Origin of the sequence: Anabaena sp. UHCC 0399, from assembly GCF_034931465.1 — a bacterium.
GTDB classification, from domain to species: domain Bacteria; phylum Cyanobacteriota; class Cyanobacteriia; order Cyanobacteriales; family Nostocaceae; genus Trichormus; species Trichormus minutissimus.
In genome coordinates this window covers 1-57,671 of the sequence record NZ_JAYGGZ010000020.1, presented here as the reverse complement: position 1 = coordinate 57,671, position 57,671 = coordinate 1, and the positions used below count along the sequence as shown (strand labels likewise).

The 57,671-nt window shown below is 40.6% G+C and carries 48 protein-coding genes, 1 tRNA gene and 1 pseudogene (1 of these 50 running past the window's edge); 28 read left to right on the top strand and 22 right to left on the bottom strand.

Going from position 1 to position 57,671, the window contains the following annotated elements; translation table 11 throughout:
- Together rlmD and VB693_RS12950 are read left to right on the top strand one after the other, a co-directional pair.
- A protein-coding gene (gene rlmD / locus VB693_RS12955; RefSeq protein WP_323266629.1) for a 23S rRNA (uracil(1939)-C(5))-methyltransferase RlmD crosses the window boundary here: on the top strand, positions 1-672 show its 3' end. It extends 711 nt beyond the left edge of the window; the window shows 672 of its 1,383 coding nt (coding positions 712-1,383); its start codon lies off the left edge, out of view; it ends in the stop codon at positions 670-672.
- Positions 673-1,083: 411 nt separating this feature from the next.
- A complete protein-coding gene (locus VB693_RS12950; protein WP_190707929.1) occupies positions 1,084-1,533 on the top strand; it encodes an ATP-binding protein in 450 nt (149 codons plus the stop codon).
- Positions 1,534-1,614: 81 nt separating this feature from the next.
- On the opposite strand, the gene VB693_RS12945 is transcribed toward VB693_RS12950, so the two are convergent.
- Complete coding sequence (locus tag VB693_RS12945; RefSeq protein ID WP_323266628.1) at positions 1,615-1,896, bottom strand: DUF6439 family protein; 282 nt, start codon at positions 1,894-1,896, stop codon at positions 1,615-1,617.
- An 81-nt stretch (positions 1,897-1,977) separates the two neighbouring features.
- Here VB693_RS12945 and VB693_RS12940 point away from each other — a divergent pair, with 81 nt between their 5' ends.
- Both VB693_RS12940 and asnS read left to right on the top strand, forming a co-directional pair.
- Positions 1,978-2,340: a hypothetical protein gene (locus VB693_RS12940; RefSeq protein ID WP_323266627.1), complete on the top strand. Its 363-nt coding sequence runs from the start codon at positions 1,978-1,980 to the stop codon at positions 2,338-2,340.
- A 2-nt stretch (positions 2,341-2,342) separates the two neighbouring features.
- On the top strand, positions 2,343-3,734 hold the full coding sequence (gene asnS / locus VB693_RS12935; protein WP_323266626.1) for an asparagine--tRNA ligase: 1,392 nt from the start codon (positions 2,343-2,345) through the stop codon (positions 3,732-3,734).
- Between the two features lie 73 nt (positions 3,735-3,807).
- Here the strand turns inward: asnS and VB693_RS12930 are convergent, their stop codons facing one another.
- Positions 3,808-4,587, bottom strand: coding sequence for an Rpn family recombination-promoting nuclease/putative transposase (locus VB693_RS12930; protein ID WP_323266625.1), 780 nt, complete (start codon positions 4,585-4,587; stop codon positions 3,808-3,810).
- Between the two features lie 437 nt (positions 4,588-5,024).
- The gene (locus VB693_RS12925) at positions 5,025-5,702 is read right to left on the bottom strand and encodes a response regulator transcription factor (protein ID WP_237992963.1); all 678 of its coding nucleotides are present in this window, start codon (positions 5,700-5,702) and stop codon (positions 5,025-5,027) included.
- A 1,111-nt stretch (positions 5,703-6,813) separates the two neighbouring features.
- Between VB693_RS12925 and groES the strand changes: the two genes are divergently transcribed.
- The 4 genes from groES to VB693_RS12905 all read left to right on the top strand — a co-directional run bounded on the left by groES (position 6,814) and on the right by VB693_RS12905 (position 10,326).
- Positions 6,814-7,125 (top strand): co-chaperone GroES, encoded by a 312-nt coding sequence (groES, locus tag VB693_RS12920; RefSeq protein ID WP_190707916.1) that lies wholly within the window; start codon positions 6,814-6,816, stop codon positions 7,123-7,125.
- A 107-nt stretch (positions 7,126-7,232) separates the two neighbouring features.
- Complete coding sequence (gene groL / locus VB693_RS12915) at positions 7,233-8,867, top strand: chaperonin GroEL (protein ID WP_190707914.1); 1,635 nt, start codon at positions 7,233-7,235, stop codon at positions 8,865-8,867.
- Positions 8,868-8,971: 104 nt separating this feature from the next.
- Positions 8,972-10,021, top strand: coding sequence for an HNH endonuclease signature motif containing protein (locus VB693_RS12910; RefSeq protein WP_323266624.1), 1,050 nt, complete (start codon positions 8,972-8,974; stop codon positions 10,019-10,021).
- 101 nt (positions 10,022-10,122) lie between these two features.
- Positions 10,123-10,326 (top strand): DUF4351 domain-containing protein, encoded by a 204-nt coding sequence (locus tag VB693_RS12905; protein WP_323266651.1) that lies wholly within the window; start codon positions 10,123-10,125, stop codon positions 10,324-10,326.
- Positions 10,327-10,392: 66 nt separating this feature from the next.
- Here VB693_RS12905 and glgA (VB693_RS12900) read toward each other — a convergent pair whose 3' ends face one another.
- The 3 genes from glgA (VB693_RS12900) to VB693_RS12890 all read right to left on the bottom strand — a co-directional run bounded on the left by glgA (VB693_RS12900) (position 10,393) and on the right by VB693_RS12890 (position 14,240).
- Positions 10,393-11,871 carry a glycogen synthase GlgA gene (gene glgA / locus VB693_RS12900; RefSeq protein WP_323266623.1) on the bottom strand — a complete coding sequence of 493 codons (1,479 nt, stop codon included), beginning with the start codon at positions 11,869-11,871 and terminating at the stop codon, positions 10,393-10,395.
- Between the two features lie 194 nt (positions 11,872-12,065).
- On the bottom strand, positions 12,066-12,821 hold the full coding sequence (locus VB693_RS12895; protein ID WP_323266622.1) for a circadian clock KaiB family protein: 756 nt from the start codon (positions 12,819-12,821) through the stop codon (positions 12,066-12,068).
- Positions 12,822-12,932: 111 nt separating this feature from the next.
- A complete protein-coding gene (locus VB693_RS12890; protein ID WP_323266621.1) occupies positions 12,933-14,240 on the bottom strand; it encodes a type IV pilus twitching motility protein PilT in 1,308 nt (435 codons plus the stop codon).
- A gap of 706 nt (positions 14,241-14,946) precedes the next feature.
- Between VB693_RS12890 and VB693_RS12885 the strand changes: the two genes are divergently transcribed.
- Both VB693_RS12885 and wecB read left to right on the top strand, forming a co-directional pair.
- The gene (locus VB693_RS12885) at positions 14,947-15,324 is read left to right on the top strand and encodes a hypothetical protein (protein WP_190707897.1); all 378 of its coding nucleotides are present in this window, start codon (positions 14,947-14,949) and stop codon (positions 15,322-15,324) included.
- A 357-nt stretch (positions 15,325-15,681) separates the two neighbouring features.
- Complete coding sequence (gene wecB / locus VB693_RS12880; protein WP_323266620.1) at positions 15,682-16,797, top strand: non-hydrolyzing UDP-N-acetylglucosamine 2-epimerase; 1,116 nt, start codon at positions 15,682-15,684, stop codon at positions 16,795-16,797.
- 81 nt (positions 16,798-16,878) lie between these two features.
- Here wecB and VB693_RS12875 read toward each other — a convergent pair whose 3' ends face one another.
- The 5 genes and pseudogenes from VB693_RS12875 to VB693_RS12855 all read right to left on the bottom strand — a co-directional run.
- Positions 16,879-17,715 carry a peptidoglycan-binding protein gene (locus VB693_RS12875; RefSeq protein WP_323266619.1) on the bottom strand — a complete coding sequence of 279 codons (837 nt, stop codon included), beginning with the start codon at positions 17,713-17,715 and terminating at the stop codon, positions 16,879-16,881.
- 281 nt (positions 17,716-17,996) lie between these two features.
- Positions 17,997-18,914 (bottom strand): M23 family metallopeptidase, encoded by a 918-nt coding sequence (locus VB693_RS12870; RefSeq protein ID WP_323266618.1) that lies wholly within the window; start codon positions 18,912-18,914, stop codon positions 17,997-17,999.
- A gap of 282 nt (positions 18,915-19,196) precedes the next feature.
- Positions 19,197-20,621, bottom strand: coding sequence for a glycogen synthase GlgA (glgA, locus tag VB693_RS12865; RefSeq protein WP_323266617.1), 1,425 nt, complete (start codon positions 20,619-20,621; stop codon positions 19,197-19,199).
- An 89-nt stretch (positions 20,622-20,710) separates the two neighbouring features.
- A complete protein-coding gene (gene hemC, locus VB693_RS12860) occupies positions 20,711-21,682 on the bottom strand; it encodes a hydroxymethylbilane synthase (RefSeq protein ID WP_323266616.1) in 972 nt (323 codons plus the stop codon).
- A 229-nt stretch (positions 21,683-21,911) separates the two neighbouring features.
- Positions 21,912-22,737 (bottom strand): annotated as a pseudogene (locus VB693_RS12855) (SLC13 family permease); the annotation flags it as partial.
- Positions 22,738-23,163: 426 nt separating this feature from the next.
- On the opposite strand from VB693_RS12855, the gene VB693_RS12850 reads away from it, so the two are divergent.
- Positions 23,164-23,541 (top strand): Mo-dependent nitrogenase C-terminal domain-containing protein, encoded by a 378-nt coding sequence (locus VB693_RS12850; protein ID WP_323266615.1) that lies wholly within the window; start codon positions 23,164-23,166, stop codon positions 23,539-23,541.
- Positions 23,542-23,620: 79 nt separating this feature from the next.
- Here VB693_RS12850 and VB693_RS12845 read toward each other — a convergent pair whose 3' ends face one another.
- The gene (locus VB693_RS12845) at positions 23,621-25,624 is read right to left on the bottom strand and encodes a caspase family protein (protein WP_323266614.1); all 2,004 of its coding nucleotides are present in this window, start codon (positions 25,622-25,624) and stop codon (positions 23,621-23,623) included.
- A 197-nt stretch (positions 25,625-25,821) separates the two neighbouring features.
- Between VB693_RS12845 and VB693_RS12840 the strand changes: the two genes are divergently transcribed.
- The 3 genes from VB693_RS12840 (at position 25,822) to VB693_RS12830 (ending at position 27,453) form a co-directional block, all read left to right on the top strand.
- A complete protein-coding gene (locus VB693_RS12840) occupies positions 25,822-26,355 on the top strand; it encodes a hypothetical protein (protein ID WP_323266613.1) in 534 nt (177 codons plus the stop codon).
- 111 nt (positions 26,356-26,466) lie between these two features.
- The gene (gene rpmF, locus VB693_RS12835; RefSeq protein ID WP_190707877.1) at positions 26,467-26,637 is read left to right on the top strand and encodes a 50S ribosomal protein L32; all 171 of its coding nucleotides are present in this window, start codon (positions 26,467-26,469) and stop codon (positions 26,635-26,637) included.
- 219 nt (positions 26,638-26,856) lie between these two features.
- Positions 26,857-27,453 (top strand): sulfite oxidase-like oxidoreductase, encoded by a 597-nt coding sequence (locus tag VB693_RS12830; protein ID WP_323266612.1) that lies wholly within the window; start codon positions 26,857-26,859, stop codon positions 27,451-27,453.
- 298 nt (positions 27,454-27,751) lie between these two features.
- Here VB693_RS12830 and VB693_RS12825 read toward each other — a convergent pair whose 3' ends face one another.
- The 5 genes from VB693_RS12825 to VB693_RS12805 all read right to left on the bottom strand — a co-directional run bounded on the left by VB693_RS12825 (position 27,752) and on the right by VB693_RS12805 (position 33,867).
- On the bottom strand, positions 27,752-29,134 hold the full coding sequence (locus VB693_RS12825) for an aldehyde dehydrogenase (protein ID WP_323266611.1): 1,383 nt from the start codon (positions 29,132-29,134) through the stop codon (positions 27,752-27,754).
- 117 nt (positions 29,135-29,251) lie between these two features.
- Positions 29,252-30,379: a response regulator gene (locus VB693_RS12820; RefSeq protein ID WP_323266610.1), complete on the bottom strand. Its 1,128-nt coding sequence runs from the start codon at positions 30,377-30,379 to the stop codon at positions 29,252-29,254.
- Between the two features lie 251 nt (positions 30,380-30,630).
- Positions 30,631-30,918: a hypothetical protein gene (locus tag VB693_RS12815; RefSeq protein ID WP_190707867.1), complete on the bottom strand. Its 288-nt coding sequence runs from the start codon at positions 30,916-30,918 to the stop codon at positions 30,631-30,633.
- Between the two features lie 248 nt (positions 30,919-31,166).
- Positions 31,167-32,381: a DUF790 family protein gene (locus VB693_RS12810; protein WP_190707864.1), complete on the bottom strand. Its 1,215-nt coding sequence runs from the start codon at positions 32,379-32,381 to the stop codon at positions 31,167-31,169.
- Positions 32,308-33,867 carry a DEAD/DEAH box helicase family protein gene (locus VB693_RS12805; RefSeq protein WP_323266609.1) on the bottom strand — a complete coding sequence of 520 codons (1,560 nt, stop codon included), beginning with the start codon at positions 33,865-33,867 and terminating at the stop codon, positions 32,308-32,310. The genes VB693_RS12810 and VB693_RS12805 overlap by 74 nt, the downstream gene beginning before the upstream one ends.
- 231 nt (positions 33,868-34,098) lie before the next feature.
- Here VB693_RS12805 and gor point away from each other — a divergent pair, with 231 nt between their 5' ends.
- The 3 genes from gor (at position 34,099) to VB693_RS12790 (ending at position 37,466) form a co-directional block, all read left to right on the top strand.
- Positions 34,099-35,472 carry a glutathione-disulfide reductase gene (gene gor / locus VB693_RS12800; RefSeq protein ID WP_323266608.1) on the top strand — a complete coding sequence of 458 codons (1,374 nt, stop codon included), beginning with the start codon at positions 34,099-34,101 and terminating at the stop codon, positions 35,470-35,472.
- 66 nt (positions 35,473-35,538) lie between these two features.
- Positions 35,539-36,186, top strand: a complete 648-nt coding sequence (locus VB693_RS12795; protein ID WP_323266607.1) for a YqiA/YcfP family alpha/beta fold hydrolase — start codon at positions 35,539-35,541, stop codon at positions 36,184-36,186.
- Between the two features lie 134 nt (positions 36,187-36,320).
- Positions 36,321-37,466, top strand: coding sequence for a histidinol-phosphate transaminase (locus VB693_RS12790; protein ID WP_323266606.1), 1,146 nt, complete (start codon positions 36,321-36,323; stop codon positions 37,464-37,466).
- A 136-nt stretch (positions 37,467-37,602) separates the two neighbouring features.
- Here VB693_RS12790 and VB693_RS12785 read toward each other — a convergent pair whose 3' ends face one another.
- Entirely contained in the window at positions 37,603-38,142 is a 540-nt protein-coding gene (locus tag VB693_RS12785) for a hypothetical protein (RefSeq protein WP_323266605.1), read from the bottom strand.
- Between the two features lie 786 nt (positions 38,143-38,928).
- Positions 38,929-39,573, bottom strand: coding sequence for an N-acetyltransferase (locus VB693_RS12780; RefSeq protein ID WP_323266604.1), 645 nt, complete (start codon positions 39,571-39,573; stop codon positions 38,929-38,931).
- Positions 39,574-39,719: 146 nt separating this feature from the next.
- On the opposite strand from VB693_RS12780, the gene VB693_RS12775 reads away from it, so the two are divergent.
- From VB693_RS12775 to VB693_RS12735, 9 genes are all read left to right on the top strand, one after another.
- Complete coding sequence (locus VB693_RS12775) at positions 39,720-39,926, top strand: hypothetical protein (RefSeq protein ID WP_323266603.1); 207 nt, start codon at positions 39,720-39,722, stop codon at positions 39,924-39,926.
- A 613-nt stretch (positions 39,927-40,539) separates the two neighbouring features.
- Positions 40,540-44,043, top strand: coding sequence for a response regulator (locus tag VB693_RS12770; protein WP_323266602.1), 3,504 nt, complete (start codon positions 40,540-40,542; stop codon positions 44,041-44,043).
- A 202-nt stretch (positions 44,044-44,245) separates the two neighbouring features.
- A complete protein-coding gene (locus VB693_RS12765; protein WP_323266601.1) occupies positions 44,246-45,490 on the top strand; it encodes a hypothetical protein in 1,245 nt (414 codons plus the stop codon).
- Between the two features lie 50 nt (positions 45,491-45,540).
- A tRNA-Gly gene (locus VB693_RS12760) sits at positions 45,541-45,611 on the top strand.
- 178 nt (positions 45,612-45,789) lie between these two features.
- Positions 45,790-46,977 (top strand): Arm DNA-binding domain-containing protein, encoded by a 1,188-nt coding sequence (locus VB693_RS12755; protein ID WP_323266600.1) that lies wholly within the window; start codon positions 45,790-45,792, stop codon positions 46,975-46,977.
- A gap of 50 nt (positions 46,978-47,027) precedes the next feature.
- Positions 47,028-47,726, top strand: coding sequence for a hypothetical protein (locus tag VB693_RS12750; protein ID WP_323266599.1), 699 nt, complete (start codon positions 47,028-47,030; stop codon positions 47,724-47,726).
- A gap of 39 nt (positions 47,727-47,765) precedes the next feature.
- On the top strand, positions 47,766-48,086 hold the full coding sequence (gene xisR / locus VB693_RS12745) for an excisionase family protein (protein ID WP_323266598.1): 321 nt from the start codon (positions 47,766-47,768) through the stop codon (positions 48,084-48,086).
- A gap of 84 nt (positions 48,087-48,170) precedes the next feature.
- Positions 48,171-51,074, top strand: coding sequence for an AAA family ATPase (locus VB693_RS12740; RefSeq protein ID WP_323266597.1), 2,904 nt, complete (start codon positions 48,171-48,173; stop codon positions 51,072-51,074).
- A 128-nt stretch (positions 51,075-51,202) separates the two neighbouring features.
- A complete protein-coding gene (locus VB693_RS12735) occupies positions 51,203-51,790 on the top strand; it encodes a hypothetical protein (RefSeq protein ID WP_323266596.1) in 588 nt (195 codons plus the stop codon).
- Between the two features lie 227 nt (positions 51,791-52,017).
- On the opposite strand, the gene VB693_RS12730 is transcribed toward VB693_RS12735, so the two are convergent.
- Positions 52,018-52,449, bottom strand: a complete 432-nt coding sequence (locus tag VB693_RS12730; RefSeq protein WP_323266595.1) for a hypothetical protein — start codon at positions 52,447-52,449, stop codon at positions 52,018-52,020.
- Positions 52,450-52,650: 201 nt separating this feature from the next.
- Between VB693_RS12730 and VB693_RS12725 the strand changes: the two genes are divergently transcribed.
- Positions 52,651-52,935 carry a type II toxin-antitoxin system RelE/ParE family toxin gene (locus VB693_RS12725; RefSeq protein ID WP_323266594.1) on the top strand — a complete coding sequence of 95 codons (285 nt, stop codon included), beginning with the start codon at positions 52,651-52,653 and terminating at the stop codon, positions 52,933-52,935.
- 14 nt (positions 52,936-52,949) lie between these two features.
- The gene (locus VB693_RS12720; protein WP_323266593.1) at positions 52,950-53,258 is read left to right on the top strand and encodes a HigA family addiction module antitoxin; all 309 of its coding nucleotides are present in this window, start codon (positions 52,950-52,952) and stop codon (positions 53,256-53,258) included.
- Positions 53,259-53,286: 28 nt separating this feature from the next.
- On the opposite strand, the gene VB693_RS12715 is transcribed toward VB693_RS12720, so the two are convergent.
- Together VB693_RS12715 and VB693_RS12710 are read right to left on the bottom strand one after the other, a co-directional pair.
- Positions 53,287-56,976 carry an SAV_2336 N-terminal domain-related protein gene (locus tag VB693_RS12715; protein WP_323266592.1) on the bottom strand — a complete coding sequence of 1,230 codons (3,690 nt, stop codon included), beginning with the start codon at positions 56,974-56,976 and terminating at the stop codon, positions 53,287-53,289.
- The coding region (locus tag VB693_RS12710) for a MoxR family ATPase (protein WP_323266591.1) at positions 56,973-57,671 on the bottom strand (699 nt) is incomplete at its 5' end. The genes VB693_RS12715 and VB693_RS12710, both read right to left, overlap by 4 nt.

Below are 57,671 nucleotides of genomic sequence, written 5' to 3'. Positions count from 1 at the left end.
TATCCCCTGTTAGTTGGGGTGTCCTTAAATTACAATCCTGGACGCACAAATGCCATTTTTGGTGCAGAAACTCGTTGCATTGCAGGAGTTGCTTATCTGCGAGAAATATTTGCTGGACTAGATTTTCAAGTCCGTCCCGATACATTTTTCCAAGTTTCTACGGAAACAGCCGAAGCTCTATTAGAAGTCATTCAGTCAGAATTAAAATTGCAAGGTGATGAGGTGCTAGTTGATGCTTATTGTGGTATTGGGACTTTAACTTTACCCTTAGCGAAACAGGTACGCCAAGCCATAGGATTAGAACTACAACCAGAAGCTGTACAACAGGCGATTGTCAATGCCGATCGCAATGGTATACATAATGTCACATTTCAAGTGGGCGCAGTTGAGAGATTACTGCCGAATATGGGAATAATACCGAGTGTAGTCATACTAGATCCGCCACGTAAGGGATGCGATCGCGCTGTCATCGAATCTTTATTATTGTCGAAACCCCCGCGCATCGTTTACGTCAGCTGTAAAGTAGCTACCCTCGCTCGCGACCTTAAATTACTCTGTGAAAATGGTTTGTATACTATTCAACGCATCCAACCCGCCGATTTTTTTCCACAAACATCTCATGTGGAAGCTGCTGCTTTCCTTGTGCTATCACACTTTGACAAGGATAATTAGCCCTTTACAAAAAACTTACATTGCAAATTTGTAGTCTATTGCATAGTAAAAATGCTAAAATTGAAATAACATAAGAATAACAATAATTTTGTTAACAAAACCCAAGTTGCATAGACTCTAGCTACCAATGAATAAGATTGTATAAAGTATAAATCGGCGATTTTTAAGAGAATATAAAACCTTTGTAATTTGTATGATTTTCCAACTTGCTAACTTAACTAGCATAATTTCTCAAAGCCGTTTTATGTATCAACAATCAAACATCACCAATAGAGTCAATGCTCCCCAGCATTTTCAATATTTAGTAATTAAGACGCAAGTTTGAAGGCAGCATGACTACCTCAACCACTATCAGGGTGCATATAAAAGCAAACTGATGTCTAGCTAACTGAAAGCTATGGGGTTTCTCTCGTGATAACCATTTCCCTTCGTCCAGTGGGACGTTATTGGGGCACACTTAGTTTCGCCTCAACGCTTTACCTTTGTCCTATTTTAGATTTACTGCTGGCGGAAATACCCTCCAGATTGCAGTCCGAACTGCGGCTAGGACTCCAAGAAGCCCTAGTTAATGCAGCTAAACATGGCAATAATCTTGATCCCAGTAAAAAAGTTGTAGTCCGGTTTTCTCTAATAGATAATCAGTATTGGTGGGTGATATCAGACCAAGGACAAGGATTTCATCCCGTGACTAGCGAGAATGAAGACCCAACAGATTATTTACCATCTGATGAGTCAGAAAATGGCAGAGGTATGTGTCTCCTACACCAAATTTTTGATCAAGTAGAGTGGAATCGCAAAGGTACAGAATTAAGACTGTGTAAGCAAATGCAAAACCGCCCCCGTCTGTCTTTGAGGCGGTAGGCTAGGGATTGGGAAAGAATTTCCCAATCCCTAGTATTGTCTTTAATTTTGAATTTTGAATTGGAGCCAAGCGTAGCGGTACTAGTCACCAGTCCCCTGTCCCTTATATCCATGAGTCGGACAGGGAGGAGCGGAAAGGGAACGATCTAACCAACCAACAGCTTGTTCTAGTCTAGCAAGAGCCTCTTGTGGTTCGTTTTTGAGGAGAAATACCATTGCAGCTGCAATTTGTTCACTAGCGCGAGAATTGCGGTTAGACTTGAGGCGATGCCAATCGTTAGGGGAAATACTCAGCCTTTCCATGAGGGCTTGGGCTAGTTCTAATTCGCTCAATTCATTGATTTGATTGGTTTTAGAAAGCATATTTAAGTGCTGAGTAATGAGTAATGAGTTTTAAGTCTCTAGATGGCAGACTTATTTTTTATATTAGTTTACTAGCCGTATATGAAGCCGCCTAAACAACCACATTCACCAGGAAAAAATCAAGAACCGGATTTTGAGCAGGAACTAGAAGAAGTCGAGCGATCGCTGATATTGTTAAAAGAACGTTATGCTCAAGTAGACAGCGATCGCACCCAACAGGCACAATGGCAACAACGTCGGGACGAATTGCAGGAAAATAAGCATAAAACACCAGAAATCAAAGCAGAGTTACGGCACATCAAACAACAGTTAGAAGTGCTAGAACTAAACTTAGAAAGCCAGTTATTTTCTTGGCGTAGTCTCAAGAAACCTTTCTGGCAAGCTGTCCGCTTTGGTGGATTGGGCGTTATTATAGGCTGGATATTAAAGTCCTGTGCTGGGTAAATATGGTAAATCAAAGGATTGCAGAAATACTGCGAAGTGGTCAACCTGATGAGTCTCTTCTAGTTCAAGGCTGGGTAAGAACGAAGCGCGATTTGAAGGGGTTTGCGTTTATTGAGGTGAATGACGGCTCATCATTAGCTAATTTGCAAGTTGTCATCAATCAGGATTTGCCAGACTACGAAGCAATTTTAAAACAACTAAATACAGGTGCGTCAGTTGAGGTTAATGGCGTGCTGGTGGCTTCCCAAGGGAAAGGACAGCGTATTGAATTGAAAGCCGAGACAGTGAAAGTCTACGGTGAAGCTGATCCCGAAACCTACCCATTGCAAAAGAAACGCCACTCTTTTGAATTTTTACGCAATATTGGACACTTGCGATCGCGCACTAATTCCTTTGGTGCAGTTTTCCGTGTCCGCAATGCTTGTTCAACAGCCATTCACCAATTCTTCCAAGAAAGAGGCTTTTTGTGGGTACACACCCCCATTATTACCGCTAGCGATTGTGAAGGCGCAGGGGAACTATTTAGTGTCACCAGCTTGGATTTAAAGAATATACCCCGCACAGAAACCCAATCAGTTGATTACAGCCAAGACTTTTTCTCTAAACCCACATACTTAACCGTCAGTGGACAACTAGAAGCCGAAGTGATGTCAATGGCGTTTAGCAACGTCTATACCTTCGGCCCTACCTTCCGTGCAGAAAACTCCAATACATCCCGCCACTTGGCTGAATTTTGGATGGTTGAGCCTGAAATGGCTTTTTGTGATTTAGAAGGCGATATGGATTTAGCTGAGGCGTTTCTCAAGCACATTTTTAGCTATGTCTTAGAAAAATGCCCTGAAGACATGGAATTTTTCAATCAACGCATTGATAATACTGTCTTAGCAACAGCCGAAAATATTATTCACAATCAATTTGAGCGATTAACTTACACAGATGCGATCAAACTGCTAGAAAAAGCCGATGTTAAGTTTGACTATCCTGTAAGTTGGGGCTTAGATTTACAATCAGAACACGAACGCTATCTAGCAGAAGAACTTTTCAAAAAACCAGTCATCGTCACAGACTACCCAGCACAAATAAAAGCCTTCTATATGCGCTTGAATGACGATGAAAAAACCGTCCGTGCAATGGATATCCTTGCACCGAAAATTGGTGAAATTATTGGCGGTTCACAAAGAGAAGAACGCCTAGATGTTCTAGAACGCCGTATTTTAGCGCAAGGTATGCAGCCGGAAGACTTGTGGTGGTATCTGGATTTACGCCGTTACGGTACTGTTCCTCACGCTGGTTTTGGCTTAGGTTTTGAACGACTCGTACAATTTATGACAGGTATGGGTAATATTCGTGATGTGATTCCTTTCCCTCGCACACCGCAAAATGCTGAGTTTTAGCACCAGCCTCAATTTCTAGAATTAGACAATAAAACCCGCATTGGCGGGTTTTATCGTTTAGTTAAATTTCAAATTATGAAATCTCTTTTTGTAAAGTCTGAACTTGCTCAAGAGATAATTCAGTCACTTGAGCAATTTGCTCTAAACTCATACCAATTCCCAGCAAATTTAAAGCCAACTTTCTTGTTGTTTCGGCTTTACCTTCGGCTTTACCTTCGGCTTTACCTTCTTGGAGAATTTCTTGATAAATCACTGATTCACGCATAATCTCACTCCTTAAGATTCTGCTAATTACATCTTTGTTTAAGACAAGGCCTGCTAAAATCGCAGTTGCTGCTACTATGTTTCTTTGCAGTTTTTGGTCTGTAATTGCCTCAACTGCTTTCGCTACTTGGGTTAATACCATTGTAGGATCTTCAGTCTGACTTAGGACGGCAAAGGGCAACAAACCGGGAGCAGCAATAAACCTATCTGTCGGTTGTTCCCATAGACGTATTACCTCAAACTCATGGTAAGTCGTTTCTAATCTAAAATCTGTTTTAGTGATTAATGGTGAAGCTGTTTTTCTCAAATAAATCACTACTTGACGCATTTGTTTTTGAGGAAAACGGCGATACAACCTCACTCGATAATCTAACATCCGAAAGGGTATATTTTCATCTGCGTCGGTTTGAAACTCAGTATGGAGAACTAAGTCATCTGATTGCATCAATATTAACGAATCAGCGCGAATAGGTTCGTTTGATAATTCTGTAGGGCTAATTTCTGTTAGTTTAGTTGGTGAACCTAGTAACCATGTTGCTAAGTCATCTTTAAAGTTTTCGGCAATAAATTTGCAGATGTTGTCATACATGACAAGTTTAAAGAAATGGGATTACGTATTATTTGGAAATATTATTAGAAATAATATAATTCCCTTAAACTATACGTTCATTTCCGTAGAGTTTTTTTATAATACTTAATTTAAGGTGGGAGTATCCCAGGTTTTAAAATAGAACACAGATGGTTCGCGTGACACATTTACGCCCTTCTGCGTTTAAAAATGAAATGAAACATTGAAGATACTCCCTAATTTGGGTTTGTCTATGATCGCTCTTTTCTCTTTTTACGTACCAAATTTAATGCGATAATACCTACACTTCGACAGGGATAACCACAAAATAAATGAAGATTGGCGACCCCAAGTTTTCACCAATCTACCCTTAAACTACAGGACTTAATAGGTTAAGCTATCAGCTGTCAGCAGTCAGTTCATTATGGTAAAGCTGACGGCTGAAGGCTGATAGCTATTTACGCCATTTGATTTTCAATCGCCCACCGCGCTAATTCAGTGCGGTTGTGGAGATTGGTTTTGCCCAACATATTAGAAACGTGGCTTTCAACGGTACGCTGACTAACATTTAATTCTTCAGCGATTTCTCTGTTAGCTAGACCTCTAGCTACAAACTGCACTACCTTCAGCTCAGTTGGAGTTAATTGCACATCGAAGGGAACTTGGATACGAGAACCGTTTTCTCCTCCTTTGGTTTGGTGTTCCTTCCAACGGATAGTTTGCTTCAGGGAAGATTCTACCTGCGCTACGAGTTCTTCTGGTTCAAAAGGCTTGACCATATAGACATCCGCGCCTTTATTTAGACCTTTAACTCGGTCTGCACTTTGCCCTTTGGCCGACAGGAAAAGGACAGGAATCCAACTGGTGCGTTCGTTTTGCCGGACTTGTTCTACAAAGGTATATCCATCCATTTCCGGCATCATCACGTCACAGATGATCATGTCTGGAACATCATGTTCGAGAATCTCTAAAGCTTCTCGACCATTTTCTGCGGTGATGACTTCATATCCTCTGAATTCCAGATAGTCCTTCACCAGCAAGATGAGGTTAGGGTCGTCATCAATAAGTAGAAGTCGTTTGTGATCTTTCATGCTGGGCTCTTTCATAGCAGTGGCACTTGTCGCGCTTCGATCCATCAAGGTCTTGAATGGTTATCCTTATATGGTGGATTGTTGAGATGTTGTCATTTTTCCCACTTAACTTACCCTTGCTTAACTTGAAGTCTCACAATTAGTTTCCACTTTCTGTAAGACTGCTAGCTCATTAGCAATATTCCAGTAAGGATACGTAGAGCAGTAGTATTTATAATGCGCTATTATATATCCCTTTGAAAGTGGCGGGTGAAAAAACACTGATTAAATAATAATCTTTCTAGTTCACACTAGTTCACTCAGTAAGTGTTGGCTTATGATGACCCTAGGTGTCAAACAACCCGCACTTCCATTGGCTTACTACTCTACAATACCCTGCCGATGTTCAGCCTTAATCTTAAGATGTTTACAAGTAAGTAGGGGAGTTGTTGGCAAAGGATGGGTTAAAAACGCATATTCTTTCACCACCATTATGCCTATCAAGTGTTCTTGGACGATCCGCTCAATAACCTCCGGGTTTGCTTGGCGATACCAGACACTATCCGGGTAGACAACTATTATCTATCTAGAACAACAAACTCGCAAGTAAAAAACTTGTATTTTGTTGCACCAGGTCACTGTATTGTTACTCATCAAGCGGTTCGCTGATTACTGTTCTATACTAATTTCCCCACTTTGCAAATAAAGTTGACCATATAAAAATATTCGTAACTTATGGAAAAGAACCTGAAAAATACTAATAATTAAGGATTTTTACTTACGGAATTAATACGGAGTGTATATACGGGGACTGATAATTTGTAATGGACTTCTCTACGTTCTCTCCGAGAGGCTACGCCAACGCGCAGCGTGTCGGAGACAGACACTCCGTGAACGCTAACGTAATTCGTAATGGGCTACGCTCTAAGCGCAGCTATGCCGCAGGCTTTACGTAATGGACTAACGTCCCGCTCCGCTAACGTAATTGGGCATTTAGGGATAGGAAATATTATCTACCCTAGTCATCTGTCACCTGTCACCTGTCACCTGTCACCTGTCACCTCCTCTCCTACCTAGTTCGGAAACCCGTACATCTGAAAACATTGCCATTGGGGGTTGGTTTTCGATAGATTAGCACTCAGGAGTTGAGAGTGCTAACTCTGGAGAAATAAAAAATATGGCAGCTGTATCTCTAAGTGTATCCACAGTAAAACCTTTAGGCGATCGCGTTTTCGTAAAAGTGAGCGCGTCTGAAGAAAAAACCGCCGGTGGTCTTTATTTACCCGACACCGCGAAAGAAAAGCCCCAAGTAGGTGAAGTAGTCGCCCTTGGCCCTGGCAAGCGTAATGACGACGGTAGCCGTCAAGAATTGGAAGTAAAAGTTGGCGATAAAGTGCTGTACTCCAAGTACGCTGGCACAGATGTCAAGCTCGGAACTGAAGAATACGTACTGCTTTCCGAAAAAGACATTTTAGCAGTCGTGAACTAATTGGGAATGGCGCATAGGTCATAAGAATCAAAACCAATGCCCAATGCCCAACCTCCAATCAATTATTCCAGACCAATTTGACATAACTTCCTGAGATTGAGACACCTATGGCAAAGCGCATTATTTACAACGAAAACGCCCGTCGCGCCTTAGAGCGTGGTATTGACATTCTAGCTGAGGCTGTAGCTGTTACCCTTGGCCCCAAAGGTCGTAACGTAGTTCTAGAAAAGAAATTTGGCGCGCCCCAAATCGTTAACGATGGTGTCACCATCGCTAAAGAAATCGAATTAGAAGATCATATTGAAAACACTGGTGTTGCTTTGATTCGTCAAGCTGCATCTAAAACTAACGACGCAGCAGGCGATGGTACAACCACCGCGACTGTATTGGCTCATGCCATTGTTAAAGAAGGTTTGCGGAACGTAGCAGCAGGTGCTAACGCAATCCTATTGAAACGCGGTATTGATAAAGCTACCAACTTTTTGGTAGAAAAAATTAAAGAACACGCTCGCCCTGTAGAAGATTCTAAGGCGATCGCTCAAGTTGGGTCAATCTCTGCTGGTAACGACGATGAAGTCGGTCAGATGATTGCCCAAGCAATGGACAAAGTAGGTAAAGAAGGCGTTATCTCTCTAGAAGAAGGTAAGTCTGTAACTACCGAATTGGAAATTACCGAAGGGATGCGCTTTGACAAAGGCTATATCTCTCCCTACTTCGCCACCGACCCAGAACGGATGGAAGCGATTTTTGATGAGCCTTACCTGTTGTTGACAGATAAGAAAATTGCGCTGGTACAAGATTTAGTACCAGTTCTAGAGCAAGTAGCTCGCGCTGGTCGTCCTCTGGTGATTATCGCTGAAGATATCGAAAAAGAAGCTTTAGCAACCCTAGTAGTTAACCGTCTACGCGGTGTACTCAACGTTGCGGCTGTAAAAGCTCCTGGTTTTGGCGATCGCCGCAAGGCTATGCTAGAAGATATCGCCATCCTCACCGGCGGTCAATTAATCACCGAAGATGCTGGTCTGAAGCTGGACAACACCAAGCTAGAAAGCCTGGGTAAAGCTCGCCGCGTCACCATTACCAAAGACAGCACCACAATTGTGGCTGAAGGTAACGACGTTGCTGTTAAGGCTCGTGTAGAACAAATTCGTCGTCAACTGGAAGAAACCGAATCTTCCTACGACAAAGAAAAACTCCAAGAGCGTTTGGCTAAACTCTCTGGTGGTGTAGCTGTGGTAAAAGTGGGCGCAGCTACCGAAACCGAAATGAAAGACAAAAAGCTCCGCCTAGAAGATGCTATCAACGCAACCAAGGCTGCTGTTGAAGAAGGTATCGTTCCTGGTGGTGGTACAACTTATGCTCACCTCACCCCAGACTTAGAAGCTTGGGCTAACAGCAACCTCAAAGATGAAGAGTTGACTGGTGCTTTGATTGTCGCTCGTGCATTACCCGCACCTCTGAAGAGAATTGCTGAAAACGCAGGTCAGAATGGTGCTGTTATTGCTGAACGCGTCAAAGAAAAAGCATTCAATGTTGGTTTCAATGCTGCAACCAACGAATTCGTAGATATGTTCGATGCTGGTATTGTTGACCCCGCGAAAGTAACTCGTTCTGCTCTGCAAAACGCTGCTTCTATCGCTGGAATGGTGTTGACAACCGAGTGCATCGTTGTTGACAAGCCAGAACCTAAAGACGGCGCACCTGCTGCGGCTGGTGCTGGCGGCGGTGACTTCGATTACTAATATTCTGTAGTCACATAAGTTTAAAAAACAGCTGCTTCCACAAAGGAGGCGGCTGTTTTTTTCAATCAAACATGAAGGTACAAAGGACAATGTAGAAATCAAATATGAAAGAGAAAGACGTAAAAATACTTTGGGGTCGTTCTGGAAATCGATGTGCTATTTGCAAAATTGAATTAACACCTGTTGGTTCAAAAAGCGTACTAGGTGAAATGGCTCATATTATTGCTGATTCACTTCAAGGCCCTCGCGGAGATAGTCACCTTATTTCTGAACAAAGAAATGAATACGATAATCTAATTCTTTTATGTCCAACACATCATACATTAATCGACAAGAACGAAGAAGAATGGACAATAGAAAAATTAAGAATTATCAAGTCAGAGCATGAAAATTGGGTTTCTAATCAACTGAGTCACAACAACATTTCTATTAGTTCAATTGATAATTCCAATTTTATTGAATCTAGAGAAAAATCATGGATTAGTTTCTCTGGCAATAAACTCTGGTTTATAACAAGTTTTACACCTCTTCATATTTATGAAGACAGTATTGATCCTTTAACGCCAGACTTATATAACCTAATCAATAGCTTGAGGTTACCTGAGTTTAATGGCTATTCTATGTTTTCAGATAATTTGAATCAATATAATACAGTACCAAATGAATACGGAATTATTAATCAAGAATTACCAAATGAAGGGCAAAACAAACTTGGTCATAGAATTCAAGTGTTTAGAAACGGTCATTGCGAATTCTTAATGTGTTTAGAATATCTGAGAACTGGTAGAGATAACTCATCTAATGATATTTTAATATATAACGATATGAGAAATAGTTTTATTGCCCAGATTGAAGGAATACTAAATATCTGGAGTAAAAGTTTACCATTTAATGATATGTTATTAACGCTAATGATGACTAATACTACTTGTATCAGGTTACATTCAGGGCAACGAATATATAATGGTGATTTACTAGGACAGCCAGTAACTTCACCAACACTAAAATACAGTAGAGTTATTAATAAAACCGAAAAATTACAATTTTTGCAGGATTTAGTAATCAAAAGGTTTGTGAACTATTTTGGTTTAAATATTAACAGTGTGTTTGCTGAAAATGGCAATATGAACTTACCTAACATACTTTATTTTTAGCAATCAGTCTTTGTGTTATGGGGCTTCCATGTAAATAACTATTCCATCGCTAGGGCAACCTAGAGGACTGGTGAAGTTAAGCGAGAAAGAGTCTATAATCTATCAAGATATTTTGTAACAAGGAAAAAAAAGGTAAAGAAAGTTTTATTTTCCGTCAAATCAATCGGTGTTTTAGAGAGATTGGTAAGCCATTAATTGAACGGGTTCGGAATTTATCTGCTGACCAGTTAGAAGATTTAGGAGAAGCGTTGTTTGATTTTTCGGAAGTTGGTGATTTAGAAGTATGGTTAAATCATCGAAATTAAATAGCACAGTTTGTCCCAATAAAAAAGTAGCTGTTTTCATACAGCTACTTTATGACAAGTATTAAACTACCACCTGTATTTAATCCAGTCGTAAATCTCTAAGTATTCTTCTCCTGGTTGATTCCATGAGTAGTCATACTTCATACCCTGAATTGCTAATTGTTGAAACTCTTCAGGGGACTCATACCACGAATCAATTGCCCGATTCATGGCTGATTCTAAAGCCTGGTTATCGGTCTGATAAAACACATAACCATTGCGTTTTTCTGGTGGGTGATTTTGGTCGTAGTCTCGGTCAAATACTGTATTCACAAGTCCGCCGACACCGCGCACAATGGGGACAGTACCGTACTTCAAACCAATCATCTGGGTTAAACCACAGGGTTCGTAATTGCTGGGGACAACAATCATATCTGCCCCTGCGTAAATGAGGTGAGATAATTCTTCATTAAAGCCCAGTTCTAAATGTACATCTGGGTTATTATTCAAAAATTCTTTTTCATGGCGGAAATGAGCGTTAATTCCTGCTTCTGTTGCAGAACCTAGTAATACAAATTGTGCTTCTTTATTCAAAGCATGATAAATTGCATGGTGGACAAGATGGACACCTTTTTGATGATCTAATCTCCCAATGTAGGCGATGATTGGTTTATCTGAGGGGCGGAGCAATAGTTGCTCGCGCAAAGCTTTTTTGTTATATAGTTTTTGTTCAAAATCATCTTCGTTATAGTTGTGGGATATGTAACGGTCAATTTCTGGATTCCAAAAATCGTAATCTATACCGTTCAGCACCCCTTTAAATTTTTCTCGGTGCAAATGCAAAGTATGACCTAAACCACAGCCAACTTCTGTATGTTGAGCTTCTAAGGCGTGGTTAGGCGAAACTGTGGTGACTGCATTTGAGTAAACAATTCCCCCTTTCATATAGTTCAAAGCGAAGGGGTTAAAGTCGTCTTGCAACTTGTCGGATTGGAAGTAATAGGACTCTCGATTTAAACCTGTAGCCCAGAGAGTTTTGACACCACCAATTCCTTGATGCTTAAAGTTGTGAATGGTGTAGCAAACTCGTTGATGATCCATGCCATGATATTTGTAAATCTCATAGAGCATGACGGGAACTAACCCTGTTTGCCAATCATGGCAATGGATGATGTCAGGACGCTTATTGCTTTGATGGAGAAATTCTAAAGCGGCTTTGCTGAAGAAGGCAAAGCGCATATCGTCATCATCACAACCGTAATAGCAACCGCGATTGAAGAAGTTGTCTTCAGAGTGGGGTTCGATGAAGAAACAGACTCGCCCATGTACCCAACCACAATACACGGTGCAGTGAATTGCCCCACCATACCAAGGCACAGACAAGTTTAAGTAAGCCTCATGTAGCCCCCAAATATGGTCGTAGCGCATACAATCATACTTGGGTAAAATCAGTTCCACGCAATTGCCCCGAATGTCTAATTCCCGACTCAAACCGTAAACGACATCCCCCAAACCTCCTGCCTTAATTACAGGAGCGCATTCCGAGGCAATCTGTACGATGTACATCCGTAGTCCTCGCTTTACAAAAGTTTATCTAACTATACATCTCAGTATATGCAAGATGTACTCATTGACAAGCGAGTGTTTGAATGATACTTGCTAATATTTACCGGAAAACTGGATTTAGCTCGCGGATGTTCAAGATTTCTTGACTTATTGAGAGTGGTAATTTAAACGCGGAGGTACGCAGGGAGAGCCAATTAGAGTTTATCTTTTGCTCCTAGCATTTGGAGTATTTTTTCTGCGTTATCTAAGTCACCAACTAGACGGCGAATTGGGTGAGGCCAAACTTTGACTAGGGTTGGGGTGGCGGATACTTGATCGATTTCTGCCTGTTCTGGATTAGTTAAGACATCAATCACTTTCATTGTGTAAGGATATCCTAGCGATCGCTCTAATTGTTCATGTAAATTCTTGAGGATACGCTCTGTGTTAGCACTGTGTCCGGCGACGAACAAACGCAGAACATAGGTTTTAATTTGGGCTTTTTGTACTGCCTTAGCTGGGGGATGATATCTTGGGACTGGTTCGGAAAGGTCTAAATTGATAATTAAGTCGTGGTCTTCCCAGAGTTGGGGAAATGCAGCGCGATAAGTGGACAATACCATGCGATCGCACAAACCATCTTGCCAAGGTGCAGGTTGCCAAACCAATTCACCTGTGTCAAAAATCGCGTTCAGTACAGCTTGATGTTTCATTACCACCGGGTAAGCTTCCGCAAAGGTTTTCACCTGCTGCGTTTGCGGATCTAACCAGTGGTCTATTGTGGCTGTATAACAAGGAACTAGAAAGTGAGGCGGTTCTGGTAAGTCGAGAATTTCTTGTAAAGCGGTACATAAATGCGAATGCCATCGACCTTGCTTGTTCGAGTCGATGCAGTAAATTAAATCTCCTCCCGGTGTAAATAGGGCAATTCCCTTAAATAACTGAGGTTGAAATAGTTTATCTGTAATCAAGTTAATTAGTTAGTTCTCGGAATTGGGCATGGGGCATGGGGTATGGGGCATTGGGGTAAAATTTCTTTCTTATACACCCTTATACCCATACACCCCTACACCCCTACTCTCTTAGACTCGTCCTCGAAGGAATTGAGCCATTTCGTTAGGTGTTGGCGACATTTCTAAGGCTGTTTCTTCAGTGATGCGACCCTCTTGATAGAGGTTGAGCAATGACTGATTCATCGTAATCATACCGTCAAAACCAGCTTGCTTCATCAATTCGGTAATTTCATCATACTTACCATCTTTGACCCATTCTTTGACTGCCTCTGTATTAATCAGGACATCATGGAAAGCTGCCCGCTTACCGTCGGTTGTCCGACACAAACCTTGGGCAATAACTGCTACTAAAGATTCAGCCAGTGCTACTCGCATGGCATCTTGTTCTTCACCTGAATACAGGTTCAAAATCCGTTCAATAGTTTTTACTGCACTATTGGTGTGTAGCGTTCCCATCACTAAGTGACCAGTCTGAGCCGCTTTTAAGGCTGTGTTGACTGTTTCTTTGTCCCGCATTTCACCCACCAGAATTAAATCTGGATCTTCCCGTAAGGCTGCTTTTAAAGCATTGTCGAATTTTCGGGTGTGCATTCCTACTTCCCGTTGCTTAACTAAAGACTTACGGCTTTGATGCACAAATTCTACTGGGTCTTCAATAGTAATAATGTGTTTAGGCATTTCCCTATTGATGTAATCAATCATAGCTGCCATCGTTGTCGATTTACCTGAGCCAGTAGGCCCAGTCACCAAAATTAAGCCTTTGTGATAATGACAAATATCTCTAAATATGGGAGGTAATCTCAACTGATCAATAGATAGGATTTTTAAAGGAATCAACCGTAGTACCATTGCATGGCCTTTGAGAGAGTCAAAGACGTTAATCCGTACACGGGCAAATTCATATTGGGTAGCACCATCAAATTCCAAGTGTTCTTGAAATCGTTGAATTTCCGGCTCAGTTATGATCTCTCGTAACCAACTCATGAAAGTTGGTTTGTCGGTTTCTGGATAATCAGTTGGGCTAATTTCTCCTCGGCTACGGAAGCGAGGTATTTCACCTACTCCCAAGTGAATATCAGAATATCCATTATCAAACGCTTCTTTAATAATTTCCGCTAAAGTTAGCCCCGAAGTGGTAGCACTACTAGCAACAGGCATTGGTGGCGGAGTTCCAGGACGATGAGCCGCCGCAGGTGCAGGACTTGGGGGTGGTGGTACAGCTTGTCCAGCACTTCTATTAACTGACGACATATCCAAAGTTTGTGTATGTTGGCGTTGCGTCATGACTGTAGGTGGTGGTGGCGGTAGTGGCGGTGCTGGTGGCACATTCCGGGCAACAACAGGATTGGGATTCGATGGGTGCTGTGATTCTGTCATATATCTTTAATATCTCGCAGTTGAACTATTCAATGAAGAAAAAGACGAGGTAAAACGTTCTGAAGCTTCTCAGTAATCCAATTTTAGGTTTCTGATTAATTGGCAGCTTTTAGTAATATTTCGTTACATCTTGTCTAGATATTTGTATAACTTATGACGTTAATTTATAAAAGAAAAAATTGTAACCTCCTATCTAAACTGGTTTATCCTAAGAGTTTCCTAAAAAACCTCAGTAAATATATTGTTAAAGTAAAGTATTTTTTTTACGCAAAAATTTGATGTGAATTAGGAATATGAATCTTAAATGAGAGGACTTTATCTATGGCGACTATAAGTAACTAGCAATTAACAGCAGAATCATCTGTAGATAATTTGTTGAGCGACCTGAGAGAATTATGAGAAGCATCGGCATTTTTCATAAGAAATGTTAAGCAAAATCTAACTCAAGAGTTGGAATCAAACTTTTTGGTCAAATGACTTTTGTCCACTATTCCTCAAGACAGATATCGAAAGCGAGATTTATGATGAAATGTGAACTTAAATTTACATTCATAGTTGCAAAAAATTAATTGTAAAGTTTAATAAATAAACGCTCATTTTCTCGGACTGGTTTTATATACTGAAACTTCATTGAATCATTCAGTTGCTTGCCAAAAGCGAGATATTACTGAAAATAAATTTTGCTGTGTACTTAGGAGGAAACGTTATGGTTTTGGCTCAGAGTTCTAATCTCGGAAAGACCTACTCCTTGTTGATGATTAAAAGTTTTTTGATATGGACTTTTACATTGGCAGTATGCTTGTTGGTTGTCGGATTTCCATTAGTTGTGTTGATGGCTACTGTCGGATGTTTGTTGTCAATTGTGCTGCAATCTGTAATGCCTGTTAGCGCAGTTTTACTTGTTGCAGGCGGCTTGATTATGTTGAATGTCATGGCTGTATTGATTGCGGCAGGTGTGCTGACCTTTAAGGGTGTACATCCAAAAGAAATTCAATGGTTAAGCTGGTTGCACGGAGGAGAAGCAGAGCAGATGCAGACCACTGTATATGCAGCTTGCCCACTAACTTGTGATTCCAAACTATAGTCATCCTGAAAAATTCGACCAAAAGCATCTGCCCGGTTCAGCCGGGTTTTTTCGTGTTTGGAGAGAATTAGGGGATAGGTGACAGGGAATTAACAATTAAACAATTCAAAATGACGCTCTCTACGAGACGCTGCGCGAACGCGGACTCGCTCTAAGCGAAGCTATGCCGAAGGCTTTACGCTGCGCTAACAAAATTCAAAATTAAAGACAGTTGGAGTCTGGGATTTAAACCCCAACTCAACTGATACTACGTGTAGACGTAGGGGTCTTAAACCCTTGAATTTACGATAACTATTGACTAATGATTATTGACTAATGATTATTAACTAATGACTATTGACTAATAACTATTGACTAATGACTAATCAAAAATCTATTTACATTATTTTGGGAACACGTCCAGAGGCGATTAAATTAGCTCCGGTGATTCAGGTTTTCCAGAAATCGCCTGACTTTGATTTGCGGGTGATTTTAACTGGACAGCATCGGGAGATGGTTGAACAAGTGATGCAGTTGTTCAACTTGAAGGCAGATTATGACTTAGAGATTATGCAGCCTCAACAGTCTCTGAGTGATATCACTTGCCGCAGTTTGCGAGGTTTAGAAAAGTTATTCCAGGAAAATAAGCCAGATTTAGTCATAGTACAAGGTGACACGACTACAGCTTTTGCCGCAACTTTAGCAGCGTTTTATCAAAAAATTCCTGTTGGTCATGTCGAAGCAGGCTTAAGAACTGATGATTTATTTAATCCTTACCCAGAGGAAGCTAATCGGCGGTTAATTTCGCAAATTACCCAGTTACACTTTGCGCCGACTGCGTTGGCTGTGGAAAACTTAGAGCGTTCTGGGGTTTTGGGTGAAATTAATTTGACGGGGAATACAGTTATTGATGCGCTGTTAAATGTGGCTGCAACTCAACCGGCTTGTAATGTGCCTGGTTTAGATTGGAATTCCTACCGTACTTTGCTGGCTACTGTGCATCGTCGGGAAAATTGGGGAGAACCATTACAAGCGATCGCCCAAGGTTTTTTACAAATCTTAAATAAGTTTCCTGATACGGCTTTGCTGTTACCTTTACACCGCAACCCTACTGTGAGAGAACCTTTGCAAGCATTATTGGGGAATCATCCGCGAGTGTTTTTAACAGAACCTCTAGATTATGCGGAATTAGTAGGAGCAATTGGGCGATCGCATTTTCTGCTCACTGACTCCGGTGGTTTACAAGAAGAAGCACCCAGTCTAGGAAAACCAGTCTTAGTTCTCAGAGAAACCACAGAAAGACCGGAAGCTGTGGCTGCGGGTACAGCGAAACTGGTCGGGACTGCTAGTGATAGCATTGCATCTGCTGCCGATGAGTTACTGAGTAACCCAGTAGCGTATGAAACGATGGCTAACGCTATTAATCCCTTTGGGGATGGTCATGCAGCAGAATACATCTTGCAGATTGTGCAAAAATACTTTGGGTTGGGCTAAAAACTTAAGACGTTGCAATGCAACGTCTCTATTCACCCATAACGTTAAGAACTGTATCTTCCTTTATTCTGCCTTCCTTAACTATCCTCTCAATAATGCACTGCGAGTTTGAGGGCCAACTACGCCGTCTACACGCAAGTCGTTATTAGCTTGAAATTCCCTGACTCGCCGAGCAGTTACAGGGCCGTAATAACCAGTTGGTTCAATGCCTAGAACTTTCTGCACTTCGGATACAGCCTGACCTTTAGAGCCAAGACTCAGCGTTATAGGGCCGCCAGTGGGTGCAATAGTTGTAGTAGGTGTCGAAGCGGTTCTAAATAAAGCAGTGCGCGTTTGCGGTCCGACTATGCCATCTACACGCAATTTATTATTGGCTTGAAACTCCCTAACTCGTCGAGCAGTTACAGGCCCATAATAACCTGTAGCATTAATCCCTAAAACTTTCTGCACTTCTGACACAGCTTGACCTCTAGAGCCAACAGTGAGGGTGACACGTCCACCAACACCGGCACTATTCATCGGTTTGGTCGGACTAGTCGTAGTAGTGGTAGACATACTACCCACCCAGTTTGCAGATACATATCTGTTGGTAGATAGGCGAGCAAAACCATTTACTGTCCCAGTGGTTGCAATTTGAGTACCGTTAGGCAAACAATCAACAACTTTAGAGTTGGGGTTGGGATCTACACGCACATTGAGACAAGTGCCGTTAGTTCTGACATAAGCGGCTAAAGCTGCTGGTGTTTGAGTAATAGCGGAGAACAATACCATGCAGCCTGCTAAAGACAACCAAGCCGAAGATTTCAGGAGTTTCTGCCAATTTAAATTAAATTTGGGAAACTCATAGTCGATATATTTTGCCTGACCATTTGCCTCTTCGTTGGCAATAACCATAGAGGAATAAGCGAGATATTCCATTGGTGAACACCTTATATTTGGTAAAGTTTAAAAGCGTACAGACGATATTGAGTTTGTGTATTTTTAACTACTCTATATCATAAAGCGTTTTATTGTTGGTATGATCAAGAAATCAGAAAATTTATAACAATCTTTGCAGAAACAATTCGCGATCGCGCTAGTAATTTTCAGTGTTATCATTGGCTTGAGGGACTCTGCACACTTGGATTTTTTCAGATTAATTAGATTGAGACAAAAGTCATAAAATCTTAATTCCTCTCACCACAAAAAAACTATTTTTTTCATTTATTAAAAGTAAAAAAAACATCGGTACGAATCTGACTACCATTACGCCACACTTCTACTTTGTCTGGACTGACTAAGTAAGAGAAACTACCGTTATCTGCTTGATATTGATTTTGACCAATGTTCCAAGCTGGTATCTTGACTGGTTGTTGAGGGTCTTGTTTTAACTGACCAATATAGAATAACTGACTGTTTTCTTGGCAGACTTTGACGAATGTATTTTTGGTTTCACCTTGTAAGACTGTGACACCATTGCATTTGGTATCTGTCACAGGTGCAAGAGTTACGGGAATTGGTATAGCTTGGGAAGGTGAAACGGCTTGTGCTACTGGGGGTGTAGTAATTGGTCGGGGTTTATTAACTTGATAACCGCCAGCCGCAGATGGATAACTCTGTGGTGAGGGAATATCGCTAGCGATAGAAGATCCTAATAAATGCTGAGGATCAGCAGCAACTCGACCATTGGGATAAATTTCAAAATGTAAGTGAGGTGCAGTGCTATTTCCAGTAGATCCCATCTCAGCAATAATTTGGCCTTGTTTGACCGGTTGACCTTTGCTGACTAATAAACGACGGTTATGACCGTACACTGTTACACTACCGTTATGATGTTTAATTTCTATAGCATTACCTAATCCCCATTCATCCCATCCTGATTTCACTACTGTTCCCGCCGCCGCCGCCATAATTGGCGTTCCAGATGGTGCAGCGATATCAATACCTTCATGTCGATACTTGTGGAAGCCTTGAGAAATATATCCTTTTGTTGGCCAAATCAAGTTAGCAACAGTTAGAGGTGTTTGTTGAATTGCGACTTGAGTGAAAGCGGTGCTATTGGTGATGAGTACAGTGCTGAATGATATTAATGCCGTCAAGCCATAAGTACAGGCTTGTAAGATAGTATTTTTTCTCACAAGTGTTAATCCTTGCAAATATAGTTTAAATAGTCTGTATATATTCGTTTGTTCAAGATAACACTGGAAATAACAGGATAAAATCCGTAAAATTTATTACTTTTATGGATGCTGCGTATTACATAGACGGAGATTGTGCTGAGAAAGTGTCAGGGAGCGATAATTTGTGCAAAAATAGCGAAAAATTGTAGCGATCGCATTTCGTTACGAAAAAGAAAAGATCCCCGACTTCTTTGAGAAGTCGGGGATCTGAAGGATCTAGGGAGTCTCCTATCCCCTAAATTATTGATTGGTTAATATCAGCTTTGATTCTAAAGTCGCTTCTTCTGGTTCTGGCAAGCCGTACATTGATCTGTATAGTCGATCGTATTCTTTGCCAGATTTGTACCAGCTGAAGTCTTGATTCATGCCACGTTTTTGTAGTTCTTGCCATTGGGGTTTATATCGGAAACCTTCCCAAGCGCGAATCATACAGGTGAATAAATCTAGTGGTTCATAGCGGTCAAAGCAATAGCCTGTACCAGCATCATTCATGGGGTCATGGTGGGATACGGTGTCAACTAGTCCACCTGTGCGGCGAACGATGGGGACGCTACCGTAGCGTAAAGCCATCATTTGACTGATACCACAGGGTTCAAAACGGCTAGGCATTAAGAAGGCATCTGTACCGGCGTAAATGCGACGGGACAGAGGATCGTTATATAGCAGGTAAGTGGCCATGCGTCCGGGATAGCGCGAGGCTAATTGCCACATTTGGGTTTCATAGTAGCGATCGCCTGTTCCTAACAAAACGAACTGAGCATCAGTATAGGCCATGAAGCGGTCTAACATTTGGATGACTAAATCTAAGCCTTTTTGCTCGACTAACCGCGTTACCATGCCAATTAAAAAGGCATTTTTGTTAACTTCTAAGCCTACTTCTTCTTGCAAGGATATTTTGTTAGCTTTGCGTTGGTCTAAGGTATCAGTAGTGAAGGTTTGAGCTATATATTTATCTGTAGCTGGATCGTATACTTCCGTGTCTATACCGTTCACAATCCCAGATAATTTACCACTGATGAAGGACAGTAAACCTTCTACAGTTTCACCGTAAGCCGGAGTCTTGATTTGCTCGGCGTAGGTGGGAGACACTGTATTTACCCTGTCAGCAAATTGGACTGCGGCGGCCAAGGTGTTGTGTCCTTGCATATACCAAGGACACCAAGTAATTTTCTCTAGATACCAACGCCAAGGGCCTTGATATGCCAAGTTGTGAATTGTAAAGACTGTAGTGATGTCTGGAGACTGGTTCATCCACACAGGAATCATCCCTGTATGCCAATCGTGACAGTGGATAATGTCTGGTTTCCAGTAATTCCAGCAAAATTCAGCTGCACCATTGGCAAACAAGGTGAACCGCCAGTCTTCATCTTCGCCGCCATAAATGCGGCGGGTATTGAAGGCAGAATGTCCAAATAAGTACAAGGGAACATCAGTACCAGGCAGAATCGCTTCGTGAACTGTAAAATCTTGGAACATGGCGTATCCCCGCCAAATCGGCTCTTTGGGAATCTCCATTTTGTCTGGGAGAAAGCCGTAATGAGGCAGGAATATTCGCACATCATGCCCCATTTTTCTCAAGATTTTTGGTAAAGCTCCAACAACATCACCCATTCCGCCGACTTTAGCCACGGGTGCTGCTTCTGCTGCTACAAATAGAATCCGCATGGTAGTTTTTATTTCCCCGGTTCTTAAAATTTTTAGTTAAGTAATTACGAATTACTCATTGATCTAAACACATCTCGGAGCATCATCGTTTAAGAACCACGTTGAATCTCTGCAAAGATGACCTCTAAAATCTCTTGCGCTCCCTGTTGACGCAAAAGTGTTGCCAGTTCTATACCTAGAGCTTCGGCATCACTTGCAGCACCACTAACAGTATCATTAACTAGATTTTGACCGTCTATACTGGCTACTACACCTGTAAGTGTTAAATTATCGCCCTTTATCTCTGTATTTACCCCAATTGGTACTTGACAACCGCCTTCTAAACTCCGCAAGAAAGAGCGTTCTGCTAAACAGCGATCGCGGGTTTCGGTGTGTTCAATTGCTTTGAGTAGTGAGATTAATTCAGTATCATCCGCACGGCATTCTATCCCTAATGCACCTTGGCCAACAGCGTGCAGTGATACTTCTTTGGGGAGGACTTGGTGAACGCGATCGCCCATTCCCAGACGCTGCAACCCAGCCGCCGCTAAAATTAAACCATCATATTCGCCTGCGTCAAGTTTGGCTAGGCGGGTATTCAAATTTCCCCGCACATCTTTAAATGTCAGGTGAGGGAATTTGTTGCGTAATTGCGCCAAACGTCGCAAAGACGATGTACCAATGACTGCACCGACTGGGAGGGTATCAATTTGCTTATCTTTAAATTTTTCATGCACAACTAGCGCATCGGCGGGATTTTCTCGTTCTGTAATCGCTGCTAGTGCTAAACCTTCTGGTAAGTTAGTCGGTAAATCCTTGAGGGAATGCACAGCAAAATCAATCTCTTGATTGATCATTCCCACTTCCAGTTCTTTAGTAAATAGTCCTTTATCGCCAATTTTGGCTAATGCTACATCCAGGATTTTGTCGCCTTGGGTAGACATGGTGTGGACTTCAAAAGCAATGTCAGGATAGCTTTTTTGCAGTTGCTCTCTTACCCAATAGGTCTGAACTAGCGCAAGTTGACTTTTGCGTGAACCAATACGAATTGTGCGTTTAGCAGTCGAAATAACTGAAGTCATAAAAAAATATATCAAACCAGGCGATCATTTCACTCTCATCTAGACTACCGCAGTGGGTGACTTACCGGATGGCGATCGCCTGATTTTAGTGAAGTTTATTTTGATTTTTGGTTACATTTTTTAACAATAGTCCAAAAATGGGTTTCTGGAAAATATTCAAGCTTAAACATTTGATTATTGCTTGATCAATCTGGTTTTTGTTGTGTTGAGAATGGTGCAAAATCAGAGCTTAATTAATCCACAAAAAAGTAATCATGACAGTTAAGACAGTGAGTGGCAAGCCAAAACGGAGATGCTCCCAAAACGTGAGTTTGTATCCTAAGCCAGCCGCAGCTTCCACAGTAATTAAGTTGGCTACTGCACCAAATAAAGTGAGATTACCAGCTAAAGTTGAACCGGCAGCCAGCAACAGCCAAGATTTAGTATCATCTTGAGTAATTAATGGTTGTAATAGCAGTACAGCTGGCACATTAGAAATTAAGTTAGATAAAACAACCGTTAAACCCAATAAACTGGCAGCAGAGTTAACTGTATGGGTAAATGGCTGTAGTAAGTTCAATTTTTGTGTGGCTTTCGTTAAGATAAACAGTCCGGAAAACATTACCAACAAGTTCCAATCTACTTTTTTCAAAATTCGCTGCGGTTTAATCCTTCTAGTAATTAGCAATAAACTAGCAGCAATTAAAGCTGACTGTGCTAGGGGTAAACCTACAGCAAAAGCAATTAGTAAGCCGGTGGTAATGACTAATGTTTTTTTAAATAGAGGTTTGAATATTCGTTGCTTGCTGGTAGGTAGGATTTGACAAGGTTTGAATGAGCGCACGTCTGGGTAGAGTAGCCACAGTAATCCTACTTGAATTACCAAGCCGACGATCGCCACTGGAGCTAATGCTTGCAGAAATTCTCGGTAGGAAATGCCAGAAAATGAGCCAATCAGGATATTTTGAGGATTACCGCTTAAGGTAGCCACTGAACCTATGTTAGTTGTTAGTTGCACCTGCGATCGCCAGTAAATAAGGAATGGGATTTAAATGCGCCAAACTCAAACTCAAAGGGTAAACACCAAGGTTAAACCTATTACGCCATAAACTCCAAATCGGATGATATTCACTTTCTTTATTCAGGTATTACCATTAAGCCTCACTCAAGATAGAACTATATGCGTCTATCACTGATATTCTTTATCAAGAAAAATTTCTATATTAAGTTTTGTAAAGATTACTCGAAAACACGTCCAAAGACGGATGTCTTTATTAGAATTTAAACTGTGTCAAGTTACTAATAAGATTGGAAGGCTACACTAGTCATTCCGGGAAAATTGCGGTTAACTTGACGTAGTAATAGATCATGTCCTGACTTCAGTGACTAGTCAGATTCCTTATTGTATCTTGTTCAGGACGATGTTTTCCCGATTCAGTAATTTTGACGCTGTATATATTCATCGGAAAGGTGAATACCCTCATTAACACAGAGGCACAACCATGAAGGTATTTGATAATACCACAAAAAAGATTTTTCTTGCAAGCTGGGTTTGGATAAATCAACAAGAAGTAAGCAAAGTTCATCCCCAGCAGTTGCAAAACTCCACTTCCTTAGCCGGATGGGATCTTCTCCAACCCCTACGCCAGTGGTTAGACAGCATTAAAATCAGCGATCGCCAATTCGCGCACCGTCTATGTCAACTGATCCCCTCTCAATGTCCCTTTGAACGCGATATTAATTTATTTGGCAAAACTTTGTTTCATATTCCGCCATTATGCAAGCTCAATCCGTTATATGAAGAAGTGGTGAGTTTGCGCTTTCGAGCCATGTGCTATCTAGCCGATGAGTGTGGCGAGGATGTAACGCAGTATTGTTAGTGCTGAGTAAAGAGTGCTGAGTGAAGAGTTAGGAGTACAAAGAGTTAGAAGTTAAACGGCTTCTAACTCTTTGTTGTTGCTAATTTTTAGTTTTTCTGGCTTGCCATTTTTGGATGGCTTCTTGAGCATCTTCGTGGACAGATGTGACTTCTGGGACTAAGGTGGCTGTTTCAATCGCAGCCGGAAAATTACCTTGTTCGGCGCGGCTTTTCGCCAAATCTAAAATATTTTCGCTCCATTGGTTAATAGATTTCTTTGCTAAGTAGTAACCGGGTTGTCCTTTTGGTACTTTTTTGGCAACTTCAATGGCTCGATTGTAAGTAGAAGCTTGTCCTGACTTGATTAAGGCCTGGGCGGCTTCTAAAAGGGTGGTGTTGGCTAGATATTGTTTAGCTTCTGTACGCCACTGGGTGATTGCTGCTTGGGCTTTGGGATAAAGAGTCTCGTCTTTGGGGATCAATTGTGCAGCTGCGATCGCATTGCTGTATTGTTTTTGTTTAGCCCGACCTTCGGCTAAATCTAAAATCATCCGACTCCAAATCTTAATGTTTTCCTGGGCTTGGTCGTAGAGGGGTTCACCGGGTTTGATTTTCTTCGCGGTAGCAATCGCCAAGTTGAGGTCGCTAGCTTGCGTTTGTCTGAGGGACTTCTTGGCTAGGTCTAGTAAAGCTTGGTTGCGTTTTTGTGATTCAGAAATTGGCGCAATTTGGGCTGTTGATTGGTTTTTTGGTGGGTTGAGGGGCAATATTGTGGGAGGAGACTGGGAATTTGAGGCAGTTTTGATAACTGGTGTCTCATGATTAGCAGATGTAGAGGATATTTCTCTGGCTTGCAATACTCTGGCTTGATTGCGTAGCAGAACTACCGTAATCAAAGTTACTACAAGCATCGTACCTCCACCCCAAACGATAAACTGTCTCCACAATGAGGAGTCCGGTTTATTTTCAGGTAGGCGAGAAATATAAGGTTGGGGACTGTTGGGAATAAACCTACCTCCCATCTCTTCATCGGGTGGAAGTGGTGGAGATGACTGGGTGAAATATTGTTCCCTAGTGTTGGAGTCAGGATCTAGATGAGAAAATTGTTGTTCATTGAATGTCAAGTTGGAAAATGATAACGGCTGGGATCTATCTTTGATAGCCGTTTCTGCACTTTGAGCTTCTCCCCAGATATTCATAGGATATGAATTAGCGACAGTGTGGGAAGAGAATTCTCCTAGTGGGGGAGATGCGAGTGCTACAGCAAAATTTTCCTCTGGAAAAATAATTGGTTCTGCGGCGGTGGGTTCTAATGTATTGGGAATGAATGTACTAGGAATTGCGGCTCTAAATTGTAATGTATGGGTGGTAGTTTCAACTGGCGGTAAAATTGCTGGCGGTGTAGAGGGGATGACTGCGACTGGGTTTTGGGTGGGTCGCCAGTAGTGTTGAGATAATTCTGGGGTGATAATGCTGAGGTGTTTTTCTAAATCCGCCAAGCTAATCCCATAACCAGAACGCAAAGCTGCTAACAGTGCGGCGGTAAATATACCGTGACCAAGTTCTCTACTTTCTTGGGCAAATTGCTCTGGTTGGCAAGAAAAAATTGTCGCTAGTTGTAGTTCTTGGGCTAGTTCTAGGGTTTCTTGTCCAACGGGAGTATCCCCACCCGCACCAAAAGCGCGGTTGATATCAAACAGCAACAAGACATTGAGGTTAGCTAGTTGCAGACTCTGCATTAGCGATCGCAATTCTATCCCAGTCTCTGGGACGCGTTTGGGATCAGCATCTACAGGCATCAGGTAATCTCTGCCTTCGTAGTTGACCCCATAACCGCTAAAAAATAACCATATATTGTCTTGGGGTTGCCAACAAGCAGCTGCTAAATCTTCCAATAGCAACAGAATATTTTCTTTGGTTGGATAAGTGGATCTGTCGCCAATCGGTGGCGAAGTATCACTCATCAGCAAGCATCGTTGATGTAAAAAACCTGCTTGTTGAACTAAAAAATCTTTTAGTGACTCAGCATCAGCTTGAGCGCAACTTAAAGGTTGAAATAACTGATATTGATTGATGCCTATGGCGATCGCCCAGTAGTTTGCCATCCCGCCCTTTGTAGGTTGTTGTGTGGTTGCCTAAAATTGCGGTTGGCTTTGCTGAAAAAACAAAGCTAACCTAATGTTTTATAGTCTGGGTGATTCAATGAGAGTCACCAGATTATATGTAACTTTTATTACCTAAGTAACTGAAAAAACTCTCGACTTATTCAAAATATAGAACTTTGCCAGCGAGCCATAAAGTCATGACCAAAATAAGTGTTCACCAACTATCATCGATCATTCCCTTTAAAGTTATTAGCCAATTTGACAAAAAAATCCGGACATTTCCGTTAATATTTTTGCTCCTGTCGCCTGTGTCTGTATGGATAGGCACAGAAGCCATTTCACCCCAGATTGTGCGAGCTTACACCGCCAGAGTAGACTTGACTATTGACCGATTACCAGATGAAGGCTACGAAGCCATACTCAGAAGAGCCGAAATGACGGCTAGAGCAGCAGCACAACGCAGCTTTGACCAAGATATTTTAGCTACAGATATTTACGTAATCGTATCCGTACAAAGTTATGGTGCGATCGCGCCAATTTTGTCTTTAGAAGTCAGCCGCAAACAATGGCGCACTCGTCCCGATCCTCGTCGATGGGCGACTTATTTTAAAAGTGCGCGATCGCTCTTACTTTTTGAAACACAAACCACCCCAAGTCCCGCCGCCGCAGTGACTATTCCCACAGCTACGCCGGAGGTAGGAGACAAGAAACCAGAGAACGGAGGGGTGTAGAGAGAAAGGTTAAGAACAATTTTTCCCAATCCCCAATTCCCTAATTAATTTGACTTAGCCAAGCGATCGCTTAGAATAGGAAGGTTGTCAAGAATTGCGATATCGGCTATCATGGCTGTTCCTAAGAAGAAAACATCTAAATCTAAACGAGATAAACGTCGAGCTACCTGGAGACACAAGGCTGTTGTTGAAGCACAAAAAGCTCTTTCCTTGGGTAAATCAATTTTGACGGGACGTTCTACATTTGTCTATCCTACTGCTGAAGAAGACGAAGAAGAATAAGAAAAAATTGGTAATGAGTAATTGGACTTACCTAATTACTCATTACCTTTTACCCATGACTGAAAATCAAATAATCACATTGACAGTAAAATATCTGTAGCTCTTGATTTTTTGATTTTCAACAAAATTAATATTTACCTGGTTTCTGGGTGGAATTGAGACGCTGAGAATTGGTGAATTAGTGCAAAAACTATTAACAAGATTAATGTTGATGGGATTATGTTAGGAAAATTTTTTCAGAAACCAAATCAAGAAAATAGTGGTCGCGTCCCCCCAGGACAACACTTGGCTAAGGGCTTCCCGGTTTTAACCTATGGTGCTGCACCCCAAGTTAGCATAGAAGAATGGGAATTTCGGGTTTGGGGTTTGGCTAAACCTGCTGTGTTTAGTTGGTCAGATTTTATGAATCTACCTCAACACGAGTTCACCGCAGATTTTCACTGTGTTACCCGTTGGTCTAAACTTGATGTCAAATGGACGGGAATTAAAGTTAGAGACTTTATGAATTTAATTGAGGTAGATCCCAAAGCAGCCCATGTGATGGAACATTGCTATGGGGGCTACACTACTAATATTACAATGGCGGATTTTGTTAGAGAAGAAAATTTTTTCGCCGTTAAATTATTTGATGAAGCATTACCAGTAGAACATGGTGGACCGATGCGGTTGGTTGTACCCCATATCTACGCTTGGAAAAGTGCTAAATGGATTAATGGTTTAGAATTTCTAGAACAAGAAGAACTGGGTTTTTGGGAACGCAACGGCTACCATACCCGTGGTGAACCTTGGGCTGAAGAACGGTATAGTAATTCGTAATTCGTAATTCGTAATTCGTAATATAGACCTGCCTTAAAAATAGAGGCTGAAACAATGCAAAATCATTATTTTCATTGTTCCTTGTGAGCGCAGGTCGTGGAGTCTCTTGCAAAAGTCATAATTATAGTGTCCTTCTTTGCGTCTTCCCTGCGGGACGCTCCGCGAATGCGCCTACCCTGCGGGAACGCCTTGGCGCAGCCTCTCGCAGAGAAGGGTGAATGCGCGAAACAAAAAAATATTTATGCAAGAGGGAGGTGTTATCTCTGTTGGGTTGTCCTACGGATGAACCTATAGGCTTTTAACGAATAATTCGCTTGAGAAGAGATAATTTACCTTTGTAGGGTGCGTATCGCCAATTTAAGTCTAGCCAAAAGGAATTTTTTAAGACACTTTTGTAATGTGAAAAGGTGTCAAAACTGGCTTTACCGTGATAGCTACCAATACCGCTATCTCCTACACCACCAAATGGTAACGATGAAACGCCTACTTGCATTACTGTGTCGTTGATACATACGCCACCGGAAGAAGTTTCTTGCAAGATTTGTGCTTGCAATTTTTTGTTTTGGGAAAATAGGTATAAAGCTAGGGGTTTTGGTTGAGAATTAATTAAGGCGATCGCTTCTGTAATATCTGTATATTCTAAGATAGGTAAAATCGGTCCAAAAATCTCTTCCTGCATGACAGGATCTGCTAAGGAGACATGATCTATTAATGTGGGTGCAATATAAAGTTCTTCGGGGTTACTGTCTGCGCCACTAATTATTTCACCATTTTTGAGAAACTCAGCTAGTCGTGCAAAATGTCTTGGGCTGATTATCCTAGCATAATCAGGACTGGTTGCTGGCTCGTCGCCGTAAAATTCTTTGATGGTTTTTTGGAGTGCTGGTATTAAATCTTGTTTGATTTTTTGATTAACTAAAAGATAATCAGGTGCAATACAAGTTTGTCCAGCATTAATAAATTTGCCCCAAATAATCCGTCTAGCTGTATGTTCTATATTAATATCTGTATCTACAATACATGGACTTTTACCACCTAATTCTAGTGTAACTGGTGTTAAACGTTTGGCTGCTGCCTCCATGACAATTCGTCCTACAGATGTCCCACCAGTAAAGAAGATATGATTAAATTTTTCTTGTAGTAGTTGCTGGCTGGTTTCTATACCACCTTCTACTACGGTAATATATTCTTGTGGGAAGGCATTACTAATAATTTCTGCTAATAAATTAGAAGTATGGGGAGCAAGTTCTGAAGGTTTTATAATAGTACAATTACCAGCAGCGATCGCACCTACCAAGGGTGAAATCGTTAATTGAAAGGGATAATTCCAAGGACTTATGATTAAAATAATTCCTAGGGGTTCTGGATAAATTTGTGCCGAGTAATTAAAAAAATCTGTAGGGACTGCTGCCTTTTTGGGTTTAGCCCAATTTTTGAGATGTTTAATGGCATAATTTATTTCTTTAATTACACCGATTTCTGTAGCGTAAGTTTCAAATTCTGGCTTGTGTAAATCGGCTTTTAATGCCTGAATGATTGATTTTTCATGATTAATTACCAAATCTTTGAGTTTCTTGAGTTGTTCCAGGCGAAAAGCAACATCTTTGGTTTGACCAGTCTGAAAAAAATCTTTTTGCTTGCGTAAAATTTCTTGAATTGTCGATTTTGCAGATGTAATCATTTGTTTTTTAGGGAATAGTTGTGTGGGATGATAAATTATCCTAAATTGGCTCTTAGTAGAGTGTGCTAGTGCAAGCAATCTCTTAGTATTTTAACTTCTGAATTTTGCTATAATTGATCACTGTTTAATAGGTAAACTCACAATAAATACACTACCTTTCCCTAATTCAGAATTGGCAATAATCTTGCCGTGATGAGCCTCGATAATGCGTCGGGAAAGGTACAAACCCAAGCCACTACCGGAGATTTTATGGCTACCTTGACGAAATCTTTCAAATAGGATGGTTTGTTCGGTGGCTGGAATACCTGGGCCTGTATCGGCTATTTCTACAGTTATGTAATCGGTGATTTTATCTGTGGGGAAACTATTACTCAAAGTAGGATTTTTTAGCCGGATACTTACTGAACCAGATTCGGTAAATTTAATGGCGTTACCTATAAGGTTAGTAAATAGACGATGAAGTTCCAAGCGATCGCCTGTGATGGTACTGGGGTTTGCTGTATCATCAAAGTCTAGATTGATCACCAAGCCTTTGGGTTGGGCTAAGGGTGTGAGTTCTCCAGCTACTTCTTTGAGTAATCGACTTAAATCAACTGGTTGAAACGCCAGAGTTTTACGCCCGGCTTCAAAGCGGTACACTTCTAATAAGGTATTCACCATCGACAGCAGATTGCTATTACTACGCCCCATAATAACGATCGCTTCTTGCATTTGTGGTGATAATGTGCCTAATGCACCCTGTTGAAACAGTGTCAGCATCCGATCAGCCGCCACTAGGGGGGTACGCAAGTCATGGGTAAGACGAGAGACAAAATCTTCTCTCTGCCGGGCAATTTCATCCCGTTCATCCATGCTATGCTTTAACCGCAATAGCGATCGCACTCTAGCTAATAATTCATCGACTGTGACAGGCTTGCGGATAAAATCATCAGCACCTAAATCTAATCCTCGCGCCACATTCGGCGTATCGTGGGCTGTAATTAATAGTATGGGAATGTATTGTGGTAACTGCATTTCCCCCCGAATGCGCCTAGTAACTTCATAACCATCCATTCCAGGCATCATTAAGTCTAACAGGACTAAATCACAAGGTAATGCTTGCAGTTGTGCTAATGCTGAGAAGCCATTTTCGGCGGTATTAATTATGTAACCTTCTTCCTCCAAAATGGTTTTAATTAAAAACACATTATCAGGAGAGTCATCAACAACTAGAATATTGCCAGAGTGAGAAGTTTGTGAACTCATGAGATACCGAGAGTGCGATAAGGGACTATTTTTGGTTAGGGAACACCAAAATATAAATTATCCCAAATTGGCTGTCAGTACGAATAATTTTTAATTATTTCTACTTTCTAAAAAATCTGAGCCAATAAAACTGGCTCAGATTCTTGATGATATTACTCTTCACGATTGGTGAATGTATTGATAAAAACCCAAACTACGGTGAACAATCCCTTGGGTACACAGATATTCTACTATTCAATAAATAATGGTGATTAAGAGAGAGCTTTATCCTTCTCCTTAATACTGCTCACACAAAACTCAATGTGAGAACGAATAGCGCGTTCATAAACTATAGTTTGGTGTGTGCGTACCCCAATAGGCTGATATACCAAGGTAATTTCTGGAAATTCACACCAGGACATCAAAAAAACGTCTTTGGCTGGAGTAATAATTTCATAATTATTCTCTTGTCTTTTCTTTTTGACCTTACAATTGTTGAGTTTTAACTTTTCTCTAAATAGTTGTTCAAAAACCGGAATCAACTGTGAATCATTTTCCATTGTTTATCACGTTTAAACTTATTATTTAGGCAAAATTATATTTACCGTCGAGTCGGCAACTGTAGTTCTATGTTGTACAGGTTGGGTTGGGAATAACATTTCGAGCCATAATCAAATTATACCTTAGTGAGTTCAAAAAAACAGGCATATTTTGCGTTGGAGTAAATAGCAGCAAAATAATCTCAAATAAGTTAATCTTATCTAGAATTAAGTTAATCTTATCTAAAAAAATTTTACTAGAACTTACCTTATTCGATAACTCCTAACACAGATTTTGGCAACAATTTATCTTTAAACCACACAATTCTTGCGGGAACATCATCTAACTTAATACCAGCTTTCTCTAAATTTAACCTTTCAGAAATAGCCAAAATCAAATTATCACAACCAGAACGCCGCACCTGGTAGAATTTCTTTTGTAAATACTCTGGTCGCCAATAACCAACGATTTCTAATAAAAATTCCCGTCCATCAGGATGCACTAACCGAAAATCGGGAATCATCACACTTCCAGGAATGGGAATCAAATCTACTTCGCGTTCTAATATCCAGTCTGTTTTTAAGGCATCCCATTTATCCGCAAAGGAAGCCTCTAGCATACTATCGTAGGGTTTACCTTTAGAGTAGTGGGAAACTAAACCACATTCTGAATTGAGGGTAAATCGGCCTGTTCTCCAAGTATCTGTGTAGACATCACGGGTTTGTAATGTGGCGGCAAGACTCCATTTGGTAACATGGAGTAAGGCGGGAATTAGTTTGGCGATCGCTAACCCATAACGCGTACTAGGCGTAAATAAACTGGTGGGGCCATCTACTGTAATTGTAAACCCGTGGTCGGCATCACCCTCAATATAAGCCATGAGTTGAAACAATTTGAGATAACGAAATAACAGCTTATATTCTCCTGGAACATTGCGATGAGCATTTAAAATTAGCTTACTAGCTTTATAAAATATCCCTTGCACTTGAGATAAATTATATCGATTGATTAAATCGACTCCTGTTGGTGTATCCAAGTTGGTTAAAATTTTATTTTCCACCAAATCAGCATAGATACCATCACGCACTTGCTCAGGTAAGATTTCTCGTTCTAATTCTTGACTTAATTCATCAGCAATTTTCACTAAAGTGATTTGAGTTGATTCGCGACTAGGCGCAGATTTTGCAGCCAAAGCAAATACCCGTTCTCTTAACATTGGTGGTTCTAGGGGACTGACTACTTCAAATGTGCAGAAATTGCTTTTAATAATGTAAGCTAACCCCCGTTTAACTCGATAATCTGTAGCATCACCTTCTAACCCTAAAAGTTGACGCTCAAGTTCACCCTGAGTTTTACCTAATGTTGACTGAAAACAATTAATTAATTCATTGGCTAACTCTAAATTCTTATTATCTATCTTCAGTCTCTTCGGAATTATTTCTTCTCCGTTTAGGCGATGGCTTAGTAGGTCTGTTGGTAGCATTTCCCTGGTTATTTTTCTCTGATGAATTATCGACTACATAATTGATATCTAATTGTTCCGCAGCTTTAGTAACCTTTTCTTGATTACTGCCATAAACAACTTTTAAATTCGCTTTTTTATCCTCACCGCGTCGTCGTGCTGAAGTATTTTCTTCGCTCGTATCTTCTGCTATTACTTCATAGAGGATTGCTTGTTTATTGGGAGTATTTCCTTTGCGTAAAATTCTCCCTAAGCGTTGAATATATTCTCTAGTTGAGCCAGTCCCAGATAGAATAATTGCTATAGAAGCAGCCGGAACATCAACCCCTTCATTCAATACATGGGAAGCCACCAAAGTATTATATTCACCTTCCCGAAATTTAGTTAATATTTCATGGCGTTCTTTGACTGGTGTTTGATGAGTAATGGCGGGAATTAATAAATCTTGAGAAATTTTATAAACCGTGGCATTATCAGCAGTAAAAATTAACAATCGTTCTGGGTAATGTTTGGCAAGTAAATTAGTTAAAATGCGTAACTTGCCATCAGTACCAAGAGCGATTTCTTTCGCTTCCCGGTGTGCTAACATAGCTCTACGCCCAGATTGCGATCGCGCACTCATCTGCACAAACATCTGCCAACCTTGTATACTCCCCAAGGAAACCTTAGCTTGGCGTAGAAAATCATTGCGAATTTGAATTAAATTGTTGTATCTTTCGCGCTCATGCTGTGATAACTTCACCTTAATTTGGACTATTTCATGTTCAGCTAACGCCTTCCCTGCTAAATCTTCAGCACGTTTGCGATAGACTTCTGGCCCAATCAAAATATTTAAATCTGCGTGTTTCCCATCGGTGCGTTCTGGGGTAGCCGATAGTCCTAAACGGTAGGGTGCGATCGCATATTCGGCAATCACACGGTTAAAATCTGTAGGTAAGTGATGACACTCATCAAATACAATCAAAGCATACTTATTCCCCAAAGCTTCGGCTTGAATGGCTGCACTATCATAGGTGGCTACTAAAATCGCCGTCCTATCCCGCGAACCACCCCCCAGTAACCCCACCTCCGCATCAGGAAACGCCGATACCAAATGAGCATACCACTGGTGCATTAAATCCAAGGTTGGCACAACAATTAACGTTGTCCGTGGAGTCGCCTGCATCGCCATCTGGGCTAAATAAGTCTTTCCCGCCGCAGTGGGTAGCACCACAACCCCCCGTCTTCCTGCCAGCTTCCAAGCTGCTAAGGCTTCACTCTGATGGGGGTAGGGTTGCATTTCTAAACTCGCAACCAAATCTACAGGGTAAAATTCTTTGGCTTCATCAATAAAATAAATGTCTTCAGCTTGCAGTGTTTCCACTACAGTACGATATTTTATTCCTGGAATGCGGAATTTTTCCACCCTATCATCCCAAGTGGCATAGTCCATCCAAGCTTTACTTCGTGGTGGTGGATGTAAAATTAATGTACCGCGATCAAACGTTAAGGTGGGAGTACGAGGCATTGGGGACTGGGGACTGGGGACAAATCAATTCAAAATTCAAAATGACGCTCGCAGACTCGCTAACGCTGCGCTAACAAAATTCAAAATTAAATAACTGGGGATTGGGGACTGGGGGAATTGTACCAAACTCAGACTAAATGCTTAATCCTATCGTGGAAAAGGGAATGGGGTATATTCCTTTTTTATTTAACGCAAAATCGCACACTTCAATAAAATGAGACATTTAAATATATGAATTTTGATTATGACTTATTTGTAATTGGTGCGGGTTCTGGTGGTTTGGCGGCTTCCAAATGTGCAGCTAGCTACGGAGCAAAAGTAGCGATCGCTGAACATGATTTAGTCGGCGGAACTTGTGTCATTCGGGGTTGTATTCCGAAAAAATTGATGGTTTATGGCTCTCATTTTCCCGCGCTGTTTCAAGATGCAGCTGGCTATGGTTGGCAAGTAGATAATGTCTTGTTCGACTGGGAGCATTTTATTACATCAATTGATCAAGAAGTCAGGCGACTATCACAATTACATATCAGTTTGCTCGAAAAAGCAGGCGTAGAACTGATAGCTGGTCACGCTAAATTTTTAGATCCCCACACCATAGAAGTTAATGACCGCAAAATTACAGCCGATAAAATTTTAATTGCTGTTGGTGGGCGACCTGCTAAACCAGATTTACCAGGGATAGAATACGGTGTTACCTCCAATGAAATATTTCATTTAACAGCACAACCAAAACACATTGCCATTATTGGTGCTGGTTATATCGGTACAGAATTTGCCTGTATCATGCGCGGTTTGGGATCTGAGGTGACACAGATTAACCGTAATCACCTCATTTTAAAAGGATTTGATGAAGATATCCGCACAGCCATTCAAGAAGGCATGAGCAATCACGGGATTAACATGATCCAAAATACCGAGGTGACAGCCATTGCACAAGTTCCGGAAGGCTTGAAGTTGAATTTATCTGGAGACGCTCAAGAACCCATCATTGCTGATGTCTGTTTGGTAGCTACAGGTCGAGATCCCAACGTCGAAGGACTCTGTTTACAAAATGCTGGGGTTGATGTTGTTCCCAGTTCTGTAGAAGCAGGATACTGCACTACTTGTGCGATCGCAGTCGATGAATATAGTCAAACCAATCAACCCAACATTTTTGCTGTCGGTGATGTCACTGATCGCTTAAATTTAACTCCTGTCGCCATTGGTGAAGGTCGTGCTTTTGCTGACAGTGAATTTGGCAACAATCGCCGTAAATTCAGCCATGAAACCGTACCCACCGCCGTATTTTCCAACCCAGAAGCCGCTACAGTTGGTTGGTCAGAAACCCAAGCACGGGAAAAACTGGGTGACGCAGTAACAATTTATCGCACCAGCTTCCGTCCCATGTACCACAGTTTGACAGGTAAACAAGAGCGCATAATGATGAAGTTGGTTGTAGATACAAACACCAACAAAGTTTTAGGTGCGCACATGGTCGGGGAAAATGCCGCCGAAATTATCCAAGGTGTCGCGATCGCTGTCAAAATGGGTGCAACCAAACAAGACTTTGATGACACCGTAGGTATTCACCCCTCCGCCGCCGAAGAATTTGTCACTATGCGATAGATCAATAGTCATTCCCCTGTCCCCTGTCCCCTGTCACCTGTCACCTGTCACCTGTCCCCTTCCCCAATGCTTAACCAGTACATCTACCTGCACGGTTTTGCTTCTAGCCCTAAATCTAACAAAGCTCAAGATATTAGCGATCGCTTTGCTAAAAATCAAATCCCCCTAAAAATTCCCGATCTGAATGCTGGCGACTTCTCCGAGTTAACAATCTCACGTCAAATCAAACAAGTAGCAGCAGCATTTAGTGATGACTCTGTACCTGTAACCCTGATTGGTTCTAGTTTGGGGGGATTGACTGCTGCCCACATAGCACAGCAATATTTACAAGTAGAACGCTTAGTATTACTAGCACCAGCTTTTGAGTTTTTATCCCATTGGTTGCCCAATTTAGGCGATGAAGCAATACAACGTTGGCAACAAGAACAGTACATCATGGTTCATCACTATGGCGAAGGGCGATCGCTACCTTTAAGTTACAATTTTGTGACAGATGCAACTAAATACTACCAAACCCAATTACACCGCCCAATTCCCACGTTGATTTTGCATGGCAAACAAGATGAAGTCATTCCCATTATTGCCAGTCGCTATTTTATGGGATCGCGTCCTTGGGTAGAATTAGTAGAACTAGATAGCGATCACGCCCTAAGTAATGTTACAGAAGAAATTTGGCAAGCGATTCAACAATTTTGTCAGTTATCTGGGGGATAGGTGACAGGTGACAGGTGACAGGTGACAGGTGACAGGTGACAGGTGACAGGTGACAGGTGACAGGTGACAGGTGACAAGGTAGATTATATTTTCTATGCCCAATTCCCAATGAATATTGACTATTGACTAAAACTATGCTTCCTTTTATTCGTTCAGATTTAGCACAATTTAACGCTTACAAACCACACCCTAGCAGCGACACAGGTGCAGCAGTTCCGACTCAGTTAGATCGCCTAGATACCAATGAAAGCCCCTATGATTTGCCGCCTGACTTAAAACAAAAGCTGGCTTGGACTTATCAAGAGGTCATCGAAACGAATCGTTATCCTGATGGTGGACATGAGGCGATCAAAAATGCGATCGCTGAATATGTCAATGAATCGGCTGGTATTTCTACATCACTATTTATGGCTGACAATATCTCTGTGGGTAATGGTTCAGATGAACTAATCCGTTCTTTATTAATTGCCACCTGTCTACAAGGAGAAGGTGCAGTTCTTGTTGCTAATCCCACCTTTTCCATGTACGGGATTCTAGCAAAAACTTTAGGTATTCCTGTCGTAACAGTTGCTAGAAATCCTAACAACTTTGAAATTGATTTAATAGCCGCCCAATCAGCTATCGAACAAACTAAAAATCCTCCCATTCGTGTTGTGTTCGTTGTTCATCCCAATTCCCCTACAGCTAATCCTTTAACTCTCCATGAATTAACTTGGTTAAGAAGTCTGAGTGAACAAGTTTTGGTAGTCATTGACGAAGCTTATTTTGAATTTAGCCAAACAACTTTGGCGAGTGAACTAGCAAAGCATCCCAACTGGGTGATTTTACGTACCTTTTCTAAAGCTTTCCGTTTAGCAGCTATGCGTGTAGGTTATTGTATAGCTCATCCAGAAGCGATCGCTATCCTAGAAAAAATCCGCTTACCCTACAACTTACCTAGTTTTTCCATTGCATCTGCACTCATGGCTTTGCAAAATCGTCACATCTTGCTGGAATCAATTCCGCAAACGCTGCATGAACGCAACAAAATGATTACAGCATTATCTCAAAACCCAGCATTACAAGTTATAGAAAGTGCCACTAACTTTATTTTCGTGCGTCTTCAACCGAATAATGATGACTCAAAAAATACAGCTTTAAAAAATCTTCATCAACAACTCAAAAATCAAGGCACTCTTATCCGCGAAATTAGCGGAGGACTGCGAATTACTATCGGTACACCTGAAGAAAACTTACGCACGCTAAATCGAATACAAGCAGCTTTAGTCACTAGTCATTAAGGCATTAAACCTCTTGCAAAAGTCCGAAAATTAGATGTGTCATTCTGAATGAAATGTAGAATCTTTGAGATGTTTCGCTTCGCTCAACATGACAGGTTAAGCATTTATGCAAGAGGTCTATTGAGCATCACCTGATTTAAATCTCCCTACCTCCCCAACGGCGTACTATTCCCGCCGTTTGAGGTAGCACTCCCACTAGTAAAGCAAAAGCAACATCTGGTAAATTAGCAACCATTTCCTGGGGAAAATATTGTTCAAACTGATCCAGAATTTTCTGCACTCGCTGCTGAGGAACTGGATTTTCTGTAATTTGCTTGATCAACCTAATCCACTGTCGTCTAATTAAATAAGCTTTTTGCCGCTCTTCATATAACTCTGGTGTCAGTAAAGACAGATTTCCTATAGGAATAACCATCTGGCAATCAGCATCATAATCACCGCCAACTGCTGCTCCTGGCCCGGCAAATTCAGCATGATAGCGTTTAAAGAGGATTAACCCATTCCGCCTACGACTATTGACTATAAAAACTTGTCCACTGTGCAAAAATGTCAGAACATCCGAACTGTATGTTTGCTCAGTTCCATCTGGCATGACAAAACTGTCAAGGCAACTTGTGTCAGAGTAGTAAGTTGATACCATAGTAGCTTGATAGCGGCGGGTTTTTTCGCTATCCATGTTTGCTAAAACTTTTGAATAGTGTAATTTGGGAATCCAGTGTGGATAAGTTTGATTAAATCCCCACCTTTTTTTTTGCTCTCTCTTTGTAACCAGAATTGTTTAGTTAATTGTAACTAAAATTAAAAGCAATAGACATGAGCTTTGCCATTGAAGTAATCACATTCTATGTGATTTAACTTTATTTGTCTGCCAATTAATCACAAAAACACTTAAAGTGTTTATGAAGATAAATATCTTCATTAATAAGTTTCTATGAGGATATTAATTTACTTTCAAAGTAATTTTACTGATGCGACAATCATAGCTTAAATTTTTCGTTTCATAATATTTAACGTTAAGAATTGAAATTTAATATGAATAACATAATATGGACAAATAAATATGTTTTTTTCTATGAACTTTTTTTAAAGTACAAGTAAAAATAATTTTCTAATAATTGTAGATGAAATTTTGACTAGAACAAATATGCTTAAATCCTGTCAAAACTACTGCCCTGAAGGAAATTCAATACTTTCGTTCAAAATTTGCAAGGATATAAATCTCGTAAATGGTACATAAATGGTATACACCCATCTTGTTTGACCAAAATATTAAGGTATCGCTGAGAATATTTCTCGTGGACAAATCAGGTATGTAGTTTTATGATTTAAGTAATTACTTATTTTTTATCTGATACTATAGATTAAAGCTTTAAAGAATAAAAGCATTCATTGGATAAAGACTAAAAAACTTACTAGACCAAGCGGAGTGCTAGTAAACTATTTACCAGCCAAAAAAGAATATTTAGATAATGGCATCTAAGTGTAGATGTTTATGCAGTAAGATATGCCGTGATTGCCTAAAGAAGAAGATATTCAAGTTAGATTCTACAGTTTGTACCTTATACCCCAGCTTGAAATAGAGCTGCCGTGCTTGATAATTATTTTCCAAAACATGGAGATATAGATCATCGAATCCCCATTCCTGCGAAACCTGTTCACAGCTAGCGAGTAATTGTGATGCCACACCATGCCTTCGGTATTCTGGGTGAACTGCTAAGTTAGACAGATAAAGGAAACTCTTACCAACCTGCGTCCAAGGATCGCTGAAACGCACACCCATTTCGACAGTTCCTACTAATTGATGCGTTGCATTGCTATGAGTATTCACCGCCACCAAACAAATGTGATGAGGTAATGACGATAGCAGGCGATGTTTGAGGTCTTCATAAATACCTAAACGGAGTAGAGGAAAAGCCCATCCCCATAAACCATTTTGGGAATGAAAACTTTCTGTAATAATTTGGGCAACACCCCTCAAATCAGCAGATGTAGCAGCGCGAATTTGGAAGTGATGGGAACTGTGTTCAGCAGATGCTGTGACTTTTTTTTGGTGGGATGGGTCAGAAAACCAGTATGTCAAGGCTAGTTTAGTATTGATGTTTTTCAACGAAAATCTTCTCAATTATCCTAAAACACTGTCAGTAAGTCGGCGGACATAATTCTAGTTTTTTAGTGTACTCTGTACTGGGAAGGATTCAACGTCAGGTGTTCTTGCAGAGTAGTTTAACGCTAACAAGGGGTGTATACAGCCCTTTGGTACGTCTACTACGCGAACAAAATCAAGCTTTGACCTTACTTAGTGCTGTTAGCGATCGCGGGGCGTTGAGCAGCGTGCTGAGTCAGAAGAAAAATACTCAGGACTTTCGCACTCGGTACAAGCCCCGCAAGAAAGTATGGGATTTTTTAACTCAGCACTCTTCATTGTTTGAAATAGAAAAAATTAAGCTAGATAAAAATTAACCCAGTAAGAGTATAGTAGCCTAACACATTAGTATGCTTGCCAACATCATCATAAGCAGTACAAAAAGGCAAAAATAAAAAGTCATTGCCACAAAACTCATCTCATCACTTCCCTGATGGGTGAGCGAGAAGCTGCTGTTATTTCTAAGGAAATCTTTCTGAAAGCTATACAGGCGCGATATATTTAGTCTAACAGTATACTTGATTTAAAAAATGACTTTAGTAAAATTACTAGTTATTTTAGGACTGGCATAAATAAAATTTACTTAAAAGTGTTAGTGCGACTGCAACAACGGGAAAACTTAAAAAGTAGCTTCATGCGGTTTTTGAACTAGGCTTGATTGCTGCTTATAGTATTCTGATGCTTATTACTGGAGGTGAGGCGATATTTGAACAGTCAGTATCACATCTGTAACACAATCACTGATAATGAGACTAACTGCACTGCCCTAGCGGCAATGGCAATCCTGACAAGCCATTGAAGTTAATTACTGTGAATAGTTCCACATAGTTTTATTGGTTGCAATGACATCTGTTATCAACTGATTCAGAAACATTCTTACCTGATCAGATTATCCTTTATCCGACTGCCGTTACAGCAGGAAAGCGGTGCATGAAATCCCAAGTAAACAGTAAGCCTAAAATTTTGGTTGTTGATGATGAACCAGACAACCTTGACTTGCTTTACCGCACCTTCTATCGCGACTACAAGGTGCTGAGGGCAACATCTGGCCCTGCGGCACTGGATCTGCTGGCGCAAGAGGGAGAGGTTGCAGTCATTATCTCTGATCAGCGTATGCCGATCATGAGTGGTACAGAATTTTTAAGCCTCACGGCAACTCAATATCCAGATATTATTCGGATTATTTTAACTGGCTACACTGATGTCGAAGACTTAGTAGAAGCAATTAATGCTGGTAAAGTATTTAAATATGTTACTAAACCCTGGGAAGCGGAAGAACTCAAGGCAGTAGTTCGTCAAGCCCTTGATACTCACAATGTCCTGAAAGCTCGCACCCGTGAATTAACTCGCACGTTGCGCCAAGAATCGCTACTGAATACTGTTACTAATACAATTCGTAGTGCCTTAGATTATCGACAAATTTTGCAAGCCATTGTGGATACAGTTGGTCATATGCTGGAGGTGGATGTTTGTCTATTACGTCCCTTTCAAGATGAACAATTAGTAGATGAAGGATTTATTTATCAAAAAACGGCTTCAGAACACGCTCATGCACAGCTGAGTAATGAGAAAACATCAGCACCAATCAATCATCCCTCCCTCCCTCCGCTTCTAGCCCAGACAGTTTGGGAAACTCGCGAGGTGCAGGTAATTCATGATGTAGTAGGTGATGAGCGTATTTATGGAGATACTTCTGAACTGCAACACAGAGCTAAGGCTTTTGAGGCTGCTAATATCTCCTCTAGCTTAGTTGTACCCTTGCTTTGGCAACAGCAATTAATGGCGGTGCTAGCACTGCACCAGTGTCACCAAGCGCGTATTTGGGGGTCTGAAGAGGTGCAGTTAGTCTTGATGGTGGCAGATCAAGCAGCTCTTGCTTTATCGCAAGCATACGCATATGAGCAAGTACGCGCCCTGGCGAAACGAGAAGGTTTAATTAATACAATTACCACAGCAATTCGTTCTAGTTTGAATCCTCAAGATATCTTTGCGGCCATTACTCAACAACTAGGACAGGCTCTACAAGTAGATGGCTGTGTTTTGTCTTTGTGGGCAGAGGAAGATGAGTATGTAGAGTGCGTAGGATTGTATGATAGTTCTCAGCATTTAGAGGATTTTCCCTCAGTCATTAAACCCAGAGAAATAACAATACAAGAATCACCAGAATCCCAAACTAAAATTTGGGAAAATCCAATTCTGCAAGAAATAGTACGTACCCATGAGCCTGTAGTCATTGATGACTTGAATCATTTTCCTTCAGAAATTCAAGGTTTGGATTTACCGTGGAAACAGCAAGCTCGATCGCTGATGGTAGTTCCCTTAGTAGCTGATGCTAAATGTATTGGTAGTATTACCCTAAGAGTAGGTAGCAAAGCTAGGCGGTGGTTATCATCGGATATTGAGTTAGCAAAAACTGTAGCAGCACAAGCCGCGATCGCAGTACAGCAATCACGCCTCTACGAAAAAACCCGCGAACAAGCTGAACGCCTATTGCAACTAGATAAACAAAAAACCGAGTTTTTTCAAAATATTTCCCATGAATTTCGCACTCCCATCACCTTGATTCAAGGGCCATTAGAGTCAGCCGTGAGTTCAGGCGAGGGGTTATCCTACGACCAAAGTGCGATCGCTTTGCGGAACTCTCGCCGATTGCTCAGACTAGTCAACCAACTACTGGATTTACAACGCTTAGATGCTGGGAGGATGCAGCCGAGTTTCCGTCCTAGCGATTTAGTAGAGTTTGTCAGCCAAATTGTCGAGTCATTTCGTCCCTACTGTGAAAAAAAGTCACTACATCTGGTCACTGACTTGAGCCAATGTCCTACCGTGTATTTAGACATGGAAAAATTTGACAAGGTACTTTATAACCTGTTGTCAAATGCCATGAAGTTTACTCCTGAAGGTGGCACAATCAGCGTTAGACTTAGAACTGCACAGAATCAGTGCTTACTACAGGTACAAGATACAGGTATTGGTATTGTGCAGGAGCAGATTCCTTATCTGTTTGAGCGATTCCGTCAAGCTGAAGGTTCAGAAAATCGTTCTTATGAAGGTAGTGGACTCGGTTTAGCTTTAGTCAAAGAATTAGTAGAAATACATGGTGGCAAAGTCACAGTTGAATCAGTCTATGGTCAAGGTACTACCTTTAAACTTTGGCTTTTAGCCGGCAATGCTCACTTACCCCCACAGCAAGTATCTGATACCCCCGTAGAAGTTAATACCAGCCGCGCTAGTGTGGAGTTAGCAGACTTAGAACTGGTAGAATCGACTGCTGACAACATACAGAGCATTGACTTCACACTATCTAGAGATGCTCAAAATATTTTAGGGGAAAACACCCAAACAACTACAACATCTAGTGATAACTCGCAGCACTCTATCCTAGTGGTAGATGACAACCCAGATTTGCGAACCTATGTGTCTGATATCCTGCGGCGCAGTGGTTATCAAGTTCAGACAGCGCGTAACGGTTATGAAGGGTTTGGGAAAGCGCAAGCGATCGCTCCTAACTTAATTGTCACCGACTTGATGATGCCAATGGTGACGGGATTGGAGATGATTCGGATGATTCGCAGTGAAGAAAAGCTCAAAGGGATACCAATTATCTTACTCACAGCCAAAGTTGATGAAGAAACCCGCATCGAAGGAACAGAACATGGAGCAGATGCGTATTTAGCCAAGCCATTTAATGACCGGGAACTTCTAGCGGAGGTTCGCAATCTTTTAGCTTTGAAGGCAAACGAACGTAGGGTTTTGGAGCTAAACACTTATCTTACAGAGTCAGTCTTGAAACGCTTTTTACCGCCGTCTTTAGTGTCCAAAGCGGCTGCGGGTACTTTGAGTTTAGATTTACGACCAGAACCACGCTTAATTACAGTTTTGTTTAGCGACATTGTGGGGTTTACTCAGTTAGCTAATACCCTCAGATCCCGACGCGTGGCAGAATTGCTGAATGAATATCTAGAAGTAATGACTAAAGGGGTGTTTGATAACGGTGGCACGGTAGATAAATTTATGGGAGATGCTATTTTAGCTTTGTATGGTGCGCCAGAAGAGCTGACACCCAATGAACAGGTGCGTCGAGCCATTAATACAGCTAGAGCTATGCAAAAGTCATTGGTGCAGTTAAACCAGAAGTGGCACAACCAAGGTATATTTGATGCCGATAACCCAACTGGGGTACAGTTTCGCTGTGGTATTCACCAAGGTACGGCAGTTGTGGGTATGTTTGGTAGTGCCGAACGAGCAGATTATACTGCGATCGGTCCGAGTGTGAATATTGCTGCTAGATTACAATCTGCTGCTGTTCCTGGTACTATTTTAGTCTCTGCGGCTGTCGCTGATTATTTACAAGACGAAGAAATTACTAAAGGTAGTCCTCTAAAACTCAAAGGAGTTGATGAAACCGTTTTAACTTTTGTTGTGACACCTTGAGGAAGGAATTTGGAATAAGGGTTAATGGGGACTGGGAAGAAGTAAGGTAGAAAGTAACTCATGCTCAATACCTAAATCAGGACTCAGCACTCCTCACTTAGCACTCAGCACTCCTCACTCAGGACTCAGCACTCAGCACTCCTCACTCAGCACTCAGTACCCAGTACTCAGCACTCCTCACTCAGCACTCAGCACTCAACTTATGACGACATCGGTTGCAGATAAAACTCCCATTTCAGCAACAGTCTGGCGGCGACATCACGATCCTCCAGGTTTGTGGATTGCTGTAGCTATAGGTTCAGTTTCTCTGCATTTGCTAGCTTTTTGGTTGATGCGATCGCCTAATGGTTTTAGACCTTGGTTTCCACAACAAAGCCAAACTGTTGTTCCTATTGAGTTAGTCGAAATTTCACCTCAAGAATCAACTACTAAACCAGCAACACCTCAAGCACCAAAAACTACACCAGAAACAGCACCACCCACATCTACTAATCAAGATGATCGAAGGCTAGATTTTGGTAGTGTTCAACAAGAAAACAGTAGCAATGCGCCTCAACCTGATACACAAGTCTTTGCTCAAGAAAAATCTCCTCAACCAGAACCGACCTCTACACCAACTCCTACACCACCCCCAGAACCTACGCAGCCAAATCCTACAGTTCCCTTGGGTGAACGTCCTTGGGAACGTCGTCAAGATATCGAATTCGGTAATAGCGTTCCCTTACCATCAGATAATCCAAATGTTACACCAGAACAAATCACTGAGTCGGGAGATGTAGAAGAGAAAACGCCACGCACTCTAGACGAAGAAACTGCAAACACTTCTAGTCAAGATTCTCCAACCCCTCTCAATGAAAAAACTGCCAGCAATTCCAGTGATAATAGTTCTAATTCTAGTGAAGAAACTGCAAGTAATTCTAATAATGTAGACACTCCATCCACTCCCAATGGAGAGACTCCCAATAATTCCAGTGATGATAGTTCATCTACTCCTGAAACTAACAATAGTCCGGCGGCGGAAAATTCACCTACAGCTAATGCTGGCGGATTTATAGCCAATGTCATGCCTATAGCGGACACTGAAGTACGCCAACTCATAGAACAAGGTAAAATTAGAAACAGAGATATTCCTAATGTTTTTGCTGTATACCAAGGAAGCAGTACAAAGTCTCTAGACAATAGCTCCAGTTATCTTCCGAGCAGCTCTACACTTCAGCCTGCACAGTTGTTAGTTAGTTTAATAATTGATCAAAATGGCAAATTCCAACAAGCTGAAGTTTTAGAACTTCCTGTGAACCTACAAAGTGAAAAAAGTTCATACCAGCAACTCATCAACGACTTGTTCCAAAACGACAGCTGTACCCCAGCTAAAAATGGGGATGGTACACCACTAGATTTAAGCAACTGTTATATATGGATTGATATTAAGCCTCAAACAGCTAATTAAATACTTGAATTGCCAATAAAACTGTGCTATATTAACATAGTTAATATTTCGCGGGCGTAGTTTAGTGGTAAAACTATAGCCTTCCAAGCTATTAATGCGGGTTCGATTCCCGCCGCCCGCTCTTATCTTAAAACCCTTGTGAGTTAAGCCTTACAAGGGTTTTTTGTGTCTATAGAATACTTAATCCAATGGTACTCATGTACCACATCTGAACAAAAAATTGGGTCTGTTTAGGGTAAATTGGGTGTAAATTGGGTGTAGAGAACAGATGTACTATAATCAGCTAAAAACAGTTTAATATGTACACCAAAACACCTAAAGGGAAAGTACCCAAGGGAAATGTCTCTATTATTGATTCCAATGGACGGTTACAACTACGATTTCGCTATGGAGGGAAAAGATACTATTTATCTCTTGGTTTACCCGATACAAAAATAAGCCGTAAAGCAGCAGAAGCAAAAAAGAATCAGATTGAGTTGGATATTGCTTCAGGAAATTTTGATCCAACTCTGGACAAATACAAGCCTCAATCAGTGCTGAGTACCGTTGAACCTGACATTACACCCAAAGTTACACCCAAAATAACAAAACTTTGGGAAGGTTATATAAATTACAAATCATCAAGCCTCAAGGAAACAACTAAGGGATACCACAATAGCTTCACCAAACTATTCCAACGTTTAGGTGATATACCATTGCTAGATGCTCTTAAAGTAAAAGCAGAATTGGAGAGGATAACTACAGTAGGGCAAACCAAGCGGGCATTGATTCAACTTAATGCAGCTTGTAACTGGGCTGTAAAACATAAGTTGATTGACTCTAACCCTTATGTGGGAATGGCTAACGAGATGCCAAAGTACCGTTATCAATTAGAACCTAAACCCAATGCTTTTTCAGAAGAAGAAAGAGAAAAAATTATTAAAGCATTTAAAGAGCATCGGGGAAATTGGAACGGCAGAGGCTATACAGGCATCAGTTATAGTCATTATGCTTCACTTGTAGAATTTTTCTTCCTGACAGGTTGTCGTCCATCAGAGGCAATTGGGCTTCAATGGAAGCACATAGCAGAGGACTGTGGTTATATTCGCTTTGAAGAGTCAGTGACAACATCGGGAAATGGCATCCCTACAAGAGTACAGGGATCTAAAAACAACAAAAAACGGCAATTCCCTTGTTCAGAAAGATTACGAAATTTACTGATATCTATCAAACCTGAAAATCCTTATTTAGATGATTTGGTTTTTCCTAGCCCAAAGGGAAAAGTAATCAACTACAACAATTTTTGTAATAATGCTTGGAATCGAATTGTTGATTCTATCAAACCAAATACTACACCTTATAGTTGTAGAGATACCTTCATCACTATTCAGATTATTAAAGGCGTTTCTGAATCAGTCATAGGCAAATGGTGTGATACCAGCGTTGAGATGATTGAAAAGCATTATGCAGATTATCTAAAAATGCTGAATTTACGTCCCATTGATTAATCTGTGTAACTAGCTTCAATTATCAAATTTTAGTTTACTGTAATGAAAAAATGATAGATACAAACATAATACTCTTGCCCAGCCCTTATCTCATTGCACCTGCACCAGTTTATTGTGATTCTAGAATTATTGTTTGTTCAGTTTTGGATGAGCTGACATCTATGGAAACAAACCAGGATTTGATACAAACAGTTACAGGACAAATGTTAATTATGTATCGCAAGTTAGTAGTGGGAGAATTTTGTCGGCAAACTATCGATAGTAGATTTCCTCATTGGAAGCCACATAAAAAGTTAAACCCTATGATTATGCTAGAAGTTAATTTATGGAAATCTATTTTTACAATGCTTGAGTACATATCTAACCTTAGACCTTTGATTCCTCACTCTGCACTGTTCCTCCGTGACTTGGTAGAAGAGGGAGAACTTATGGTTTTTATTGCTACTTATTCAGGCGGAGAACTGAGAATGAAAAATTATTTAGCTCGTAGACAGCATGAAAATAGGAAACTCCAGGGATGTGAAAATCCTTTTAATCAAGAAGAAAGCCCTCATACATGGAAAGTTATAAATTGGGCAATCAAGTTAGCAGATATTGATGACGAATTTAGGAAAAAGTTTTATATGCCTGTTGTAACAGCTAGGCAAAAATTTACTACTTTTATGAAAGAAGATAACTATAGGTTGTATTTTAACGGTAAATTGCAAAGACAAGGCAGAAAAAAAGAAACGATCGCCTCAAAAGCTTAACTGGTAAGGATTAGAAAAGAAAAGTCGCTTTCGCACTAAATGGGTAAGAATAGTTCATATTGGAGTAGTTTGTTATTTATCAACAACTCCAATATGAACTATTTTGTTAGTAAAAAACAACTGTCAGAACAAATAGGTTTATCACCTGAAACTTTTAAGCGATATCGTCTCAAAGGGATATGGGAAGAAGGAATCCATTGGCAAAGAATAAATTCCAGAACTACGCTTTACAATGTGACTTTAATACTTGACTGGATTGCTAATAGGGATAATCCGCAAGCACATCAAAGAGCTATAGATACATATCTTCAGTGCCTTCCATCCAATCAACCTCAGAAAAGAGGGAGGAAGATTAACTGATGAAAAAATTATCAAAAAGAAACCTCAAGCGGTTTTCAGAGAAAATATCTTGATTTTTTGGAAAAAAGGGGTTGAACCAAGCTAATGCTTTTTAACTCCAAAAGTCACACATTCTTAATAGAGCGGAAAAAACGAATTCAGTGGCTGATCCAAAATAATTTTCCTGTACTACCAGTTGCTCCTCAGCAAGATCCATGTAAATACCCAAAAAAAGATAGAAAAAGAAATATTGAGTATGAAGCTGATGGGAAAACACCTAAGAAATTGTACACAGGAAAAAATCCTAGTTACCTAGATAACAATGGCATTCCACGCTTAATTCAACACCAAAAATATCAGATGCTACCAACACAACAAGAAATAGACACTTGGTTTGCTCATCCTGATAACGGAGTCGGAACATTAGGCGGATGGAATAAAACTGTATGGCTTGATTTTGATATTAAGCATTTTAAGTCACCACAAGATTGCAAACATACAGTTTTAAAGTGGTTAGAACAGAACCATATTTTGCAAAAGACATTTTCTGAGCTAACTCATTCAGGAGGGTTGCGAATAGGCATAAAAGTGAAAAATCAGCCTGATTTCACAAACTTTGCGTTAGCTCCTGGAGGAAAGCACGTAGGAGAAGCTTTAAGCATCGGAAGATTTACAGTTCTAAGCCCAACTATTGGGCCATCTGGAAATGCTTATGAATCTATACGGCAAGGTGAATTAATAGAAGTGGAAAATTTAAAATCTATCGGTATTTATCCATGTAGCAAAAAAAACAAATTAGCTTCTATATTGCCACTTCAAACTGACTATGCACAAGCTAGTATGCCTCTAGAGCAGCTGCTTTCAAAGAAAGCTAAAGCTATTTTGAATGGAGATAATCCAACAGGCGATCGCAGTGAGGCACTAACTACACTAGCTCACGAAGCTTTTGGTTGGCAGAACTGGTGTAATAGTAACCAAATATTACTTGATACTAATCCACAAGATATTGTTTTACAGGGCGGTAAAAAATTAGATATTGATGATGCTCGTGTACAGCGTATCATCAAGAGCATTGATGTAGAATTTAGCTACCCATCTGCAAAGTTTTACGGTGGAGAGGAGCAATGCTGGCTAAAAATTCGTCAATTAAACCAAGAAATATATGAGGTTAAATGCCCATCAAATATTAAGATAATTTTATCAAATACCAATCACCAAATTTCAAGTAGTCCTAATCATTCTAGGGTTAAAAGCACTAACAGCAATAAAACTACCGAATTTAAGTTAACTCAAGATGAGGCTATAGAAAAAGCGAAAGTCATTATTAATCAAGGTTTGGATGAACTAGAAGAAAATCTCCAGCTTGAAAAAATTCGCCAACAAACACGATTTAGTGATTATTTTTGGGAGCGGAAAGTTTTAACTCCTCTGCGTAGAAATTTCCTTGCAACCAGATTAAAGCTTGAAATTCAAGCTTACTTGCGGGAGACTAATCCCCAGCGACAGATAACAGAACGGAATAGAATTCTTAGTCGATATCATATAACAACTAAGGAATTTGAGCAGCAGTGTCAAGCTATTCAATATGCTGAAAAGCAAAACCAACAAAAACCGCAACCTCTGACACTACAGGAAGTATTCGCTCTTGAAAATGAAGGTTTAAGTTGGCTAGTAGAAGGAATTATACCAAAGGGTGTCAGTGGTATCCTTTCTGGCTTGCCAGGAGCTTCAAAAACTTTATGGACTACTGACCTAGCTTATTCAATTGTTACTGGTACTCCATTTCTAGGAGAAAAAGCTAGAAATGGTAAAGTGTTAATGATAAATAGCGATCAGCCTCTCAACATCACTGCTAATTATCTCTCACACCGAGGTTTTGATAATGAGCCAAATATTCGGGTCATTGGTGAAACTCGTAATATGGCAGCTTGGACTATTAAAGATTTAGAAAGCTTGGAATTATGGTTACAAGAATTTCAACCTGACTTGGTTATTATCGACAGTATTCGAGCAACTATTATCCACCCTTTGGGGATTGAGGAGAAGTCTGAGTCTATTGGCCACTGGTTAAAAGAGGTTGAAAGGCTTATTATTCGCTATGGTGGTACTCTACTCTGGGTTCACCATGATAATAAAAATAAGGATGATACAGGAGTCAGCAGAGCATCTGGATCAACAGCGATCGCCGGTAGTGTAAGTTTCCACTACCGAATTGAAAAGGCAAGTAAAGATCAATCCGACCCTCACCGAATTTTTTCAATGGCGAAAACTAGAGGTTATGAGCCTGTAACCCTGAAACTCATGTATGACTCTACCACAGGTGTTTTTCAAAATTTAGGGCATTTCGGGGAATCTCTAGATAATGCCCAACAAAGCCAATCCTTAAGACAACGCATCTTAGAATTTTTAGACCAGCATCCAGGAGTAAGATACGAACCAGAAGAAATTCAGAATGCAGTGGGTGGTAACAACATAGGGGTTGAATTATGTAAAATGCACCAACGAGGAATGGTTAGTAAAAGTAAATCTCCAAACAATCCCCGGCGTAAAGTCTACTTTAGAAACGCCACACAGTCCCCCCTCCCTGATGTTTCTGTTCCACTTATTAATCAAAACTCTGAAATTATTGCAGAACAAGAATTACAGACTTTTAACTCTACTTTTAACTCACTTTTAATTAAGAAATCTGAAGGAGAGGAGTTAAAAGTCCAAAATCAAGAAGCTGTGGTCATTTCACGAGTTTTAACTACCACTCTTAACTCACCCCAGGGGAGCGATGAGAGTTATAACAGTTCAGTCCCAAAAATTGCTCAAGGGATGCGGGTATTATTCAGATGTCTCGGTTCTAAAAGGGACGGCAAGGTTGCTGTGGTTAATTCCCTCACAGCTAATGGTGAAGCTAGTATTACCTTTGAAGATACGACTTTACCTCAAGATTTACTTAATCATGAGTGTCCTCAATCTTTTCTTGAGCCATTAGAAGCCAAGACTAACGACGATAGCCAATAATAACTTGGTAAGGCGATCGCCATTCGATGATTTATTGACTGTATCTTCGTATGAGCGATCGCAAAAGTAATTATTGTGTGCCATTCCAGCTAGCAAAATTATTTTAATAGTTATCGTGAAACAAAACTATGGTCGCTAATCCAGAAATTTGTCGAGCCAATGGAAAAAAATCTCGTGGCCCAGTTACAAAAAAGGGCAAGTCTATTGCTTCTGGAAATTCTACTCGGCATGGCTTACTTTCAGTTAATCCACCTCTAGTGCTGGGTGAAGATTTAGAGGTATTTCAAGGCTTTGTACAGTCCTTAATTGATGAATATCAACCAACAACTGCTACGGAAAAATTTCTGGCGCAGCAAGTGGCAATGGGGTGGCTCAAGTTAAATCGACTTTGGCAGGCGGAGGCGGCGATCGCCAATCTCTCTATTTTAAGGGCTGAAATGAATTTTAAATTTCCTGATGCCCTCCAATCGCTCATTGATTTAGAAGGTGATAGAAGTGGGGGTGCGGAACTGAAAAATTTGCAGGCGCAGATTAGGGAGGAAGAGAAAAAATCGCGGGCTTTGCCCCAAGAGACAGATAAATTGGCTCGATATGAGAGGCACATTTTGAAAGGGTTGAATCAAGCATTAGAGCATTTGGCAACAATCCGCCAGCAACGGCGAAATCACGATTCTATGGGTTCGTATTGTTATAAAACAGTCCAGCTAGTTAAATAGCAAATTTAGCAGTTTAGTGTGGATGTTTTATCTGCGTGCCTTCAATGGTTGTGCTGTGATTGAGAAAATTCTCTACCGTAAATCACAAAGATTGATGTGCAGACAAAACGATAAGCTGGAATCAAGTAGGCGATGGTCTACGCTCCACCGCAGGCGATAAGCGAAGCTTAAGCCTTTGGCTACCGCAACAGCACTAAAGTCCTGAAAACCTGATTTTACTGTCCCAATCAATCCCACGATCGCGTTAATGGCTCAATTGGTATATTTGGATCAATCTCAATCACGGTGATATTAGCATTCTCCACCACCGTATTTCCCATAATGGTATTGCGCATTGCCTCAAACTTCGATTCTTCCTCTGCAATGCGCTCGTAGTGCAGAATTACATGGTAATGCTTGGTAATTGCCTCTCCAGAGTCTGATCGCTCCCCTGTGTCCCAATCTGTATTTTGTCGTTCTTCTGCTATTTGGCGATACTCATGGGCTAGTTGCTCTAAGGCGATCGCGATCGCGTGTTCTTTGGTTTGACCGTAGCATTGTATATTTTCTCTAGGAGAATCGCTCAGAGAGGATGATAACTGACAAATATACTGTCCATTCTCTTGAGGCTGCACTGCGATCGCAATAGTTCGAGTGATGTCGGGATTCACGTCAGTCATATTAACCGCGCTGATAAATATTTACAGGATATGCTTACGGTTAAATTCTAAACTTAGATACAGCGCAGCTTGTTGTCAGGCATATTTATGAATGAGCGATCAGCTACGCTGGGCGGTTACGCCATCGCTTGGTCAATGTCAAAATTTACTACTTGAAATGTATACTAACGTTTGACGATAGTAACGCAAAACGATATTATTGTGATTGTTAATTTCAAGTCTGAAGAGACAAAGCTAATTTTTGAAGGCTTTACATCTTCTCAATACCCACCCAATATTCAGAAGACTGCTTTACGAAAAATACTTATCCTTGACGCAGCAACATCAATTAATGACTTGCGCGTTCCACCAGGAAATTGCCTAGAAAAGCTAGTTGGCGATAGAAGTGGGCAGTACAGTATTCGGATTAATGACCAATGGCGGATTTGCTTTGTTTGGACAGATGAAAACAATGCTTCGGAAGTTGAAATAGTCGATTACCACTAAGTATAAAAATCATTATGAATAACAACCGGTTGCCAAACATTCATCCAGGCGAAATCCTGCAACTAGAATTTTTAGAACCGTTAAACATCACATCTTATCGATTAAGCAAAGATATAGGTGTATCTCAGACACGAATTAGTGAAATTTTATCTGGAAAGTGCAGTATTACAGCAGATACAGCTTTGCGTCTATCTCACTATTTTGGCAACACTGCCCAGTTTTGGTTAAATTTACAAACACAATATGATTTACGTCAAGCCCTTGAAGAAAATTCAGAAGTTTACAATAAAATTCCTAAACTTTCGTCTAATGATGTAGCCTAAAATTTCTACAAATCATGAAATGATCTCTCTATTTGGCTGTTGCATAGTTGCGCTTTTCTATTTCGGTGATCGGCAATAGTAATGTTTCTTCAATCTCCATCATCACCTCCTGACTAACATTATTACTATTTTTGAGACAATAGATAAGTAAATTATTTAAATCGTAATATTTACTGAATATTGTTTTGCCATATTCATACTGTGGGGAATCAAGCTTATCAAAAGAATAGTCAGCAATATTTGTGGGAAATTTCCCAAGTAGAGATTCAGAAATTTCCCAGAATTGTCTGTTTTCTTTATTATTATAATTATAATTATACTTATTTAAAGACTTATAAAGATTTAGATCAAGAGAGTACAAGAGTCGAGAGGATGAGAAAACTAGCTCTGTAACATTCCTATATGGGACTTCTTCGTATTTCCTGGGTAAACCGTATATTCCTGGTGAATCAATAAAGTCTCTATATTCACCATAATTATAAATCTGATCAGCATTATTGTCTTTATAAACATGAGCTAAATAGTGGTAAGCCGCTCTTATTGAAGATGGTTTAAAATTTGATTTTCTACGACTTGCTGTTTTTGCAACCCAGTCTAAGAAACCTTGTGTATGTTTATTATCAATGATCAAATTATCAATTTTTACCTTCATTAATTTTAGTAAATCATCGGCATTTTTCAAAATTGAAACAGCCAATATGAATATTTCTCTCCAATATATTTTATCAACTTGAGAGGCTAAATCTTGTAATGTATTTTTATTAATAAACCACTTCGCTACAAAATATTCTTGAAAAGTTAGATGCGAAAACGACCAAATTTTTTGCGATCGCTCAATCAATAATCCATGCTGAGACTCAATCGCCTTCAAAACTGCTCGACTATCCCGCAGATCAATTCCCAAAAACTCTGCTATGTAACCCTCAATTTCTGACTGCTCAAACAAAACATACTGCGGTTGCTCAAACTTTTTAACCGCCAGATAACTAAGTAATTCTAGTTTTCGCTCCAGCGATAAATCTCGGTAAATCTCATCTCGCTTAATCTGTCGTGACTTATCCCACTGCTCTAGTAGTAACTCTAACCCTTCCTCATAAAGCTTGGAATGCTTTGAGTAGAACTTGCCAGTTTGGTTAAACGCAGCACAAATAAAACTTAGCAAACTTGGTGTACTAGCTAAATCCCGAATCGGTTTATTCGTTTCTAAGAAAATTTGATTTAGAAACTCCTGCGATCTTGCTAATCCTGCTGAGTCATCTTTCATGACTGTCTTAAACCAATGCTCGGCAAATAATCGCACTTGGGCTTGATTAAAATCTGCTACTTCTACATAATTAAAACGCTCAAACCGCGATTCTTGACTTTGCGTCCGACAGGTTACAATTACCTGTGTCTGCGGATAATAACGAGCGAACTGCTTAATTTGCTTGGTGATGTTCTTACCATATTCCCTTGTTACTTCATCTAACCCGTCTAGCAAAACCAATGCCCGACCTTGATTGAAAATCAAATTAATTTCTGTATTGGATAACTGCCAGTACCTCTCAAAATAACGCTCCAGTGAGTAGGCAAACTTACGTCCATCCTCTACAAATTCACGCAGTTTAATCAGAGCAGGAATTCGATGCGCTTGTAAATTGCCCGCGTTGCACTCGGTAACTACTCGTTGCAAATAAGTGGTCTTCCCTGAACCAGGTTTACCCACTACCATAAAATTCGTATTCTTCGCCAGCACCTCTAGCCCTGATACCCGTTGCAGTTTTCTGCCCAAACCAATGCGATCTAAACTGCGATCACTTGGATTCTTACCGAAGTCTTGCCACAAGTCATCAAGTTCTGACCTACGGCTACTGCTCAGTTCCTCAAGGATATTCACATCAACAAACAAATCACATAAAGGAAACCAATGATCTACACCCCATAATGGTATCTTGCCATGTAATCGCTGGATGTCATCATGAATGCGTGATCGCACTTTTTGTACCAGATCATCAACATACTGCTGATTCTGCTGAGAAGATGGGGATGAAATTGCTTGAGACGTGGCAACCTGATCTTCTGATTCATTAAGATAATCTATTTCCAATTCTTTTGGTTGTATTTCATCAGCAACCTTTACATACTCACGACCCAAACGCCTCAAAACCTGAGCCGTAACCGTTGCAAAATATCCAACTTCCTCAACAATCTTAATATCTCTAACTTGTCTCGGATTCCTCAATACAGCAGCAAAAGCCTCTAGTGATAAACCTACTTTCTTCGCTACATATTTTGATACCTCATCAACCACATTCAAAACATACTTTGAAGGAACAGAATCAACTAATAAATCCCGTACATCCTCTATAAATTCGTATTGAACATAATCAGGATTGGTGTTTGCATTAATCTCAGATAATGGCTTTAATAATCCACCTAAAAACACCTCAGCTACATGAACCTGTTGAGAATCTTTTAACAGTGTTTCCCGAATCAATCGCACAATTGGCAGACTAATCACAGGTGCAGAAGCTAATAATCCTGCGAGTTTTCGTGCCATTGGTGATGCCGTTACCTGAAACGCCTGTACACGCTGTTCTGCACTCAAATCACTATGAGTAAGATTAAATAAACTACTTTCCTTATCAACAGGAGTTGCATTTAACTTAAACACATATCCCAGTGTCCAAATACTGCCCTTACCCGATAACATTTGCGCCCAAGTAGCGACCTTATCTTGTTCTAAGGTAAATACAGGAACTTTAACCCCCGTTTTATCATCAAGTTCATCCCAGAATGACACTTCCTTGGCGATTAATTTCTGGTTACACGCTCCCGGATTCAATGCCCGCAACCGTACCTCTGAGGCTCTACCTAAAGCAGTTCTTTTCCAAAGCCATTTAGGAAGCATCTGGACAATAGCCATTGACCCTTGTTTTGCCCAGAGTTTTAAGACAGGTGTAACCGCTCCATTTTGCCAGAGAGATGACACACAATCACTGACTACCAACACTAAACGCCGACCACTGGGGTCAATTAATTCCTTGGGACTACGGGGAGTTTGATTTTTAGCCGTTGCACCGATACCTCGATGAATCTGCACTTGTTCGTTTTCATCTGTAATTAGTCCCCAGACCCTCACATCTCGGAAAATTCCATAGTTCTTCAGCAGTCGTTCCAATTCTCTAATTGTATGTCTCCAAATTTGCATGGAGATTGCTCCATCAACTACTAACTCTAAATCTAACCAAGGTTCTACTGTGGGTCTAAGTACAGGTATCCAAAGTCCTTCATCAGCAATTCGTTGGATGGTGGCGGCTTCATCTAAGACTAATTCTCTCCCAGAGGGGATACGGTGCATTAAGGGCTTTAATGCTCGTGCTAAGGTTAAAGGCTCGCGTAAAGAAGGAGCATCAGGGACTTTAAAAGATAAATCTGAGGATTTTGAACTTGCTTGCTCATTTCGGGGATAAATACCTGCTTTTTGTTCCTCTGTTAACTGATTTGGTGTTTCTTCTAGCTCTGAAATTTCTGGCTTGGGTTTTGGCAATGTTCCCTGACTTAACTGACTTTCCTGGTTGTTAATTTCTCTTTCGTCTTTCGTTCTCAGGTTTAAATCAGAAGAGACTGACTCAGGTTGAAATTCCTGCATTTGCATTGCCAGCCAAATCGTATCAGCAATTTCTTCGGCTGACATTTCTACTTCTTTACTCAATGCAGTAATTAACTGGTCAATCATCTGTCCTCCGCACTGGTTAAGTATTTCAGTAACACTTCAATCAAGTCTTTTTCTTCTGCTGGTGCTGGTTTAAACTCACGAGTGACTAGATAAATGGCATTTAACAATTGATCTGTGGCTATATCACCACCTTCTCGTAATGTTCTAAATTTTGCAACTAATTCATTGATTTTTTCTTCATCTTTCGTTATCACATCACTGCCTAAATGTGCTTTCACAATATCCTTTAAAGCAGTTGCATCAGGTTCATAAGGCATATTTAACCTTAAACAACGCCTCAAAAATGCTGGTGAAAAATCTCGCTCACCATTGTTAGTTAACAGAATAAACGGGAAATTTTGACAGCGCACCCGACCTGCTTTAATGGGGACATCCATCCCGTCATAAGTGCGAACTTCTACCTGATTTACTTCTTTAGAAATCCGTGCTAATTCTGGGATTTCAAATTCCCCTTCTTCAAACAAGTTGAGTAAATCATTAGGTAAATTAATATCGCTTTTATCTATTTCATCAATCAGCAGCACACGCGGACGGCGAGAAGGTAGAAGGGCTGTACCTAGTGGGCCTAGTTGAATGTAGCGACCAATATCTTTACTTTTATCACCCATCTGTACATCTTGCAGACGGGCGATCGCATCATAACGATATAATCCTTCCTGTAAGGTAGAACGAGCAGTAATATACCAAGGTAACAC

Coding starts and splice junctions, on each gene's coding strand:
- VB693_RS12940 (WP_323266627.1), top strand. CDS start 1,978: ATGAAGCCGCCTAAACAACCACATTCACCAGGAAAAAATCAAGAACCG.
- VB693_RS12890 (WP_323266621.1), bottom strand. CDS start 14,240: ATGACAGAATCACAGCACCCATCGAATCCCAATCCTGTTGTTGCCCGG.
- gor (WP_323266608.1), top strand. CDS start 34,099: ATGAATTTTGATTATGACTTATTTGTAATTGGTGCGGGTTCTGGTGGT.
- VB693_RS12930 (WP_323266625.1), bottom strand. CDS start 4,587: ATGTATGACAACATCTGCAAATTTATTGCCGAAAACTTTAAAGATGAC.
- glgA (WP_323266623.1), bottom strand. CDS start 11,871: ATGTACATCGTACAGATTGCCTCGGAATGCGCTCCTGTAATTAAGGCA.
- VB693_RS12790 (WP_323266606.1), top strand. CDS start 36,321: ATGCTTCCTTTTATTCGTTCAGATTTAGCACAATTTAACGCTTACAAA.
- VB693_RS12830 (WP_323266612.1), top strand. CDS start 26,857: ATGTTAGGAAAATTTTTTCAGAAACCAAATCAAGAAAATAGTGGTCGC.
- VB693_RS12815 (WP_190707867.1), bottom strand. CDS start 30,918: ATGGAAAATGATTCACAGTTGATTCCGGTTTTTGAACAACTATTTAGA.
- VB693_RS12910 (WP_323266624.1), top strand. CDS start 8,972: ATGAAAGAGAAAGACGTAAAAATACTTTGGGGTCGTTCTGGAAATCGA.
- xisR (WP_323266598.1), top strand. CDS start 47,766: ATGGGTAAGAATAGTTCATATTGGAGTAGTTTGTTATTTATCAACAAC.
- VB693_RS12740 (WP_323266597.1), top strand. CDS start 48,171: ATGCTTTTTAACTCCAAAAGTCACACATTCTTAATAGAGCGGAAAAAA.
- VB693_RS12805 (WP_323266609.1), bottom strand. CDS start 33,867: ATGCCTCGTACTCCCACCTTAACGTTTGATCGCGGTACATTAATTTTA.
- rpmF (WP_190707877.1), top strand. CDS start 26,467: ATGGCTGTTCCTAAGAAGAAAACATCTAAATCTAAACGAGATAAACGT.
- VB693_RS12785 (WP_323266605.1), bottom strand. CDS start 38,142: ATGGATAGCGAAAAAACCCGCCGCTATCAAGCTACTATGGTATCAACT.
- hemC (WP_323266616.1), bottom strand. CDS start 21,682: ATGACTTCAGTTATTTCGACTGCTAAACGCACAATTCGTATTGGTTCA.
- asnS (WP_323266626.1), top strand. CDS start 2,343: ATGGTAAATCAAAGGATTGCAGAAATACTGCGAAGTGGTCAACCTGAT.
- VB693_RS12730 (WP_323266595.1), bottom strand. CDS start 52,449: ATGACTGACGTGAATCCCGACATCACTCGAACTATTGCGATCGCAGTG.
- VB693_RS12755 (WP_323266600.1), top strand. CDS start 45,790: ATGTACACCAAAACACCTAAAGGGAAAGTACCCAAGGGAAATGTCTCT.
- groL (WP_190707914.1), top strand. CDS start 7,233: ATGGCAAAGCGCATTATTTACAACGAAAACGCCCGTCGCGCCTTAGAG.
- VB693_RS12810 (WP_190707864.1), bottom strand. CDS start 32,381: ATGCTACCAACAGACCTACTAAGCCATCGCCTAAACGGAGAAGAAATA.
- VB693_RS12715 (WP_323266592.1), bottom strand. CDS start 56,976: ATGATTGACCAGTTAATTACTGCATTGAGTAAAGAAGTAGAAATGTCA.
- VB693_RS12885 (WP_190707897.1), top strand. CDS start 14,947: ATGGTTTTGGCTCAGAGTTCTAATCTCGGAAAGACCTACTCCTTGTTG.
- VB693_RS12925 (WP_237992963.1), bottom strand. CDS start 5,702: ATGGATCGAAGCGCGACAAGTGCCACTGCTATGAAAGAGCCCAGCATG.
- VB693_RS12765 (WP_323266601.1), top strand. CDS start 44,246: ATGACGACATCGGTTGCAGATAAAACTCCCATTTCAGCAACAGTCTGG.
- VB693_RS12845 (WP_323266614.1), bottom strand. CDS start 25,624: ATGGCAAACTACTGGGCGATCGCCATAGGCATCAATCAATATCAGTTA.
- VB693_RS12875 (WP_323266619.1), bottom strand. CDS start 17,715: ATGGAATATCTCGCTTATTCCTCTATGGTTATTGCCAACGAAGAGGCA.
- VB693_RS12850 (WP_323266615.1), top strand. CDS start 23,164: ATGAAGGTATTTGATAATACCACAAAAAAGATTTTTCTTGCAAGCTGG.
- VB693_RS12720 (WP_323266593.1), top strand. CDS start 52,950: ATGAATAACAACCGGTTGCCAAACATTCATCCAGGCGAAATCCTGCAA.
- VB693_RS12945 (WP_323266628.1), bottom strand. CDS start 1,896: ATGCTTTCTAAAACCAATCAAATCAATGAATTGAGCGAATTAGAACTA.
- VB693_RS12770 (WP_323266602.1), top strand. CDS start 40,540: ATGAAATCCCAAGTAAACAGTAAGCCTAAAATTTTGGTTGTTGATGAT.
- VB693_RS12825 (WP_323266611.1), bottom strand. CDS start 29,134: ATGATTACATCTGCAAAATCGACAATTCAAGAAATTTTACGCAAGCAA.
- VB693_RS12750 (WP_323266599.1), top strand. CDS start 47,028: ATGATAGATACAAACATAATACTCTTGCCCAGCCCTTATCTCATTGCA.
- wecB (WP_323266620.1), top strand. CDS start 15,682: ATGACTAATCAAAAATCTATTTACATTATTTTGGGAACACGTCCAGAG.
- VB693_RS12795 (WP_323266607.1), top strand. CDS start 35,539: ATGCTTAACCAGTACATCTACCTGCACGGTTTTGCTTCTAGCCCTAAA.
- VB693_RS12735 (WP_323266596.1), top strand. CDS start 51,203: ATGGTCGCTAATCCAGAAATTTGTCGAGCCAATGGAAAAAAATCTCGT.
- VB693_RS12820 (WP_323266610.1), bottom strand. CDS start 30,379: ATGAGTTCACAAACTTCTCACTCTGGCAATATTCTAGTTGTTGATGAC.
- glgA (WP_323266617.1), bottom strand. CDS start 20,621: ATGCGGATTCTATTTGTAGCAGCAGAAGCAGCACCCGTGGCTAAAGTC.
- VB693_RS12840 (WP_323266613.1), top strand. CDS start 25,822: ATGACCAAAATAAGTGTTCACCAACTATCATCGATCATTCCCTTTAAA.
- groES (WP_190707916.1), top strand. CDS start 6,814: ATGGCAGCTGTATCTCTAAGTGTATCCACAGTAAAACCTTTAGGCGAT.